This window comes from Streptomyces sp. TAA204 (assembly GCF_000424965.1).
Genome location: NZ_AUKW01000004.1, coordinates 1 through 57,671 on the forward strand (window position 1 = coordinate 1; position 57,671 = coordinate 57,671).

The 57,671-nt window shown below is 71.3% G+C and carries 47 protein-coding genes (1 of these 47 running past the window's edge); 23 read left to right on the top strand and 24 right to left on the bottom strand.

What is annotated here, in order from left to right; genetic code table 11:
* On the bottom strand, nt 1-2,444 hold a 2,444-nt coding region (locus H343_RS0108320), incomplete at its 3' end, for a SpoIIE family protein phosphatase (protein WP_028430753.1).
* Between the two features lie 318 nt (nt 2,445-2,762).
* Entirely contained in the window at nt 2,763-3,380 is a 618-nt protein-coding gene (locus H343_RS0108325) for an AMIN-like domain-containing (lipo)protein (protein WP_028430754.1), read from the bottom strand.
* Between the two features lie 395 nt (nt 3,381-3,775).
* Between H343_RS0108325 and H343_RS0108330 the strand changes: the two genes are divergently transcribed.
* The gene (locus H343_RS0108330; protein WP_028430755.1) at nt 3,776-6,406 is read left to right on the top strand and encodes a helix-turn-helix transcriptional regulator; all 2,631 of its coding nucleotides are present in this window, start codon (nt 3,776-3,778) and stop codon (nt 6,404-6,406) included.
* Nucleotides 6,407-6,587: 181 nt separating this feature from the next.
* Here H343_RS0108330 and H343_RS0108340 read toward each other — a convergent pair whose 3' ends face one another.
* Nucleotides 6,588-8,462 carry a LamG domain-containing protein gene (locus tag H343_RS0108340; protein ID WP_028430756.1) on the bottom strand — a complete coding sequence of 625 codons (1,875 nt, stop codon included), beginning with the start codon at nt 8,460-8,462 and terminating at the stop codon, nt 6,588-6,590.
* 590 nt (nt 8,463-9,052) lie between these two features.
* Between H343_RS0108340 and H343_RS29625 the strand changes: the two genes are divergently transcribed.
* Nucleotides 9,053-9,493: a hypothetical protein gene (locus H343_RS29625; RefSeq protein ID WP_486586830.1), complete on the top strand. Its 441-nt coding sequence runs from the start codon at nt 9,053-9,055 to the stop codon at nt 9,491-9,493.
* Between the two features lie 183 nt (nt 9,494-9,676).
* Here H343_RS29625 and H343_RS0108350 read toward each other — a convergent pair whose 3' ends face one another.
* The 5 genes from H343_RS0108350 to H343_RS0108375 all read right to left on the bottom strand — a co-directional run bounded on the left by H343_RS0108350 (nt 9,677) and on the right by H343_RS0108375 (nt 16,193).
* A complete protein-coding gene (locus H343_RS0108350; RefSeq protein WP_199778902.1) occupies nt 9,677-12,013 on the bottom strand; it encodes an isoamylase in 2,337 nt (778 codons plus the stop codon).
* A gap of 610 nt (nt 12,014-12,623) precedes the next feature.
* Nucleotides 12,624-13,541, bottom strand: coding sequence for a MauE/DoxX family redox-associated membrane protein (locus tag H343_RS0108360; protein WP_028430758.1), 918 nt, complete (start codon nt 13,539-13,541; stop codon nt 12,624-12,626).
* A 15-nt stretch (nt 13,542-13,556) separates the two neighbouring features.
* Nucleotides 13,557-14,195 carry a hypothetical protein gene (locus tag H343_RS0108365; protein ID WP_051264815.1) on the bottom strand — a complete coding sequence of 213 codons (639 nt, stop codon included), beginning with the start codon at nt 14,193-14,195 and terminating at the stop codon, nt 13,557-13,559.
* A 14-nt stretch (nt 14,196-14,209) separates the two neighbouring features.
* Entirely contained in the window at nt 14,210-14,632 is a 423-nt protein-coding gene (locus tag H343_RS0108370) for a hypothetical protein (protein WP_028430760.1), read from the bottom strand.
* 244 nt (nt 14,633-14,876) lie between these two features.
* The gene (locus H343_RS0108375; RefSeq protein WP_028430761.1) at nt 14,877-16,193 is read right to left on the bottom strand and encodes an MFS transporter; all 1,317 of its coding nucleotides are present in this window, start codon (nt 16,191-16,193) and stop codon (nt 14,877-14,879) included.
* A gap of 422 nt (nt 16,194-16,615) precedes the next feature.
* Between H343_RS0108375 and H343_RS0108380 the strand changes: the two genes are divergently transcribed.
* Nucleotides 16,616-17,476, top strand: coding sequence for an endonuclease (locus tag H343_RS0108380; RefSeq protein WP_028430762.1), 861 nt, complete (start codon nt 16,616-16,618; stop codon nt 17,474-17,476).
* A 94-nt stretch (nt 17,477-17,570) separates the two neighbouring features.
* Here H343_RS0108380 and H343_RS29630 read toward each other — a convergent pair whose 3' ends face one another.
* The 4 genes from H343_RS29630 to H343_RS29640 all read right to left on the bottom strand — a co-directional run bounded on the left by H343_RS29630 (nt 17,571) and on the right by H343_RS29640 (nt 19,789).
* On the bottom strand, nt 17,571-18,125 hold the full coding sequence (locus H343_RS29630; protein WP_158679535.1) for an NlpC/P60 family protein: 555 nt from the start codon (nt 18,123-18,125) through the stop codon (nt 17,571-17,573).
* Nucleotides 18,126-18,402: 277 nt separating this feature from the next.
* The gene (locus H343_RS0108390; protein WP_028430763.1) at nt 18,403-18,747 is read right to left on the bottom strand and encodes an SCO4225 family membrane protein; all 345 of its coding nucleotides are present in this window, start codon (nt 18,745-18,747) and stop codon (nt 18,403-18,405) included.
* A 162-nt stretch (nt 18,748-18,909) separates the two neighbouring features.
* Entirely contained in the window at nt 18,910-19,314 is a 405-nt protein-coding gene (locus H343_RS33540) for an STAS domain-containing protein (protein ID WP_051264820.1), read from the bottom strand.
* A gap of 37 nt (nt 19,315-19,351) precedes the next feature.
* Nucleotides 19,352-19,789 carry an ATP-binding protein gene (locus tag H343_RS29640; protein ID WP_078505232.1) on the bottom strand — a complete coding sequence of 146 codons (438 nt, stop codon included), beginning with the start codon at nt 19,787-19,789 and terminating at the stop codon, nt 19,352-19,354.
* A gap of 329 nt (nt 19,790-20,118) precedes the next feature.
* Here H343_RS29640 and H343_RS0108410 point away from each other — a divergent pair, with 329 nt between their 5' ends.
* Nucleotides 20,119-21,012, top strand: coding sequence for an RNA polymerase sigma factor SigF (locus tag H343_RS0108410; protein ID WP_028430764.1), 894 nt, complete (start codon nt 20,119-20,121; stop codon nt 21,010-21,012).
* Between the two features lie 97 nt (nt 21,013-21,109).
* On the opposite strand, the gene H343_RS29645 is transcribed toward H343_RS0108410, so the two are convergent.
* The 4 genes from H343_RS29645 to H343_RS0108430 all read right to left on the bottom strand — a co-directional run bounded on the left by H343_RS29645 (nt 21,110) and on the right by H343_RS0108430 (nt 25,524).
* Nucleotides 21,110-21,283 (bottom strand): CsbD family protein, encoded by a 174-nt coding sequence (locus tag H343_RS29645; protein WP_078505354.1) that lies wholly within the window; start codon nt 21,281-21,283, stop codon nt 21,110-21,112.
* 102 nt (nt 21,284-21,385) lie between these two features.
* Nucleotides 21,386-22,822 (bottom strand): 3-hydroxybutyrate oligomer hydrolase family protein, encoded by a 1,437-nt coding sequence (locus H343_RS29650; protein WP_037903079.1) that lies wholly within the window; start codon nt 22,820-22,822, stop codon nt 21,386-21,388.
* 393 nt (nt 22,823-23,215) lie between these two features.
* Nucleotides 23,216-24,058 carry a SigB/SigF/SigG family RNA polymerase sigma factor gene (locus tag H343_RS29655; protein ID WP_051264823.1) on the bottom strand — a complete coding sequence of 281 codons (843 nt, stop codon included), beginning with the start codon at nt 24,056-24,058 and terminating at the stop codon, nt 23,216-23,218.
* A 347-nt stretch (nt 24,059-24,405) separates the two neighbouring features.
* Nucleotides 24,406-25,524, bottom strand: a complete 1,119-nt coding sequence (locus tag H343_RS0108430) for a ferritin-like domain-containing protein (RefSeq protein ID WP_028430765.1) — start codon at nt 25,522-25,524, stop codon at nt 24,406-24,408.
* Between the two features lie 179 nt (nt 25,525-25,703).
* Here H343_RS0108430 and H343_RS0108435 point away from each other — a divergent pair, with 179 nt between their 5' ends.
* From H343_RS0108435 to H343_RS29665, 6 genes are all read left to right on the top strand, one after another.
* Entirely contained in the window at nt 25,704-26,660 is a 957-nt protein-coding gene (locus tag H343_RS0108435; RefSeq protein ID WP_028430766.1) for an AurF N-oxygenase family protein, read from the top strand.
* 64 nt (nt 26,661-26,724) lie between these two features.
* Entirely contained in the window at nt 26,725-27,462 is a 738-nt protein-coding gene (locus tag H343_RS0108440) for a TetR/AcrR family transcriptional regulator (RefSeq protein ID WP_028430767.1), read from the top strand.
* Between the two features lie 90 nt (nt 27,463-27,552).
* On the top strand, nt 27,553-28,038 hold the full coding sequence (soxR, locus tag H343_RS0108445) for a redox-sensitive transcriptional activator SoxR (RefSeq protein ID WP_028430768.1): 486 nt from the start codon (nt 27,553-27,555) through the stop codon (nt 28,036-28,038).
* On the top strand, nt 28,039-28,320 hold the full coding sequence (locus tag H343_RS0108450) for a hypothetical protein (protein ID WP_028430769.1): 282 nt from the start codon (nt 28,039-28,041) through the stop codon (nt 28,318-28,320).
* 94 nt (nt 28,321-28,414) lie between these two features.
* Nucleotides 28,415-29,278, top strand: coding sequence for a protein kinase domain-containing protein (locus tag H343_RS29660; RefSeq protein WP_158679536.1), 864 nt, complete (start codon nt 28,415-28,417; stop codon nt 29,276-29,278).
* 240 nt (nt 29,279-29,518) lie between these two features.
* Nucleotides 29,519-30,631: a C40 family peptidase gene (locus H343_RS29665; protein ID WP_051264826.1), complete on the top strand. Its 1,113-nt coding sequence runs from the start codon at nt 29,519-29,521 to the stop codon at nt 30,629-30,631.
* A 239-nt stretch (nt 30,632-30,870) separates the two neighbouring features.
* Here the strand turns inward: H343_RS29665 and H343_RS0108465 are convergent, their stop codons facing one another.
* The 5 genes from H343_RS0108465 to H343_RS0108485 are packed head-to-tail and all read right to left on the bottom strand — an operon-like array spanning nt 30,871 to nt 36,628.
* The gene (locus H343_RS0108465) at nt 30,871-32,127 is read right to left on the bottom strand and encodes a styrene monooxygenase/indole monooxygenase family protein (protein WP_028430770.1); all 1,257 of its coding nucleotides are present in this window, start codon (nt 32,125-32,127) and stop codon (nt 30,871-30,873) included.
* A gap of 47 nt (nt 32,128-32,174) precedes the next feature.
* A complete protein-coding gene (locus H343_RS0108470) occupies nt 32,175-32,786 on the bottom strand; it encodes a GTP-binding protein (RefSeq protein WP_106958813.1) in 612 nt (203 codons plus the stop codon).
* A 7-nt stretch (nt 32,787-32,793) separates the two neighbouring features.
* A complete protein-coding gene (locus H343_RS0108475; RefSeq protein WP_028430772.1) occupies nt 32,794-33,210 on the bottom strand; it encodes a DUF742 domain-containing protein in 417 nt (138 codons plus the stop codon).
* The gene (locus H343_RS0108480) at nt 33,207-33,785 is read right to left on the bottom strand and encodes a roadblock/LC7 domain-containing protein (protein WP_028430773.1); all 579 of its coding nucleotides are present in this window, start codon (nt 33,783-33,785) and stop codon (nt 33,207-33,209) included. Before H343_RS0108480 ends, H343_RS0108475 begins: the two co-directional genes overlap by 4 nt.
* A complete protein-coding gene (locus H343_RS0108485) occupies nt 33,782-36,628 on the bottom strand; it encodes a nitrate- and nitrite sensing domain-containing protein (protein ID WP_028430774.1) in 2,847 nt (948 codons plus the stop codon). Before H343_RS0108485 ends, H343_RS0108480 begins: the two co-directional genes overlap by 4 nt.
* A 428-nt stretch (nt 36,629-37,056) precedes the next feature.
* On the opposite strand from H343_RS0108485, the gene H343_RS0108490 reads away from it, so the two are divergent.
* Nucleotides 37,057-37,911, top strand: a complete 855-nt coding sequence (locus tag H343_RS0108490) for a hypothetical protein (protein WP_028430775.1) — start codon at nt 37,057-37,059, stop codon at nt 37,909-37,911.
* An 11-nt stretch (nt 37,912-37,922) separates the two neighbouring features.
* Here H343_RS0108490 and H343_RS0108495 read toward each other — a convergent pair whose 3' ends face one another.
* On the bottom strand, nt 37,923-38,369 hold the full coding sequence (locus tag H343_RS0108495; protein WP_051264948.1) for a MarR family transcriptional regulator: 447 nt from the start codon (nt 38,367-38,369) through the stop codon (nt 37,923-37,925).
* Between the two features lie 217 nt (nt 38,370-38,586).
* Here H343_RS0108495 and H343_RS0108500 point away from each other — a divergent pair, with 217 nt between their 5' ends.
* Entirely contained in the window at nt 38,587-39,438 is an 852-nt protein-coding gene (locus tag H343_RS0108500) for a lysozyme (protein ID WP_028430777.1), read from the top strand.
* A 102-nt stretch (nt 39,439-39,540) separates the two neighbouring features.
* Here H343_RS0108500 and lon read toward each other — a convergent pair whose 3' ends face one another.
* Nucleotides 39,541-41,970, bottom strand: a complete 2,430-nt coding sequence (gene lon, locus H343_RS0108505; RefSeq protein WP_028430778.1) for an endopeptidase La — start codon at nt 41,968-41,970, stop codon at nt 39,541-39,543.
* 166 nt (nt 41,971-42,136) lie between these two features.
* On the opposite strand from lon, the gene H343_RS0108510 reads away from it, so the two are divergent.
* The 6 genes from H343_RS0108510 to H343_RS0108535 all read left to right on the top strand — a co-directional run bounded on the left by H343_RS0108510 (nt 42,137) and on the right by H343_RS0108535 (nt 50,377).
* Complete coding sequence (locus tag H343_RS0108510; protein ID WP_028430779.1) at nt 42,137-42,871, top strand: spermidine synthase; 735 nt, start codon at nt 42,137-42,139, stop codon at nt 42,869-42,871.
* Between the two features lie 78 nt (nt 42,872-42,949).
* A complete protein-coding gene (locus H343_RS29670; RefSeq protein WP_051264830.1) occupies nt 42,950-43,789 on the top strand; it encodes a response regulator transcription factor in 840 nt (279 codons plus the stop codon).
* 153 nt (nt 43,790-43,942) lie between these two features.
* On the top strand, nt 43,943-45,058 hold the full coding sequence (locus H343_RS0108520) for a sensor histidine kinase (protein WP_051264950.1): 1,116 nt from the start codon (nt 43,943-43,945) through the stop codon (nt 45,056-45,058).
* 255 nt (nt 45,059-45,313) lie between these two features.
* The gene (locus tag H343_RS0108525; protein ID WP_028430781.1) at nt 45,314-49,222 is read left to right on the top strand and encodes a multifunctional oxoglutarate decarboxylase/oxoglutarate dehydrogenase thiamine pyrophosphate-binding subunit/dihydrolipoyllysine-residue succinyltransferase subunit; all 3,909 of its coding nucleotides are present in this window, start codon (nt 45,314-45,316) and stop codon (nt 49,220-49,222) included.
* Between the two features lie 320 nt (nt 49,223-49,542).
* Nucleotides 49,543-49,896 (top strand): hypothetical protein, encoded by a 354-nt coding sequence (locus tag H343_RS0108530; protein WP_028430782.1) that lies wholly within the window; start codon nt 49,543-49,545, stop codon nt 49,894-49,896.
* Nucleotides 49,897-50,191: 295 nt separating this feature from the next.
* The gene (locus H343_RS0108535; protein WP_028430783.1) at nt 50,192-50,377 is read left to right on the top strand and encodes a DUF6104 family protein; all 186 of its coding nucleotides are present in this window, start codon (nt 50,192-50,194) and stop codon (nt 50,375-50,377) included.
* Nucleotides 50,378-50,537: 160 nt separating this feature from the next.
* On the opposite strand, the gene H343_RS29675 is transcribed toward H343_RS0108535, so the two are convergent.
* Nucleotides 50,538-51,743, bottom strand: a complete 1,206-nt coding sequence (locus tag H343_RS29675) for a helix-turn-helix domain-containing protein (protein WP_051264952.1) — start codon at nt 51,741-51,743, stop codon at nt 50,538-50,540.
* A gap of 121 nt (nt 51,744-51,864) precedes the next feature.
* On the opposite strand from H343_RS29675, the gene ureA reads away from it, so the two are divergent.
* From ureA to H343_RS0108565, 5 genes are all read left to right on the top strand, one after another.
* On the top strand, nt 51,865-52,578 hold the full coding sequence (gene ureA / locus H343_RS0108545) for an urease subunit gamma (RefSeq protein ID WP_028430784.1): 714 nt from the start codon (nt 51,865-51,867) through the stop codon (nt 52,576-52,578).
* Nucleotides 52,575-54,275 (top strand): urease subunit alpha, encoded by a 1,701-nt coding sequence (locus H343_RS0108550; RefSeq protein WP_028430785.1) that lies wholly within the window; start codon nt 52,575-52,577, stop codon nt 54,273-54,275. Before ureA ends, H343_RS0108550 begins: the two co-directional genes overlap by 4 nt.
* Nucleotides 54,276-54,365: 90 nt before the next feature.
* A complete protein-coding gene (locus H343_RS29680) occupies nt 54,366-56,066 on the top strand; it encodes an amidohydrolase (RefSeq protein WP_037903082.1) in 1,701 nt (566 codons plus the stop codon).
* A 145-nt stretch (nt 56,067-56,211) separates the two neighbouring features.
* Nucleotides 56,212-57,597 (top strand): MFS transporter, encoded by a 1,386-nt coding sequence (locus H343_RS0108560; protein ID WP_199778903.1) that lies wholly within the window; start codon nt 56,212-56,214, stop codon nt 57,595-57,597.
* Nucleotides 57,594-57,671, top strand: partial view of a thiamine pyrophosphate-binding protein gene (locus H343_RS0108565; protein ID WP_028430787.1) — the beginning only. 1,617 nt of this gene lie beyond the right edge of the window; 78 of the gene's 1,695 nt are visible here — the first part of the coding sequence; the start codon lies at nt 57,594-57,596; its stop codon lies beyond the right edge, outside the window. Before H343_RS0108560 ends, H343_RS0108565 begins: the two co-directional genes overlap by 4 nt.

Genomic DNA, 57,671 nt, shown 5'->3' on the forward strand with positions numbered 1-57,671 from the left:
AGGCGTACGCGGATGGGGCCGGTGCCGTAGCGGATGGCGTTGGTGATCAGTTCGCTGAGGATCAGTTCGGTGACGAAGCCGACGTCCTCCAGTCCCCATTCCTCCAGCTTCCGTGTGACGTCGGCCCGTACGCCCGCCACGGCCGCGGGGTCGGAGGCCACGTCCCACTCGGCGACCTGAGCCGGCTCCAGCTTCCGTGTGCGGGCGACGATCAGCGCGATGTCGTCGCCCTGCCGCGCGGGAAGCATCGCCTCCAGCACGGCCCGGCAGGTCGAGCGGGGAGAGGGTTCGGCACCGGCCAGCGCGTCCCTGAGCTGTGTGAGCCCCACATCGATGTCCTGGCCACGGCGCTCGACGAGCCCGTCCGTGTAGAGCACCAGACGGCTGCCTTCGGGTATCTGCAACTCCGCTGTCTCGAAGGGCAGTCCGCCTATGCCGAGAGGCAGACCGGCCGGCAGCTCGGGGAATTCGACCGTCCCGTCGGGGCTGACGAGGGCGGGGACGGGGTGTCCGGCCCTGGCCATCGCGCAGCTGCCGGAGGAGGGGTCGTATATCGCGTAGAGGCACGTCGCGCCAGTGATGGCGGCGTTGTCGCCCGCGTCGATCCCGTCCTGGTCCATGCGGGCGACCAACTCGTCGAGGTGTCCGAGGAGTTCCTCGGGCGGCAGGTCGAGTGCGGAGAAGTTGTGGACCGCCGTGCGCAGACGTCCCATGGTCGCGGCGGCGTGCAGGCCGTGACCGACGACGTCGCCGACGACGAGCGCGACGCGCGCGCCCGGCAGCGGGATGACGTCGAACCAGTCGCCGCCCACGCCCGCTTTCGCGGGCAGGTAGCGGGAGGCGACCTCGACGGCGCTCTGAGCGGGCAGCGCGCGGGGGAGCAGGCTGCGCTGCAGCGTGACGGCCATCTCGTGCTCGCGCGTGTAGCGGCGGGCGTTGTCGATGCAGACCGCGGCGCGGGCCGCCAGTTCGGAGGCGAGGGAGAGGTCCTCCTCCTCGAAGGGCTCGGGCTTCTCGGAGCGCCAGAAGTTGACGACGCCGAGCAGTGCGCCGCGGGCGCGCAGCGGAGCGGCGATGAGCGAGTGGATGCCGTACTCCAGTACGCGCGGGGCGCGTTCGGCGTCCTGGGCCCGCCATCCGGGGGAGGCGTCCAGGTGCGGTTCGACGACGGCCTGTCCGCTGCCGAAGCCCCTGGCCTGCGGTGAGGACGGGACGAATCTGATCTCTTCCCCGACGGGGTAGAGGGGATGGTCGTCCCGGATTCCGTTGACAGCCGTGCGGCGCATCTTCATGTTGTCGACGGCGGCGCCGGGCCCGTCCCCGCGCGGTACGGGGTCGGCCAGGTCGACAGTGACGAAGTCGGCGAACCGGGGCACGGCCACCTGGGCCAGCTCTTCGGCGGTGCGGGTGACGTCCAGGGTGGTGCCGATGTTGCCGCTGGCGTCGTAGAGCAGCCGGAGGCGTCTGCGTGTGACGTCGACCCGGTCGGAGAGATGGCGCAGCTCGGTGGAGTCCCGGAACGTCGCGACCCAGCCCGGCGGGCCTCCGTTGCGGTCGGTGGAGCGGCTGTTGACGGCGAGCAGCCGGTCGCCGGCCGGCAGCACCTCGTCGGTGGCGACGCGTCCCGAGGCCAGCAGCTCCGCCGTACGGGTCTCCAGGCCCAGTTCGGTGACCTGGCGTCCCTGCGCGTCGGCGGGGAGGCCGAGCAGGCGGGTCGCCTCGTCGTTGGCCAGCAGCAGGCGGCCGCTGCCGCTGACGATGACCACGCCCTCGTGGACGGCGTGCAGGACGGCGTCGTGGTGCTCGTACATCCGGGTCATCTCCGGTGCACCCAGGCCGTGGGTCTGCCTGCGCAGTCTCCTGCTCACCAGCGCCGTCCCACCCGTGGCGAGGCCCAGCGCCACGGCCGCGGCACCGAGGAGGATGGGCAGCTGCCGGTCGACGACGCCGCTGACCGTGTCGACCTTGATCCCCGCCGAGACGAGGCCCGCGACGGAGCCGTCGGCACGCTCGACGGGCACCACGGCCTGCTCGATGCGGCCGATCGTTCCGTCGACCGTCTCGGTGTGCACCCCGCCCTTCCGGGCGGGGGCGATGGTCCCGACGAACTTCTTCCCGATCCGGTTCCTGATGGGGTGCGTGAAGCGCACACCGTCCGTGTTCATCACGACGACGAAGTCGACGCCCGAGTCTTTCCGGGCGGCCTCGGCACGCGGCTGGAGGACCGCTGTCGGATGGGGCGAGCTCAACGCCCTCAGCACCCCCGGCGAGTTCGCGAAGGTCTCGGCGACGGCCAGCGACTGGTCACGCGCGGCCTGAGAGCCGTCGCGCCGCACCTGCAGTACGAGGGCGGCCACCGCGGAGAGGACGACCAGCAGGACGACGACGGCCTGGAGCACGAAGACCTGACCCGCGACGCTCCCCCCACTGAGCACGGACCGCATGCGCCGCCCCGGCGGCCTCTGCCGGGTCTCACGCTCGGCCCTCTCCTTCTCGTCGCGGTGGCTACGCGGGCGCCGATCAGCTGAATACGTGGCAGACAGGGCCCGGAGTCGTCTCAGCGGTCCGGCCATGGGCAATGTCTACACTGCTCGCTTTGCTCAGTCGAATGGCGGTACAGGAACATATGAGTCCGTGCACGGCTCTTGACCGGCCGGCCCTGTCTGTGCCGTCCGCGCGGACTGCCGCCCCCGTGGCCCGCCGGCGCGGACGCACGGCGGCGTCCGGGAGTCCGCGTGCGGGAGCGGCGCCGCCCGCGGGTCTCAGCGCGCCGCCGTCCAGGAGTGGGCGACGTCGATCACCAGGCGGTCGCCGAGTGAGAGGACGCGGAACGGCAACCGGGCCCGGACTCCGAGGCCGAGCTGGGTGGTTCCCTCGTAGCTCGCGCCGAAGCGGGCGTCGCGGAACGTCCTGTACCCGGTGAGGTCGACGCCGGGAAGCGGCTTGCCGCCCTTGCCGGCGTAGGTGGGTTCGTAGGTCTCCGGGTCGTAGCTCGGCGCCGTTGCCACGACCTCCAGGATCGCTCCGCCGCCGATCCCGATGAGGCTGCCGGAGCCGTCCTGGCGGAACTCGTCGACGTAGCGGACCTGATAGCCGACGGAGTCCGCGGGCAGGTCGCCGCTGATGTCGAGCACCATCCGGTCGAAGCACTCGTGGCGGCCCGTCCGGACGTCCGTCAGCGGGCGGTTGCCTGTGTCGGAGCTGGACCTGGGAAGACTTCCCCAGGTGACGCCGCAGCTCGCCGCCTTGGCGCTCCCGGCCGGCGTGACGGCTCCCGGGGAGCCTTGGGTGCCGGTCGGGGCAGCCGTGCTCACCGACGCGGTGGCCAGCAGTCCGGCGCTCGTGAGGACGGCGACGGCAAGCAGCCTGATGTTCCGCATGAAGGCCCCCTTGGTGGCGCATTTCCCTGTGCGAGAGGTCAGACACACAGGATAGGGACATAGTTGTACGGAACGGCCTTGATTCCCCGGAACGGTACGGAACGGCCCCCCATGCCTTCCCCGGTCACTTCCCCGGTCACTTCCGGGGGGCACCCCGGTGGCCCGTTCCACGCGTGATCGGACAACTCTGGGCGAGACGGGGTTCCCCGTGGGAGCGGCGTACGTACCCTGCTCGGGAGGTCCCCACGAGGAAACCGGCCGTTGACCGGGCGAGGTTGTTCCGGGTCTTCAACCACGCACGCCTCACGAGGAGTTCGGCAGCCGACGGACGACCACCGGAGGGCGGGCGGTTGCCGCGGGCTCCATGACCGGCTCCGCACAGAGGGGGGAGAGACGTGGGTGGTCCGAGACCGTGGCCGTTCGTCGGACGCGCGCGGGAGATCACTCAGTTCGACGAGGCGCTGGCGAGCGAACACTGGCAGGCGTTCATCGTCGAGGGGCCCCAGGGTGCCGGCAAGTCGCAGCTCGCCCACGTCTGCCGGCGCAGGGCGGTCCACCGCGGTCACGGCACTGGCAAGGCGGTCGCCGTCTCACAGGCCCACTCCCCGCTGGCCTCCCTCGCCCACCTGCTCCCGGCGGGGACGGGCGTGGAGGACGCGGTGGACCTCTTCCGCCGGACCCGTGCGGCGATCACGGACAAGTGCGCGGCGGGGGCGGAGGGAAAACGGTTCGTCCTCGTGGCCGACGATCTCGACGGACTCGACGAGTCCTCCGCCTCACTGATCGGCCAGCTCCTGGAAGCCGGGGCGCTGTTCCTGGTGGGCACGGTGAGTTCGCTGCACCGCCTCAAGCCCGTCGCGTACTCGCTGCAGGCGAGCGGGACGGCCCTGCGGGCCGGCCTGGAGGGGCTGGGCGAACCGCAGGTGGCCGAGGCCGTGCACCGCGCGCTCGGCGGTGCGGTGGAGCCGCGGACCGTCTCCATCCTGCACCGGCTCAGCGGCGGAAACCCGCTCTACCTCCGTGAGTTCGTCCTCGGCTCCCTGGCCGGCGGCGGCCTCGTCGACGACGGGGAGTCCTGGACCCTGATCGGCGACGTGAACTCCACCCCGCTCCTGTCGGAGCTGCTGGAGAGGCAACTGGCCGGCGTCGCCCCGGAGTCCCGAAGGACGCTCAAGCGGATCGCGCTGTGCCAGCCCGTGGAGGCCGCCAGCCTCCCCGGCGGCGCGATGGACGAACTCGAACTGCGCGGATTCATCAGGGCTGCCAGGGACGGCCGCAGAGAATCGGTGTCCCTGGCGCACCCGGCGCACGAGAGAGTGCTCAGGGCGGGCATTCCGTCCTCGGAGCGGCGCCGCATCCTCAACGAGGAAGCGGCTCTGGTCAAAGCCAGGGGCGCCAAGAGGTTCACGGACAAGATACGGATCGCCTCCTGGCAGCTCGCCGCCACGGGATCGGCGGACCCCGACATGCTCCTGCGGGCCGCGACGCTGGCACGGCGCACGTCGAACTTCCGGCAGGTGCGCGAGCTTTCGAAGGCCGCGTGCCGGGACAGCGAGGAACTCCTCCCCCGTGTGCTGCTCGCCGAGTCGCTCTACGAACTCGGCGACCTCGACTCCGCCCGGGACGTCTTCGAGGAGGCGGCCGCGAAGGCGTCGAACGAACTGGAGCGGCTGATCGTCGCACTGGGCAGGTCCAGGCTGCTGGCATGGGGGTTCATCGACGCCGGCAAGGCCCTGGCCGTCAGCGCCGAAGCGATGCGGGAGATGCGCGACCCGAAGTACCGGGCCGCGCTCACGGCGACGCGCGGCGCGATCCTCATGGCGTTCGGAAGGCCGAGGGAGGCCCTCGACGCGGTACGCGGAGTCCGCTTCGAGGACAACTGCGAGGCCAGCCTCTTCGGAAAGGGCCCCCGGGCCGCCGCGCTGATCGCCACCGGCCGGGCGAGGCACGGTCTGCGGCTGGCACGCGAGGCGTACGAGGAACGCCTCGGCCAGGAGGACTCCGTCACCGTCCCCCACCCCGTGCAGTACCTCAACGCCGTGATGTTCGGGCTGGAGGAAGGGGGGCGGCTCGACGAGGCCTACCGGACGGGCGAGATGGGCTGGGAAGCGGCCCTGGCCGACGACGCCCCCGGAGCCGAGGCGTGGATCGCGGCGGCGCTCGCCCGTTGCGCCCTGCTGCGCGGCCGTCCGGTACAGGCACGGCGCTGGGCGTCCCAGGCGGTCTCGGTGGCGTCGCGGAACTCCCTCGTCGGCACACTGCACATGGCGCTGGCACGCAAGGCCGAGGCCGCCGCCCTGATGAAGGACGTCACGACGGCGTCGAAGGCGGTCGCCGAGTGCTCGGACCTGCCGCACTGGGGCGCCTTCCGTTCCGAACTCCCCCTGGGCCGGGCGTGGTCGCACGCGGCGCAGGGCAATCTGCAGGACGCCCGTGCCGTGTTGTGGGAGGCGGTGGCCGGGGCGCGGGAAGCGGGACACCTGGCGAGCGAGGCCCGGCTGCTGACCGACATCGCCCGGCTCGGGGACGCCAAGGGTGTCGTCGACAGGCTCCTGGAGGTCTCCAGGTCCACGGACAGCGAACTGACGGCGGCCCACTCCTCCTACGTCGCCGCTCTCGTCGAGGGCGACCCGGCGATGCTTCAGGCCGCCGCCCGCACGCTGGAGAGGACCGGCTCGTCACTGGTCGCCGCCGAAGCCGCCGCGTCGGCCTGCATGCACTGGTCACGCCGAGGCGAGCAGCGGCAGGCCACGGCCGCCGAGAACCTCTCCTTCTCCCTCCAGCGCCACTGCGAAGGGGCCTCCACACCGGGGCTCTCGGTGCTGGGCGTCGCCAAGCACCTCACCACCCGGGAGGCGGAGATAGCCGGGCTGGTGTGCTCCGGGCTCACCAACGCCGAAGTGGCCGACGCGGTCACGATCTCCAAGCGTACGGTCGACAACCACCTCCAGAACATCTACAGGAAGCTGGGGGTGCGCAACCGGCGGGCGCTCAAGGCGGAGTACCTGAGGGAGGACTTCGCCTGATCCCGCGGGCTGCCTCAGTCGTCCGTGGGCGTCGGCTTCGCCGGGGTCCGGCGGCGGCACGGGACGACGACGCCGGCACCCGTACCGGCGTCGTTCACCGGCTGGTGCACCGGCTGGTTCACCGGCTGGTTCACCGGCTGGTTCGACGAGAGCGTTCAACGCCCGTGCCCGCCGACCGTGTTCAGCGGCTGTCGGCGAGGCGTGCCGCCTCCGCCGAGGAGAGAGGCCGGCGGAAGGCCCGTACGTCGTCGATGACGCCCTCGAATCCCCGGATGAACTGGTCGCCCGCCAGCGCACGGCCGACGGCGAAGTCCCCGCCGGCCTCCCACTCGCCGTCGCGGTCGGTCGTGTCCTCCAGTTCGCCGTCGACGTACAGCCGGATCTCGTCGTCGGGGTCGTCGTAGACGGCGGTCAGGTGCGTCCACACGCCCGCCCGGGGCTCGGACCGTGATGCGGCCTCGTCGGCGTCCGAGTCCTCGTCGTCCTCCTTGTGCACGCGCATCTCCCAGTCGTCCTCCTCGGGGTCGTACTGGAGCTGGAACCCGCTGACGTCGGTGCCGTCCTGGGAGACCACCGTCTGGAACTCGTCCTTGTTGTCCATCTTCGCCCTGGCCGAGACGGTGAAGCTGCTGTCCGTGTCGACCACGGCGCCGTCCGCGGCCACGGACTGCTGCCCGGAGAACTGCACCGCTCCCGACTTCAGGACCCGCGGAAGGGGATCGCCGACGAGCTCTCCTTCCCTGCCGTTCTTCGAAGTGTCCCTGGCCACCCCGTCCTTGACGTCGTCGAAGACCCACTCGAGAGCCGCGCCTCGGACAGGGGGCGCGGAAGTGCCCGGGGGCCGGGAGGGACTGGGCCTCGCCGTGACGGTCGAGGTGGCGGTCGCCGTCTTCGTGGCCGTCGACGGCGACGGCGTGGGCGGTGACGGAGCCGGGGGAACCTTGCCCGGCGGCGCCGACTCGTTGCTCTGCGGCGACCCCGGGCCGACCGCCCCGGCGTACACGAACGCGGCCGCCAGCGAGCACAGGCCGAGGAACGCCACGGTCTGCGTGATACGCCTGACCCGCAGCCTGCGGCCGGTCGCCCTGCCCCCGGCGAAGCCCAGCCCGACGAGAACCCTCCGGCGCAGCCCGTCGCCGCCCCCGGCACCGCGCGGTCCGTGCGATCCCGGCAGGAGCGCCGTCGCGCCCGCGGCGCCGGCCGGGCTGCCGTGCCGGGCTCCCTCGTCGGCCCGCTCGTCCTCGCCTGCGCCGGCGAGGACGTCCGCCGGGCGCCGGCCCGACGCCGCGTACTCCTCGCCTCCCCACGGCAGCAGCGCCTCGGCCAGCAGCGTTCCGCAGTCGGCGTGCATGCGGCCGAGATCCGAGATGGCACGGGTGCAGTGGGGGCACTCCTCCAGGTGCGGGACGATGTCGGCCGCCGTGTCGACGGACTTGCTGTCCACGTAGGCGAGCATCATCCGGTGGAAGCGCGCGCACTCCCCGTCCTGCGTCCCGTCCTGGTGCATCTGGACGTAGGCGTTGTAGAGCTCCCTGCGCGCACGCCTGCTGAGCAGCGGCACGTCCTCCGCGCCCTCGCCGAGGAGCAGCAGGATGCGGGAGCTGTCGTCCTGCTCGACGGCGTCGTGCCACAGCACCGTCTGGCTGGTGGGCGGGAGGGAGAGGAACGCCCGAGCCGTCAGCGAGTCGCTGTGGAAATAGGCCCCCGAGGGCCCGTCGCGGAACTCCGGCGGATGGTTCTCGGTCCAGATGGCCAGGTCGAAGTCGAGCGCGCTGCGCTGCCCCGTCCCGGACCAGTCGCCCGCGGTGCGCAGCAGGACGCTCAGCGCGTGGGGGCGTACGGCGCCCGCGGCGGAGTCCCGGCCCCGCAGCGCCCGCTCCCACGCCTGGGCGGCGAGGTCGTCGGCTGCCGAGGAACTGACGGCGCACGCCGACGCGAAGCCCCGTACGGCCTGGAAGTGGCGCTGTTCCAGCTCACGGAGCGCCGGCAGGGAAGCCTCACCCCCGTGGCGGACGAGCCGGAGCAGGTCGGTGTCGGGCAGTCGCGCAAGATCCATCCGTACGTTCAATCTCTCGTCGGTTCCAGACGTCTCCATCGCGGGACGAGTGCCGTCCTGCCGGCCCGGCACTGCCGCGCACTCGTGTCACCATCCTCAACCTCAACCGATGGCGGAAGGAATGGCATGAGCAATCTGTACCTACTACTCCGGCGTCAACACCCGTGAAGGGACGGGAAACTGGCAACCCGCGACCATTACGGGGGCTTTGCGGTCCCTTTGCCCCCGGTTGGCCCAGCCGCCGGGCGATCGGGCCGACTGCGCGCCGGGGGCGGGCCGTTCGGGCGGGGCCGGAACACACTCCGTGCCCAGGCCGCGCTTCCACCCCCACGATCCGCACGCCGCGTGAGTACGCCTGTGTCCGTGCGGCGCCGCGTTGGTGCGCCGCCGTCCGTGTCCGGCCGTCCGCACACCGCACCGGCGCCCATTACGGGGCGTATCGCTCGTGTCAGTAACGCCGTCCGCAGGTGACGGCGCAGAGGAGATGCGGGCCACCGGACGGCGGCGCATCGCCGTGGTTTCTCCAGGGCCCGTGCCGATCGGCACTCAGCTCCGTCGATAAGACGCCCCACGCGTCGGATTGGGACCCCGTGAGCAACCCCGACCCGCACTACCACCGCCCGCAGGGCGGTCCGCCGCCCGGACCCGGCTACGGGCAGGGCGGTCCGCCGCCCGGTCCGGACTACGGCCCTCCCGGCCCGGAGTACCCACCGCAGGGCCCTCCGCCGCGCCGTGAGCGCCGCCCCCGCGACGGCTCCGGATCGCAGCGGGCCGCCCTGATCATCCATACGGTCGCGGACATCGCCGCCGTGTTCCTGGGCCTGTGGATCCTGCTGTACCTGCTGGAGGCCAACCAGGGGAATCCGTTCGTGGAGTTCGTGAAGGGCGTGGCCGACTGGCTCGCGTGGTGGGCGCGGGACATCTTCACCATGGACAGCGAGGGCATGCGCGTGGTCCTCAACTACGGTCTGCCCGCCGCGATCTACCTGCTCATCGGTCACGGCGTCTCCGCGCGGGTACGCCGCCTCTGACCCGCCCCCGGCGGGCGGAGCCGCGCGGGGTGCGGCGACGACGGAGGAGGCGCCCGAAGCAGCGCACCCCTGCTCAAGGGCCCTGCAGGAGGACCCTTGAGCAGGGGTGCGGCTGTCCGCGCGCGGCGGTGGCACGACGGCTGCCGCGTCACTCCACGGTGGCCATGACACCATCGCCCGCGGCTACCCGGCGATCAGCACGAGCGCCGACCGTCCGCCGAGCCGGTAGGTGGAGCCGCCCTCCCCGACCGGGGTCTCCGTTCCCGGCTCGGCGACCTGGTCGTCTCCCTCTGCGTGCCCTCCGGTGTCGGTGACGCGGAGCCACTGCTTGCCCTCGCCCGCCGGGGGAAGCGTGAAGTCCACCGCCTCGGACCATCCGTTGTAGGCGACGTAGATGCCGTCGGCGGGATCGTCGAACTCGGTGCCGTCGATCCGCCAGGCGAGAGCGTGGTTGCCCGGATCGTTCCAGTAGCCCTCGTCGGGTGCGGCGCCGGCAGGGGTGAACCAGTCGAGCTGTGCCGTCCCGTTGCCGTTGGTGTCCTCGGCCGAGTAGAAGTCGGCGGGCCGCAGCGCCGGGTGCGCCTTGCGGAAGGCGAGCAGCCGCTGGGTGTAGGTGCGGAACGTCCCCTGGTCGGCGTCGGGTTCGTGGTCGAGCCAGTTGGCGGCGGAGTCGAGGTTGTAGGGGTTGTTGTTGCAGCGGACGCTGCGCAGGTTCTCGTCGCCGCCGGTCATCATCGGCGTACCGGCGGAGAGCATGAGGAACGCGAACGCGTTGCGGGCCGACTGCCGCTGGGCCGTGGCATCACCGTCGTGGTCCCAGGAGACGTTGTTGTCCGAGCCGCCGTCGGACGGACCGTACGGCCAGGGCTGGTCGTTGCGCTTCGCGTCGCAGGAGTAGAGGTCCTTCTGCGTGAACCCGTCGTGCGCGACGACGAAGTTGACGGAGCTGGACGGGCTGCGTCCGTCGTCCCCGTACAGGTCGGAGGAGCCGGCGAAGCGCGTGGCGAGCTGCCCCGGCGTCACGGGCTCCTCCCCCAGGCGGTTCTGGTCGGTGCGCAGGGTGTCGCGGTACTTGTCGTTCCACTCCGCCCAGCCGGGCGGGAAGTTGCCCACCTGATAGGTGCCCTCGCCGATCGCCCAGGGCTCGGCGATCCAGTCCGTACCGGTGCCTCCGGAGGCCGGCCGGGCCGGCATCTCGTCGGTGATGCGGCGCAGCGCGGTCTTCGGGTCGTCCGCGCTGTAGCGGAAGCAGCCGTGCTCGCAGGTGTTGCCGAGGACGGAGGCGAGGTCGTGCCGGAAGCCGTCGATGCCGAGGGTGTCCTTCCAGTAGGCCAGGGAGTCGACGATGAGGTTCTGGGCGACGGGGTTGTAGGTGTTGAAGTTGCCGCCGACTCCGGTGTTGTCCCAGGGCTCCTGGCGGTCGTCGGTCAGCGAGTAGTACGTCGGATTGTCCAGGCCGCGGTAGGAGTGGATGCTGTAGGTATTCTTGTCCGACTCCTCCCACGGGCCGCCCTCGCCCGTGTGGTTGTAGACCACGTCCGCGAAGACCTTGATACCGGCGTCGTGGTACGCCTTGACCATGGCGCGGAACTCGCGGGTGGGGCCTCCGGGTGAGTCGTCCGAGGCGTAACGGCGGTCGGGGGCGAAGAAGTTGTCCGTGACGTAGCCCCAGTAGTTGTCGTCCGCGGTGCTTTCCGGGTCGGCGTCGTTGGCGTCGTTCTGCGACTCCTGCATCGGCAGGAACTCCACTGCTGTCACGCCCAGTCCGGCCAGGTCCTCGGCCTTGGCCGCGGCGCCCCTGTACGTACCCCGCTGGTCGGCGGGGATGCTGCTGTCGTTCTTCGTCAGGCCCCGCAGGTGCACCTCGTAGACGATGTCGTCCTTGAGCGGGCGTTCCGGCTTCTTCCCTGTGCCGCCGTCACTGGGAGGGGTTCCGGGGAGGACGATGCCCTTGGGTGCCTGTGGTCCGCTGTCCTCGTTGCGGTGGGCGGGGCCCGAACCGTAGACGCCCTTGTCGGTCATCCCCGGCCGCAGCGGGTCGTGGCTGACCTCGCGGGCATAGGGGTCCAGGAGCAGCTTGTTGGGATTGAACCGGTTGCCCCGGGAGTCCACGTCCGAGACGAACCCGTGCCCGGAGCCCTTCTCCCAGGCCGGGTCCCAGGGCCAGTTGGGGCCCCAGGCGCGGTAGCCGTAGTAGAGGGTGCCCTCGATTCCGTACTCGGTGCGCAGATCGCCGGCGCTCACGGTGGCGGCCCAGTTGTCCGAGCCCGCCTCCTTCTCCAGCGGCAGGGAGCCCTTCTCCTCGGCACCGGCCGGGGTGTCGTAGAGCTCGACGGTCATCCTCGTCGCAGCGGAGGAGTGGACCCGGAAGGTGACGCCGGAGCCGGTGCTGTCGTAGTGGGCGCCCAGAGCAGGCTTCTCGGCGGCGGCGCGCGCGGGTCTGTCGGCCGGGGTGAAGCAGGCGAGCGCCGACAGCAGGACGGCGACCGCCGTCCAGCGGAGGCTGCGCAGAGGTGACACGGGACTCACTCCTCGCGGTGGGGGGCTGTGTACGCGGGTGCGGGAGAGGCACCGCTGCCGGGGCATGCCCGGCCGAACCCGCGCAGGGGGAAGGCGTATGCGGCGGCGCGACCGGTGACCGCCACGGCGGCGGACGGGGGCGGGCGGGGCGGTGCAGGCCGCCGCTGCCTACCGAGGGCATGGCGCTCGAGGGCTGGGCCGCTGGGCTCCGGCGGGCGGGCTCCCGGACCCCGGGCGGGGCTGTGCGCGGGCACGACGGCTCCTTCACGGTGCTCAGAAAGGAGGGCCGCACGCGCCGGCAGCCGCACTTCGATTCCCTTGTCCTGCTGGGAACTTGAGGGGAACGTAGCGGCCCGGCAGCCCTGTGTAAAGATCCTTCGCAAGATGCTGGAAGGTTTTGCAGCAGTGGCGGGCGACCGCCGTGGAATCCGGCGCAGGGCTACCCCGCGCGGCTGCGCGCGCCGGCCTTCGCCGGCAAGGAGGCGTTGGGCGGTGGGGCGAGAGCCGACGCGGCGGGCGGGCGTACGGGCGGCGCGAAAGCGGCCGGACCTTCACCCGGCTCCGCTCCCGTGCCGCCCGCTTCGCCCCGCCCCTTTCAGCCCGCCCCTTTTCAGCCCGCGACGGGAAGGACCGTACGGGGCCGCACGTCCGCGAGACCCACGGCCACCTCCCGCCCGGTGTCCGCGTCGACGACGCTGACCCGCACCGCGGGCTCCCCGGCCGTGTCACGGCTGGCCGCGGCGTCCAGGGCGAAGACGACGGAGACCGGACGCGCCGGGCCCCCGCCGTCCTCGTGGACCCCGGAGTACAGCAGGACGCGCCAGCCCTCCTCCTCCCAGTGGTCCAGCAGCCCGGACCGGACGACGGGTGAAACCGCCTGCCAGGCCAGCGAGTTGTGCAGCAGCTCGACGCTCGCGGCGACCGGCACCCGTCCCGTTCCGCCCGGGGCGCCGGCCGACGTCCCGTTCAGGGGATGTCCGAGGAGACGCAGCCGCGTCCGGCGCAGGGGCAGCAGCCACCAGCGGTCGAGGTCCACGGAGAGCCCCGCCAGCAGAGCGGCGCCGGCGACCAGCACGGCCAGCGACGCCGCCGGCCGCTCCCCCGCCGTCACCCACCAGGCCGTACCCGCCGAGGCCGCGGCCGCGCCGCCCGCCGCCACCACCCCGGCACGCGCGAAGGCCCGCCAGGTGACCGGCGTCGACTCGTCCGCCGTGCAGCCGCAGGGCGACTCCGGCGCGACCGCCCGTGCACGGGCGAGGTAGAGCAGGAAGCCCACGCCCAGCAGCGCGGCAGCGGCTCCCGGCAGGGGACCGGCCGGGAGGGTCAGCAGCCCGGCCGCGACGAGGAGTTCGGCCAGCCCGGTGCCGCGCAGCACGAGCACGGCACGTTCGCTGCTGCGCAGCATGCGGGCCAGCGCGGTCCTGGGCGCCTGCGCAGCCGTACGGGCGCCGAAGAGCTTGACCGCGCCCGTCCAGCCGAGAAGGGCGGCGAGCAGTACGGGGGCGATGCCGGATGTCGTGGAGAGCATCTCCTTCCCCTCTCCTCAGTGTCCGACCGAGACGCGGACGATGTCGACGGAGTCGTCCGAGGGCCGCCACGCGCCGAGCACTTGGGCACTCTGCCCGATGCGCAGCCGGGAGAGGTCCGCTGTGGGGGCGCGCCCCGCGTACGAGGCGTTGGTGGTGTCCGGGACGACGTTGCCGACCAACTCGTGCCGTCCGTGGGAGAGATGGAGGCGCTGCTTCTCGATGCCGCGGATGGTGGTGTGCAGGTTCACGATGTTCACCCACACGGCGTCGGCGGCGACGGTGCCGTCGGGCATCCCGACACCCCGGGCGTACAGGCCGTCGCCGACCTCGATGACCTCGGCGGTGGTGGCGCGCACCTTCCACACGCTGGTCACGTTGGTCATCCGGACGCGGCTGCGGTCCCCGTAGGAGCCGGCGACCTCCAGGACGCTGCCGGTGATGCCCGTGATCCTGCCTTCCACGAAGGAGGACTTGCTGATCGCGGGATCGAGCGAGGGCTGCGGCGCGGCGAAGGCGGCGTCGGCGTCGAGGCCGCCGAGCGCGCTCGCGCCGACGATGGTGGCACCGCCGAGCGCGGCGCGTGTGAGGAGGCGGCGGCGGTCGATCCCACCGGTTCCGCCCGGTCCGACTGTGCTGTCGTCTTGTGCGGTCATGGCGTGTCCCCTCCTCACTCGTAGATGTAGACCGGCAGCTTGCCGGTGCTCAGGTCGCCGAGCACGGAGTACGCCGCGGGCGTGAGGTCCAGGACGCGGTTGACGCGGCAGGTGCCGTTGCAGCAGGCGGTCTCGCCGCACCATTCCTTCGTGCGCGGGCCGCAGTCGGTGATGGTGATGCAGACGGTCGCGCCCGAGCACTGGTGCTTGATGTTCATGACGGAGCCGCAGCCGCGTCTGGGGATGTTCTCGCCGCACAGGTCGGGCCGGGTGATGTCCCAGCACGCCTGTGAGGCGTTCGGCCAGGCGCCGTGATTGGCGCTGGACTGGCAGTTGCCGCAGGCGCCGCCGCCGGCGCCGCCGCAGGGGCCCCAGGCGTTTCCGCAGCAGAACCAACTTGTTTCCCCGGCCCAGAGGCTGGTCGATCCGCAAGCCATGGTGCTGTCCCTCTCTGTGAGGTCGTCAAGGACGGTTTGTCAAGGACATGACATGCACGCTGCCGAAGTGAGCCCCCTTTGCACGCGTGAGGGTGAGGACTCATGAGGCAGATGGTGGTGGCCGTACTGACGGAGCAACCCAACTATGGCCCGCTCTACGCGCGTTGGCCAGAGGCCGGCCGAGGAATCCGGGCAGCACCCGGCCGCGGTGCCACAGCGTCCGGCCCCGGCCGCTCCGGCACCGTCAGATCCGGTACCTCCGCAGCGCCGGCATGGTCAGCGCGAGAGCCGCCATCGCGACGATCACGAGCAGCCCGCCCGCCGTGACGGCCGTACGCGGGCCGACGAGTGAGCCCGCCGTACCGTGCAGGAGGTCGGCCACCCGGGGTCCGCCCGCCACCACGACGGTGAACACGCCCTGCATACGGCCGCGCATCTCGTCCGTGGCGACCGACTGGAGGATGGCACCGCGGAAGACCATGGAGACCATGTCGGCCACCCCGCCGACCGCCAGGAAGCCCGCCGCCCACCACAGGCCGGGACTCAGGCCGCAGCCGACGACCGCCGCTCCCCAGACGAGAACGGACAGGATGACCATCAGCCCGTGGCGGCGTACGCGCGAGAAGGTCCCCGAGAGCAGCCCGCCGGCCACCGCTCCGACCGGGATCGCGGCGAAGAGGAGCCCGAGGGCGAACCCCTCACCCCAGGACGCGTAGGTGGTGGAGGCGAGTTGGGGGAAGAGGGCCCTCGGCATACCGAAGACCATCGCCACGACGTCGGCGACGAAGGAGAGCAGCAGCACCTGGCGGGCGGCGATGTAGCGGAAGCCCGCGGCCACTTCGCGCGGGCCCGCCCTCCCCGCGCGCGGCCGCGCACCGGTACGTGCCGTGCCCGTACGTGCCGCCCCGGATGAACCGGTGCCGGACGAACCGGTGCCGGACGAACCGGCGGAGGGCGTCCCGCTCCCGGCCCCGCCTGCCAGCGGCGGCATGGCAGGCAGCCGCCAGACCGCCCACAGTGCCGCGCACAGAGCGAGCGCGTCGATCAGATACAGCTCCTCCAGCCCGATGACCGGGATGAGGGCGCCCGCCATCAGGGGACCGAGCACCATTCCGGTCGCGGAGACCGTCGTACCGAGCGCGTTGGCTGCCGGAAGCTCCGTGGCGGGGACGAGCCGGGCGATGGAGGCGCTGCGCGTCGGTGAGTTGACGCCGAAGAACGCCTGCTGGGCCGCGAGCAGCGCCATGAGCACGGCGACGGAGCCGGTGCCTGTCGCCGCCTGCACCCAGAACAGCAGCGACGTGACCGCGATGCCCGCGTTGGTGATCAGCAACAGCGTGCGCCTGTCCATGCTGTCGGCGATCGCGCCGCCCCACAGGGCGAAGAACACGAGCGGGACCAGGCCGGCGAAGCTGGCGTAACCGACCCACGCCGAGGAGCCGGTGATGTCGTAGACCTGCATCGGCACGGCCACCGCGGTGAGTTGGGATCCGACGGCGGTGACCGTGGTGGAGGCCCAGAGACGGCGGAAGGCGGGGCGGCGCAGCGGCCGGGTGTCCATGAGTATCCGGCGCCAGCCGGCCGGCGCCCGCGGCGCCTTCGGGGGTTCCTGCCGCTCGGCCGCCGTGGTGCTGTCGTCGGCGGGTTCGGCAGGGTGCACGACAACTCCAGTTCCCTGTACATCGGTTCGGGCGCGCCCAGTATCCCCCTTCCGCGGGCACGGTGACGCGTCCGTTCCCGCGGCCTGGCCGGGCGCGCAACGGGCCCGGAACGGGGCCTGGTTGACCGGGTGAAGCGCAAGTCGCCCTGCGTGACCGAAACGCTGCCTTCACTCCTTCTTCACGAGACCATTTCCGATCCGGCACGCATTGGTGTTCGAGCAGATGGAAGGCTTCGCACCGGCCGATCACCCTTCGGCCGGTGCCGTGCTGCGACCCCCACATTGCGCACGCGGCGCCGAATCCTCGGGGAGAGGACGTCAACGTGGAGATCACCCGTACCGCCGCCCGCCGCAGAACTCTCGCGGCGCTGGCCGGCACCGCAGTGATAGCCGTCGGTGTGCAGATACCCGCGTCCGCCGGCACGCCCACAGGCCAGGAGACCCCCCGCGCGGCCGGCTCGGCCGCCGCGAACGCCGGTTTCAGCGAGGCCGCCGACGAGGAGTACTACAAGGACGCCGAAGGCAAGACCGGCGAGGAACTCAAGACCGCCCTGAACACCATCATCAGCACCGGCGTCACCACGCTCTCCTACGACGAGGTCTGGGACGCGCTGAAGGAGACCGACCAGGACCCGGCGAACGCCGGCAACGTCATCCTGCTCTACTCGGGCGAGTCCGACTCCGCGGACAACAACGGCGGGGACACGGGCAACTGGAACCGCGAGCACGTATGGGCCAAGTCGCACGGCGACTTCGGCACCTCCAACGGCCCCGGCACCGACGTCCACCATCTGCGCCCGACCAACGTGCAGGTCAACAGCAGCCGGGGCAACAAGGACTTCGACGCGGGCGGCGAGGAGGTCGAGGGCGCGCCGGGCAACTTCACCGACGACGACTCCTGGGAGCCGCGTGACGAGGTCAAGGGCGACGTCGCCCGCATGATCCTCTACATGGACGTCCGGTACGAGGGCAACGACGACTTCCCCGACCTGGAAGCCAACGACGAGGTCGACAACGGCTCCGCGCCCAACCACGGACGGCTGTCGGTCCTCAAGCAGTGGAACGAGGAGGACCCGCCGGACGACTTCGAGAAGAACCGCAACCAGGTCATCTTCGACAACGTCCAGAAGAACCGGAACCCGTTCATCGACCACCCCGAATGGGTCGGCGAGATCTACAAGTAGACGGGCCCCGCGGCCGTTACGCGGACACTTCGCACGAGAGCACGGTGCCCTCGCCCCCGGAAGGGGACGAGGGCACCGCCGCTGTCCGGCCGGTTCAGTACTTCTTCGGCCGGTAGGCGTCGTACTCGTCGCTGCCCACGCCGTAGCTGAGCTTGCGGTGGTCGGTGCCGTGTCCGCCGCGCTGCTCGTAGGCCCAGTACGAATTCTTCGCGGAGCTGGTCCACTTCTGGAAGATCACCACGTGACGGGTGGTGTTGCTCCCGTTCGGGTCGATGATCAGGTCGCCCTTCTTCAGCGACGCCATCTTGATCTTCTTCGAGTACGTGGAGGAGGCCAGGCCCACGGTGTTCGTGCCCGGCTTGCTCAGCTTGAGCGCCATGGCGACGTAGCCGGAGCAGTCGGTGCGGTATCCGCCGAAGGTCTTGCTCTGGCTGTAGGGCACCTGGTGTCCGTCCACGGCCGTCAGCCAGGTCTTGGCACGGTTGATGACCGTGTCACGGCTGATGGCCTGTGCGTCCACGTCACGGCTGACGGACTTCTTGGCCTTCGTCTCCTCCGCCGTTCCGCCCGCCATCGCGGAGGGTGCCAGCGGGGCCAGCACCGCCACGCCCGCGGCTATCGGCAGAATCGTGCGCGTCATTCGCTTCATGTGTTCCCCGTGAATTGTGGAATTTTCCCTTTCGGGCTGACAGTCGAGCCGTCCGCCGGGCCGTTCCCAGGGGCACGTACGGACCGTGCGGGTGTTTCTCTTTTCCCGCGTCGCCCAACGGCCGGGAACGCTAGAGCCTTTGATGTGAACACGTCAAGACATGCCGGAGTGGAATCCCCGCGTCACCGGTGTCACCGATGACGGATGCCGGACGCGAATTCACACCGAAGCCTCCGCCGCGTCCCGGAAACCGGAATCGCGCCGGGCCCCGCCGCCCTCAGGTGCGGGGAGTCGTGCGACGGCGCAGCGCCCGGACCACCAGCCCCAGGAGGGTGGCGTTCACGAGCGCGGCGACGGCGACCGCAAGGAGGAACAGCAGGGCACCGAGCTGGGCCGATCCGAGCGAGTCCAGCCCCGCCGACAGCAGCGGCAGCACCGCGAGGCTCGTGGGCAGGGTGGCAGCCAGGGGCCACACACCGGCGAACGACGCGTCCGCGCCGCCGGCGACCGTTGTCTCCAGCGCCGTCCAGATCAGCAGGCCCGCGCACACCGCCAGGTAGCAGCGGGAGGGCCAGTTGTCCGTGGCGGCCGAGAGGATTCGCTTACCACTGTGATCTCGCATGTCACTTCCGGATGTTGTGGGGGGCCGTAGGCCATGCGTGTCCGGCCGATCCTCCTCCCGGGCACGGGGGGCGGCATGAGTACGTGTACTCAGATGACGCCCGGCACGGAAGCCGCCCGGACGGCAGGGCGAGCCCTCACCGGCGCCGGTGAGGGGGTCCGCTCACCGGCGCGCCCGCGCCGCCGCGACCGCCTCGTCACACGTGGCGTGCAGATTGAGGACGCCCGAGATGCCCGTGACCGCGAACAGCCGCTCGACCACCGGATGCAGCGGCCCCGCCAACTGCATCGACGTACGGGTGTGGGTGCGCAGCAGCAGATTGAGCACCGAGGAATCGGCGAACGTCACCCCGGAGAGGTCGACGACCAGCGCACCCGGATTCTGCGCCAGGGCGGCGTCCCGCACCGGCACGATCTCCTGGACCTTGCTCAGATCCAGTTCGCCGGAGAGCGTCAGCACCTCCACGCCGTCCTGACGCCGCCTCCCGACAGCGGGTGCGGGACCGTCCGCCTGCTGCTCGGTCCGCCTCGGCGCGGGCTCACCCGCGGCATCGTCACCGGTCGTCACAGCTTCATACCCTGTCACACGGCAGAGCCCACCGAGCTCACGCGACAGGCGCGCCCGCGTGCTCGGGATGCATCCACCGTGCCCGCATGGTCTTGCCGCTCGCCGTGGTCAGCACTTCGAGCGAATCGGCGCACTCCTCCGCGATCCGCAGACCCCAGCCGCCGCTGCCGTCGAGCCCTCCGGGGCGCCAACGGGGCGGAAGGGGGTCGGTGTCGGTGACCTCCAGCTGAACGCGGTGCTCCTCGACCGCGACGCGCAGGCGCCACCTTCCGCGGGCGTGGCGCTGCGCGTTGGTCACCAGTTCGGAGACCACCAGCAGCACTCCGGCCAGATCCACCCATGAGGACCTGCGCACCAAGTGCTCCTCGACCGCCCTTCTCACCTGCCCGATGTCGGAGCACCGCGAGTCCACTCGGAGCACTTGCTGCTCCCCGTCGCCTGTCGCCGTACCGCTTCGCGCCGTAGGCACAGGCATCACCTCCAGTTGCCGGCTCAGCAGACCGTCGTGTCGACGAGCCGCCCTCGGATCCCGTGCTCCCCCTCGGTCAGCAGCGCCTGTGGCGCTGCCGGGTGCGCCATCAACACCATTGCTTCTCCTCGGTCTCGAATGCGTCCAGGACGCGGTTCCCCGTCCGCCTGCCCGGCCACGCCCACGGCATGCGGAACTGCCGCCGAGAGGATGCGCATTACGCCCGATACGGACACGAAACGGTCAACGTGCTGAACGCGGGGGCGTGTTCGGCGGGATGCGGGGTACACGATGGACTCGACGTGTTCGACTGAGGAGAAGGGCAGGTCCAAGCGATGACAGCCGCCACGCCGTCCGTCGAGACAGTGGAGAGTGCCGGAAGCGCCGCTCCTTCCGTCCCCGGGGGACGGACAGCCGAGGGGGCACCGGAGGGGCTGCCGCCCGTCGAGGCGCCGGAGAAGGTCGCTCCCGAGGACGCGCGGCAGCTTTCGAAGTCTCTCTTCGACCGGCTCGCGGTCCTGGAGGAAGGCACGCACGAATACCAGTACGTGCGTAATACGCTCATCGAGATCAACCTCACGCTCGTACGGTATGCGGCGCGCCGCTTCCGTTCCCGCGGGGACGACATGGAAGACATCGTGCAGGTCGGCACGATCGGTCTCATCAAGGCGATCGACCGTTTCGACCTCTCGCGCGAGGTGGAATTCACCACCTTCGCCATTCCCTATGTCGTCGGTGAGATCAAGCGTTTCTTCCGTGACACCACTTGGGACGTCCGCGTTCCGCGCCGCCTCCAGGAAATGCGCATGGACCTGGCGCGGGCGAACGACAAACTCACCTCACGCCTGGGCCGCTCCCCCCGCGTCAGCGAACTTGCCGAACACCTCGGGGTGAGCGAGGAGGAGATCGTCGAGGGACAGGTCGCGGCCAACGGTTACAACTCCTCCTCGCTCGACGCCACCGTCAACGACGAGGAGGGCGAGGCGTCCCTGGCGGACGTGCTGGGCCAGTGCGACGAGGCGATGGATCTGGTCGAGGACTTCCACGCGCTCAAGCCCCTGCTGGCTCAGCTCTCCGAGCGGGACCGCAAGATCATCGAGATGCGCTTCGGCGACGAGATGACGCAGGCGCAGATCGGTGAGCACCTCGGGCTCTCCCAGATGCACGTCTCGCGGCTGCTCAGCCGCAGCCTCGCCGGGCTGCGCGCCGGGATGCTCGCCGCCGGCTAGCACGGCCGCCCCCTGCCCCGGGTGGAACACCGCGGACGCGGGCCCCGTGACATCGTGATGTCACGGGGCCCGCGTCCGCTTCTCCGCCGGGGGCGGCTCAGCGCTTGAAGGCGTCCTTGGCCTTCTCCTTGGCCTGCTTCGCGTCGCCCTTCGACTGCTCGGCGCGGCCCTCCGCCTCGAGCTCCTCGTCGCCGAGCGCCCGTCCGGCGGTCTCCTTGACCTTCCCCCTGACCTGATCGCCCTTGGCTTCGTTCTTCTTCTCAGCACTCACGACAAGCCTCTCCACGATCTTGATTCCTGTGCGCGGCCCGGGTACCCCTCGCCCCCTGCCGAAAACGTCGCCGGCGGCCGTCCCCGACTCCCGGGCAGGGCCTCACCTCCGCAGCGGACAACTCGTCAACAGCTCGGCGGAGGAGGCGTCTTGGGGCCTGGGCACCGTACGGCTGGGCGGGGGCCTGAGGCCGTGGTCCAGCCAGTCCTCCAGAGCGGTGAAGGCCGCGCGGTGACAGGGGGTCAACGGCCGGAGACGGTCCGGGTAGACGTCGGCGAGCGAGTCGACGTGGTTGCCGTCCTCGATGCGGTAGTAGCGGAAGAGCCCGCCGCGGGAGGCCCCGCGCACCATACGGGCGTAGACGTCGGAGACCTCGCTGACGGGCAGCAGGGTGTCGCGGGTGCCGTGCAGGGTGATCAGCGGCTTGCCGATCCTGCCGGTCAGGCCGATCCTCGCCACGGCGCGGTGCACCCCGGCGGGACGGGAGGCGTAGTCGTAGTCGGCGTCGCAGGGCGGGCCGCCCGGTGTGCCCGGCGCGCAGAACGGCGTGCCCGCCTCGGTGGCGCCGTCGAAGGACGGGTCGCTCTCCTCGCGGTAGATCCGCTGGGTGAGGTCCCAGTAGTTCTCGTAGAAGTACGGCCAGAGGAACTCGGTGCCGCGCGGGAACCCGGCGGCGTGCATCGCCGCCCGCGCCTTCCCGGCGCCCGGCCCGCCCTCGGCGTAGGCGGGATAGTGGCGCAGGGCGCGCGGCAGGAACGTCAGCAGGTTGGGCCCCTCGCCCCCTTCCCGCCACAGCGTGCCCTCCCAGTCCACACCGCCGTCGTACAGCTCCGGGTGGTTCTCCAGCTGCCAGCGCACGAGATAGCCGCCGTTGGACATCCCTGTGGCCAGGGTGCGGGTGAGCGGGCGCCGGTAGTGGCGTTCGACGGTCTGGCGGGCGGCGCGCGTGAGCTGGGTGACCCGCTCGTTCCACTCTGCGACGGCGTCGACGGGTTCGTCGCCGTCGCGGTGGAACGCCGCGCCCGTGTTGCCCTTGTCGGTGGAGGCGAACGCGTAACCCCGTGCGACCGCCCAGTCGCCGATGGCGCGGTCGTTGGCGTACTGCTCGCGGTTGCCCGGCGAACCGGCCACGACCAGGCCGCCGTTCCAGCGGGCGGGCAGCCGCATGACGAACTGGGAGTCGTGCTTCCAGCCGTGGTTGGTGTTGGTGGCGGAGGTGTCGGGGAAGTACCCGTCGATCTGAACGCCCGGCACTCCGCGCGGAGTCGGCAGCTTCTCCGGTGTCAGCCCCGCCCAGTCGGCGGGATCGGTGTGCCCGCTCGCCACGGTGCCCGCGGTGGTCAACTCTCGCAGGCAGGCGGCCTGTTGGTGTTCCGCCCCGGGTACGCGCGGGAGGCCGGTGCGGGCGCACCCCGGCTCCGCCGGCTGCTGGGCCGCCGCCCCGCCGGGCGCGGGGACGGCCAGCAGCGCCACGGTGAGGGCGGCGAGTGTGAGAAGGCGGTACGGGCGGTGGGCGGCGGCACTGCTGGCCCGTGTCATCAGGGAGCCTCCATGGGCGTGATGAGGGGTGGCGTCGGTGCGTGCCCGGCAACGCGGGCGTGCGGGGTCGTGCGGGATGTGCGGACAGGCGCACGACCGCGCTCGGTGCGGGTGCGTCGTCGGTGCGTGCCGGAGCCCCCGCAGATTACGAGCGCCCCGTGCGCCGGCCACACGTCCCCGTCCGACACCATCGCGGGGCCGCCCATGGTGGCGGCAGACATGGTCCGCGCGCCCCGTGCCGTGTTCTGCGTCCCGTGCCTGTGCCGTGTTCTGCGTCCCGCCGTGGCAGGGGTGAAGGCGGGAGCCCGGCGACGCACCCCTCGCGCGCCCCGGTGACGGGACGCGCGAGGAGGGAGGGAGAGACCCGGTGAGCGGCGCCGGGCGGTGTGGGTACTAGACCGTGATCGGCGCCCGCGCGGAGGAGTCGTGGGCGCGTGCGACCTCTGCCTCGACCTCGCGGTGCAGACGCTCGCAGGTGCGGCTGATGAGCCGGGAGACGTGCATCTGGGAGATGCCGAGCTGCTCGGCGATGCTGCTCTGCGTCATGTCGCAGAAGAACCGCAGGTAGAGGATGTAGCGCTCACGCTCGGGAAGGTTGCGCAACTGCGGCTTGACGGCCTCGCGGTAGGTTACGCGGTCGAAGCCTGGCTCGGTGGCTCCGAGGGTGTCCAGGAGGGAGTAGCCCTCCTCGTTCTTGGACAGTTCGGCATCCAGCGAGAGGGCGCTGTAGCTCTCCAGCGCCTCCATGCCGACGACGACGTCCTCCTGGCTCAGTCCGCTGTGCTCGGCGATCTGGGCCACCGTCGGCGAGCGGTCGTCGAGAGTGACGCCGAGTTCACGGCTGCTGGCCCGTACCCGGTTGCGCAGCTCCTGCACCCGGCGGGGCACGTGCAGGTCCCACATGTAGTCGCGGAAGTGCCGCTTGATCTCGCCCACGATCGTGGGCACGGCGAAACTCTCGAAGGCGCAGCCCCGCGCGGGGTCGTAACGGGCGACGGCCTTGACCAGGCCGAGCGCCGCGACCTGCTGGAGGTCCTCGAGATTCTCGCCGCGGTTGCGGAAGCGCTGGGCGAGACGGTCGGCCATCGGCATCCAGGCGCGGACCACCTCCTGCCGCAGCTCCTCCTTCTCCGGCCCGTCGGGAAGGGAGGTGATGCGCTCGAAGTGGGCCGCGGTCTCGGGTGCATCGTCATGCGGATGGCGTGCGTGCTTCGCACGGAAACGAACGGCTGACATGACCTGCTGCCTCCCGGTGCACGGTGATCTACGGGTAGCGCATCACCACGGGAAATGGACACGGCGATCAGGCGCGGCAGCGCCGACCGCCCTCCCGCAGCTGTGCCTGCTGGCCGAAGCACAAGGTGCTCAAAAACACCCAAAGGGTAACGACACCGTTCGTTACCCCCAATCACCTTCAAACTACGTCGCGGACGGGTCTCGTGCCACACGTGGAAGCCCCGGCACGCCACTGCGTGCCGGGGCTTCGGGCCGGAAGGGGAAGAGACCTGCCCGACCGGCTGTCCGGCCGCTCACCGCAGAGGGCCGGCCGGGGTGGCGGGGCCGGGACGTACGGCCCCCGGGAGTCAGCTCTGCGTTTCCTCCCGCTCTCCCTGAGCGATGGCCTCCTCCACCTCGGCGGTGCGCTCGGCCTCCTCGGCGGCGAAGCGTTCCGCGTCGAGCTTCTCGGCGATCTCCTCGTCCTGCGCCATCAGCAGATCGAGGTTCTGGTCGCCCATCTCGAACACGCCCATGTCCACGTACGCCCGCTGCAGCCGCTCGCCCCACAGCCCGATGTCACGGACGCAGGGCACGATGCGGCTGAAGAGGAGCTTCCGGAAGAGCTGCAGGAACTCCGACTGCTCACTGAAGGTCTCGGCCTCGGCGCGCGGGACTCCGAAGTTCTCCAGCACCTCGACGCCCTTGAGGCGGTCCCGCATGAGGTAGCAGCCCTCGATGACGAAATCCTCGCGCTCGCGCAGCTCCGCCTCGGTCAGCTGCTTGTAGTAGTCCCGCAGCGCCATGCGGCCGAAGGCGACGTGCCGCGCCTCGTCCTGCATGACATAGGCGAGGATCTGCTTGGGCAGCGGCTTGTTCGTGGTGTCGCGGATCATCCCGAAGGCGGCGAGGGCCAGCCCCTCGATCAGCACCTGCATCCCGAGGTAGGGCATGTCCCAGCGGGAGTCGCGGAGGGTGTCGCCCAGCAGGGACTGCAGGTTGTCGTTGATCGGGTAGACCATCCCGATCTTCTCGTGCAGGAAGCGGCCGTAGATCTCGGCGTGCCGGGCCTCGTCCATGGTCTGGGTCGCGGAGTAGAACTTCGCGTCCAGGTCCGGGACGGACTCCACGATCCTCGCGGCGCAGACCATGGCGCCCTGCTCGCCGTGCAGGAACTGGCTGAACTGCCAGGACGCGTAGTGCTGCCGCAGCTCGGCGCGTTCGGCGGCGCCCATCTTGTCCCAGTAGGACGTGCCGTGGAGGGACATGGCCTCGTCCGGGGTGCCCAGCGGGTCCATCGGATCGACCTCGAGGTCCCAGTCGATGCGCCGCTGACCGTCCCACTGCTTGTCCTTGCCCTTCTGGTAGAGGGCGAGCAGACGGTCGCGTCCGTCGTCGTACTCCCAGCTGAAACGGGCCGCGCCCGAGGCCGGGACCTGCCACTGCCCGGCTCCTGGATCGTGGGCGTAGAGGTCGTGCGTGGACATGGACGCCTCCTGACTCCGGGCCGGGTGCCGGTAGTCGGCAGGCTCACACGCCGGTTACCGCCGGGTCAACATGGGCCACGCGAAGTGCGCGCAGGGGATTGACGTCCTTGCTGACAAGCAGTCTCATAAACGGGAAGGCCGTACGTACCATCGGTAACCGTGTGGAGAGGTGCCCCAGCATGACGACCACCACCGACAACTCCCCCGGCGGGAAACCGGGGGACGAGATGCTCCGGGACGCCCTCGGCCGGCTCAAGGACAGGGAGCAGGTCGCCGAACGCCTGCTGGAGTCCTCCAAGAAGCACTCGTTCGACCCGGACACCGAACTGGACTGGGACGCCCCCTTCGAGGACGGCAAGTGGTTCTGGCCGCCGGAGCTCGTCTCGCTCTACGACACCCCTCTGTGGAAGCGGATGTCACAGGAGCAGCGCCTGGACCTGGCCCGCCACGAGGCCGCCTCGCTGGCGTCGCTGGGCATCTGGTTCGAGGTGATCCTCATGCAGCTCCTGGTGCGGCACATCTACGACAAGCCGCTCACCAGCAGCCATGTGAGGTACGCGCTGACGGAGATCGAGGACGAGTGCCGGCACTCCAAGATGTTCGCCCGCCTGATCACAAAGGGCGGCGCCCCCGCGTACCCGGTCTCCCGGCTGCACCACAACCTCGCCCGGCTGCTCAAGACCGTCTCCACCACCCCCGGTTCGTTCACCGCGACCCTCCTCGGCGAGGAGATCCTCGACTGGATGCAGCGGCTGACCTTCCCGGACGAGCGCATCCAGCCACTGGTACGCGGCGTCACGCGCATCCATGTCGTCGAGGAGGCCCGGCACGTGCGGTACGCGCGTGAGGAGCTGCGGCGTCAGATGGTCAGCTGCCCGCGCTGGGAGGCCGGGCTCACCCGCGTCAGCTCCGGCGAGGCGGCCCGCGTCTTCTCCGTCTCCTTCGTCAACCCGGAGGTCTACACGAACGTCGGCCTCGACAAGCGGGAGGCCGTGGCTCAGGTCAGGGCCAGCGGCCACCGGCGCGAGGTGATGCAGACCGGCGCCCGCAGGCTGACCGACTTCCTGGACGAGATCGGCGTCCTGCGGGGCGTCGGCCGGAAAATGTGGGTCTCCTCCGGACTCCTCGCCCGGTGAGGCGGTGATCCGGTGGGCCCCGGTGCCCGCCGTGCGGGCGCGGTGCGGCGGTTACGCTCGGAGGATGAGCAGCAGCGGCGCCGCCCCGGCCTATCGGAGACTCACCGTGGACCAGCGGCGGACGCAGCTGATCACAGCGGCTCTCGGCCTCTTCGCGCACCGTCCGCCCGAGGACGTCTCCCCCGACGACGTCGCGGCCGCCGCCGGAGTGTCACGTCCGCTGGTCTACCGGTACTTCCCCGGCGGCAAGCAGCAGCTCTACGAGGCGGCGCTGCGCAGTGCCGCGGACGAGTTGGAGCTGTGCTTCGCGGAGGAGCAGACCGGGCCGCTCACCAGGCGGCTCTCCCGCGCCCTCGACCGTTACCTCGCCTTCGTCGACGGGCACGACGCGGGTTTCATGGCCCTCCTCCAGGGCGGCAGCGTGGTGCAGACCTCCCGTACGCACGCGATCGTGGACGAGGTACGGCGCGCCGCCGCCGACCAGGTCCTCTTCCATCTCGGCTTCCGCCCCGAGGGCCGGCAGGCGGGCGCGCGACTGCGCATGACGGTCAGCACGTGGATCACCGCGGTCGAGGCGGCCTCGCTGATCTGGCTGGACGAGGACAAGCAGCCGCCCGTCGCGGAACTGCGCGACTGGCTCCTCGACCACTTCGTCGCGCTGCTGACGGTCACGGCCACACGCGACGCGGAGACGGCCGGCATCGTGCGGCGTGCGCTGGACACCGAGGAGCGGGACGGTCCGGCCGGCGAGCTGGCCCGGCGCATGCTGCCGCTGGTCTCGGACAAGGCGCATCTGCTGTGAGGTCCCGCACGAGCGCGCTGTTCCCGCTCCACGGACCCGCCCCGCGGAGTTGAACTTAAAGAGCGCTTGAAGCTCACGTAGCATGACTCCATGCCCACACAACTGTCCTGGCAGGCGAAGGAAGCGACCGTCGGCGAACTCGCCGAGCGCGCCGGGGTCGCCACCTCGGCGCTGCGTTTCTACGAGCGCGAGGGCCTCATCCACAGCCGTCGCACCTCGGGCAACCAGCGCCGCTACAGCCGCGACACCCTCCGCCGCGTCGCCTTCATCCGCGCATCGCAGCGCCTGGGCATACCCCTCGCCGCCATCCGCGAGGCGCTCGCCCTGCTGCCCGACAACCGCACCCCCACCCGGGAGGACTGGGCCCGGGTCTCGGAGGGCTGGCGTGCCGACCTCAATCAGCGCATCAAGCTCATGACGCAGCTTCGCGACCACCTCACCGAGTGCATCGGCTGCGGCTGCCTCTCCCTGGACCACTGCGCACTGGCCAACCCCTGCGACACACTCGGCGAACAGGGCCCCGGCCCGCGCTCGTTGGCCGGCTGCGAGCAGACCGGGTGCGGGGAGGAGAGCTGAATGCGCAGCGAGGAGACGGTCTTCCTCGGCGGCCCCATGGACGGCCGCGTCCTTCCGGTGGCCGTGGGGATGAACGGACGCCCGCCCCGTACGTACGAGATACCCGTGCCCTGCCCGGAGACCGGCAACACCACCGTGCACGTCTACCGGCTGGAGCCGGCGGCACACACCCGGCGGCTCGGACTGCCGCGCGGCTGGCGCTACGTACACGAACCCGAAGGGCGCCCGCGCGGAAAGCCGCGCTGGCCGTGGAGCCGCGCGGAGCCCCTGCGCGATCCGTGACGATTCACGGCACCCATGTGAAGTTTGCGAAGAAGTGCGGCGGTTCTGCTGGCGCCGTCCCCTTGCGCACCCTGTGCGCCCTATTCTGCTCCGCGTGACCCAAGGGACGGCCGGACTCCGCAGCTCAGATCCCCAGCAGCTGGGTCCGTACCGCCTGCACGGGGTGCTGGGCAACGGCCGCATGGGCACCGTCTACCTCGGGCGCGGGGCACCGCACCGCGGCGCACGCAAGCAGCTCGTCGCCGTGCGGGCGCTGCGGCCGGAGCTGATCCGCGACCGCCCGCTGCGCGCGCGGCTGCGGCAGGAGATGCAGACCGTCGCCAACAGCGTGCACAGTCCCTACGTCGCGGGGGCCGCGGGCTGCGAACTGGACGGCACACGGCCCTGGATCGCCCACGCCTTCGTGCCCGGCTCGTCGCTGGAGACCCTCGTCGCGCAGTACGGGCCGCTGCCCGAGACCGGCGTGCGCGCGCTGGGAGGCGCACTCGCACGTGCGCTGGTCGCCCTGCACTCGGTGGGGATGTCCCACCGCGATCTGGGCGCGCACAACGTGCTGCTCGCCGCGGACTCGCCGCGCGCCGTCGACTACGGGCTGGCCCTGGGCCGTATGAGCGGACCCGGCACCGACGAGGCCGCGGACGACGTCTTCGACGTGGGCGCGGCGCTGGTCCTCGCCGCCAGCGCCCACCGGCCCTTCGCCGCGAACATGCTGCCCATGGCGCGCGAGGACCCGGACCTGTCGGGCGTGCCGGACGCCCTGTGCCCGGCCCTTTTCGCCTGCCTGCACAAGACACCGGACGCCCGGCCCTCCCCCAAGGTCCTCGTCGACGCGCTGGACCTGGCAGGCATGGCCGAGGAGCATGCGAGTCACTGGCTTCCCGACGCCTACCTCAAGGACGCGGAGCAGGTGGCACACGCTGCCCGCGGCCTGTCGGGCAGGCGCCTCTTCGGGCGGTGACCGTCGCCTCTTCGGACGGCGACCGCTCCCGGCTCCCTTTCCAGCGGCACGGAGTGCCGCCGGAAGTGCCGCGGAACCGGGCGGGAGTGCCACCGCAGACCGCCTCCCGCTGCCGCCGCACGGGCGACGCACGCTCACCCTTCGGGTGACGGAGACGGACCCCGCGCCCGCCGTCCTCACCGGTAACAGCACCCGCCGTGCACGATCGCTGCGGTACCGAGTCAGATCGGAGGCGATCCCGTGTCACACCTGCCCGCACTGCGTTCCGTCGGCGCCGGGGCTCTGGCCTCGGTGACCGTCGCCGCGCTCGCCTTCCAGTCCCCGGCGGCGGCCGCGGACCCCGGCGGCAGGTCCGTCAGCGAACTGCTGCGCGACCTCCAGGTCCTCTACACCCGGACCGAGGCCGCCTCCGAGGCGTACAGGACGACGGCCAAGAAGCTGTCCCGGCAGCGCGAGCGCACACAGGACGCACAGGAGGCGCTGGCGTCCGTACGTTCCGCGCTGGCCGAGAGCCGCAGGGAGGCCGGCCGGGTCGCCCGTCAGCAGTACCGCCGCGGCGACATCGGCCTCCCTCCGCTCGCACAGCTCATGCTGACGCGTGACCCGCAGGGCGCACTGGACGGACTGCACGTGGTCGAACGGACCGCCGGGCGGCAGGCGCTGACCGTCCGGCGGCTGGTCGCCGGCGAATCCAGACAGCGGCAGCTCGCCGGCCGCGCCCGTAAGGCACTCGCCGAACAGCAGAAGCTGACGGAGCAGCAGAGGCGGCAGCGGGACGAGGTACGCACCCGGCTCCGGGGGGTGGAGAAGATCCTGGCGTCGCTCTCGGGCGAGCGTCTGGAGCGGATGCGCGGCATCGGAGCGGCACAACAGGGGGGCGCACCGCACACCTTGACGGCGGCGAGCAGCAAGTCCGGCAAACCGGGAAGATCGAAGGCGCGCCGCCTGCCGTCGTCCGCGGGGGCCCGGGCGGTGACGTACGCGCTGCGGCAGCTCGGCAAGCCCTACCGGTACGGGGCGGCCGGGCCGCGCGCCTTCGACTGCTCCGGGCTGACCTCGACGGCCTGGCGCAAGGCGGGCCGGAAGATTCCGCGCACCAGCCAGGGCCAGTGGAAGAAACTGCGGCACGTCCCCATGAACAAGCTGCGCCCCGGTGACCTCGTCGTCTACTACCGCTCCGCCTCGCACGTCGCGCTGTACGCGGGCCTCGGCAAGATCGTGCACGCGCCCCGTCCCGGCAGTGCGGTCAAGCTGGCATCCGTGCGCTCCATCCGGCAGGTGCGGGGCGCCGTTCGGCCGGACGCCGGGAAGCGCGCCCTGCGCCATTACACGCTGCCGAAGCGTCTGCTGTGAGACCCGGCCGCGGCGACGCCGCGGTTCTCGGGCGGTACTTCCCAGCCGCGGGCGGGTCCCCTTCCCCGCCCGCTCCCCGTCCGGTCACGGACCGGACGGATGAGGTGACGGCCGCCGCTCCGGGCAGTGCCCGGACGCGGCGGCCGTCCTCATCGGCGGGGTGACGCGGCGGCGTGCCGCGGCGGGGTGACACGGCGGGGCACGCGTCCGGGCAGTGCGCGGCCGTGCCTGCCGGCCTGTCAGCCTCCGGCGACCTCGCCGAGGTACGCCTCGGCCTTCTCCGGCTCGTAGAGGTACTCCTCGAAGTCGGACGGGTCGTTGAACCCGTTCGCGAAGCGGTCGGCGACCGGCTGGAACTGGCCGGCCGCGCCGATCACGTTGAGGACGTGCTCGGGCGGCGGGGCGAGCATCGCGTTCGTCCACTTGGTGGTGTGCCGTACCTCGGACCAGAAGCGGTCGAAGGTCTGCTGCATCCACTCCTCGTCGAAGGGCTCCTCGCCCCGCTCCAGGATGGACGCGAGATAGGCGGCGGCGCACTTGGAGGCCGAGTTCGATCCCTGCCCGGTGATGGGGTCGTTGGCGACGACGACGTCCGCGACGCCGAGCACCGCACCACCGCTGGGCAGCCTTCCGACGGGCTTGCGGACGGTCGGCGCGTACCGCCCGGAGAGCGTGCCGCCCGCGTCCGTCAGCTCCACCTTCGTGGCCCGCGCGTACTCCCAGGGCGTGAAGGACTCCATCAGCTCCAGGGTCCTGGCCAGGTGCTCGCCGGGGTCCTTGATCCCCTGGAAGACATCCAGGGGACCGCCCGGGATGCCCTCCCAGAAGAGGATGTCGCAGCGCCCCGACGTGGTCAGGCACGGCATGACGAAGAGTTCACCGACGCCCGGCACCAGATTGCAGCGCACGGCCTCGGTGTCCGGGTGCTCGGGGCGCGGGCCGAGTCCGGTGACGTAGCTGACGGCCAGGGCGCGCTGCGGAGCGTCGTAGGGCGAGCGCTCGGCGTCCCGGCCGAACATCGAGACCAGCTCGCCCTTGCCCGCCGCGACCAGGACGAGGTCGTACTTGCGGGCGAAGAAGTCCAGGTCGGAGACCGCCGCGCCGTGGATCACCAGCTGGCCGCCCCGCTGGGCGAAGGTCTCCATCCAGCCGGCCATCTTCACGCGCTGGTCGACGGACTGGGCGTAACCGTTCAGCTTCCCCAGCCAGTTGATGGCCCGCTGCGTCTCACCGGGCCCCTGGACGGACTCGGGGTCGGCCACGGAGACGCCCAGACCCTCGACCTTCGGGGCCTGGCTCTCCCAGAAGTTGGCCTGGATGTCGCGCTCGTGCTGGAGCGCCGTGTGGAACTGCATCTGGGTCGACATCACCCGGCCGCCGCGTATCTCCTCCGCTGTGCGGTTCGACATCACGGTGACCTCGTAGCCTTCCGACTGCAGGCCGAGCGCGAGCTGGAGACCGGCCTGGCCGGCTCCGACAATGAGTATCTTCCGCATGGCGGGGCTCTCTTCTCCGTCGTACGTGCGTGCAGTTGGGCGCCCGCTCACGCGGGCGTGACGTCCAGGGCGTGACCGACCAGTTCGAGAAGCGACTTCACGACCGTGGGCCTCTCGCGGGCGTCCATGATCACGACCGGTACCTGTTGCGGGACCGAAAGAGCCTCTCGCACGTCGTCCGCGGCGTACGCGGTGGTCCCCTCGAAGTGGTTGACCGCTACGACGTAGGGAAATCCGCAGCTCTCGAAGTAGTCCAGGGCCGGGAAGCAGTCCTCCAGCCGCCGCGTGTCCGCCATGACGACGGCCCCGATCGCGCCGCGCACGAGGTCGTCCCACATGAACCAGAAGCGCTGCTGGCCCGGTGTGCCGAAGAGATAGAGCACGAGGTCGTCCTCGAGCGTGATCCGCCCGAAGTCCATGGCGACCGTGGTGGTGGTCTTCTCCGGCGTCGAGGCGAGGTCGTCCGTCGCCTCGCTGGCCTGCGTCATCAGCGCCTCGGTCGTCAGCGGCTCGATCTCCGAGACCGAGGCGACCAGAGTCGTCTTGCCGACACCGAAGCCGCCGGCGACCACGATCTTGGTGGATATGGGGGCACGGGTGAGGTCCTCCTGCCAGTGCTGTATCCCGGGAGCGTCGTTCGCGCTCCGCGCCCCTTCCACGACCGACTCAGAGCCTGCGAAGTCCACCCAGCACCCTTTCCAGCAGCGCACGGTCGGGACGGTCGCTGCCGTGCCCGGTGCCGTGAACGCGCACCCGTCCTTGATCGGCGAGGTCGCTGAGCAGAACGCGGACCACGCCCAGCGGCATGTTCAACAGTGCGGCGATCTCCGCCACCGACCGCATGCGGCGGCAGAGTTCGACGATGGCCCGCATCTCCGGCATCACCCGGTCACGCAGCCCGCCCGAGGTCAGCTCCGGGCGTTCTTCGGGGGCCTCGATGGCGGCGACGATCGTCTCGACCAGCAGCACATGGCCGAAACGTGTACGTCCCCCGGTGAGCGTATAGGGGCGTACGCGCCTGGACTTGCCGGTCTCGCCGCGTCGTGACGGCAAGGGGGGCGGGGAGGAAGCAGCAGGTGTCACTGGTCCAGCTCCATCGACGTGCGCAGTTCGGTGCGGAGTTCGGGTGTCAGGACGTGGCCGGCACGGCCCACGAACAGCGCCATGTGGTACGCGATGACGCTCATGTCGCAGTCCGGCGTGGCATGCACACCGAGCAGCGAGCCGTCGCTGATCGACATCACGAAGAGGGAACCCTCGTCCATGGCGATCATCGTCTGCCGGATCTCGCCGCCGTCCATCAGCTTCGCGGCGCCGAGCGTCAGGGAGCCCAGACCCGAGACGATGGTGGCCAGGTCGGCGCTCGATCCTCTCGGCCCGCCCCGCTTGCCCTCGCCGCGGGCGGGTGGTCTCCCGCTTCCGCCGGTGTCTGTCGTCCGTCCGGACTCGCCGCCGCTGTCCTCGCCGGACCCGGTGGAAGGCGTTCCGGCGATCGCCTGACCCTCCAGCTCCGGGTCGGAGGAGAGAAGCAGCAGCCCGTCGGAGGAGACGACGGCGACGGACAGGATGCCCGGCACCTCGTCGACAAGGTTGTCCAGCAGGAAGCGCAGATTGCGCGCCTGTTTACTGCCGGTCGTGCGCGTGGTGGACGCGTTCACGTACGAGCCTCCTCGGCGGTGCCACCGTCTGACTGCGCCCCCGATTGATCAGTCCCGTTCCCATCAGCGCCCGCCTCGGCCTCCGCGTCACGGCGCCCGTGCTGGGCGCCCCGCTGGAAACCGCCCAGCCTGCGCCGCAGCTCCTCGGCGTTGGCGCCCTGTCTGCGCGGCTCCACGGGGCCGCTCTGGGCGGCCACCTGCTGGGGTGTCCGCTTCGGCAGCCCCTTGTCGGTCACTCTGGGCCGCGGGGGCGCTTCCGGCGTCGCCGGCTCCGGCTCCGGCTCCGCGGCTGGCGGTTCCCCGGCTGACGGCTCCGCGGCGTGCGGGGCTGCCTGCGGCCGGGGAGCGGGGGGCACGTCCGTACCGGCGTCCGGTGCGTACATACCGGAGTGCGGGGCGTCCGTACCGGCGCCCGGCCGTGCCCCCTGGTCGCCGAAGGCGTCGGCGGGGGCCCGTCCGTGCTGCTCGGGTACGGGGCTCTGGGCGGCGGGCGCCGGCCCGGTCCCGGTGCCCGAGTCCTTGATCGCCTGTTCGGCGGCGGCGACCAGCGGATCGTCCGCGCCGCCCCCGGGTGCCGTGGCCGGGGCGTCCTGCTGCCCGGCGGCGGGGGCCCCGGCCTCCGTGCCGCTGTGGATGCCGGGCACCCGACGGCGCGGCAGAGCGTTGGAGTTGGCCTCCGCGACCGTCCCCGGGAACGCGGGCACTCCCCGGTTCGCGCCGCGCACACCTTCGTCCGACGGGGCGGACACCGGTGCCGGACGCGACGGCAGCAGCGCGCTGGGCACCGCGACGACAGCCGCGACACCGCCCTGCTTGCGCTCGCGCAGCTCCACCCGGAGCCCGTGCCGGGACGCCAGCCGTGCGACCACGTACAGCCCCATGCCCAGGCCGGCTTCCGCCGTCCGCTCCCGCGGCTGCGGGTCGCCCGAGGCGGACATCTCCGGCGGCTCGTTCCCGTCGGGCACGCTCAGCCGGGAGTTGAGCGCGGAGAGCCGCCTGCCGGTGACGCCTATCCCCTCGTCCTCGACGGAGAGCATGATCTCGCCGCTCTCCAGGAGCCACCCGGAGAGCTGCACCTGGGCCTCCGGCGGGGAGAAGGTGGCAGCGTTGTCGAGCAGTTCGGCGACGAGATGGCTCAGGTCGTCCGCGGCGTGGCCCGAGACCTGCACGTGCGGCGGCAGCGTGCCCAGCTCGACCCGGTCGTAGCGTTCGATCTCACTGATCGCGGCACGCAGGACGTCCAGCAGCGGTACCGGACCGGAGTGGTGGGAGGTGACGTGCTCGGCTCCGGCGAGCAGCACAAGGTTCTCGCTGTAGCGCCGCATCCGGGTCGCGAGGTGGTCGAGCTTGAAGAGCGTGGAGAGCCGGCCGGGGTCGCTCTCCTGGTCCTCCAGGTTCTCGATGACGCCGAGCTGTCGCTCGACGAGCCCCAGCGTGCGCAGGGCCAGGTTGACGAACGTGCCGTGCACGGCCCCGGAGAGGGATTCCAGACGCTCCTTGAGCGTGGTGTACTCGGCGCGCAGCCGGTCGCGTTCGGCGGTCAGCGTGTCCTTGGAGCGCACGAGGTAGGTGTTGTCCGCCTCGGCCTCGCCCGCCCGCTCCTGGACGGTCACGACGGTCTCGCGCAGCTTGTTCAGCGACCGCACGACGTCCGCGAACTCGTCGTTCCTTCCGCGGTAGGCCACCGGCTTCTCACCCACGGGGTCCTCGGCCAGCCTGCGCGAGCCGCGGGTGAGCACCGACAGCGGACGCGCCATCGAACGCGCCGTGTGCACGCTGACGCCGACCGCGGCCAGCAGGCACACGGCGAGGAGCGCGACGCCCGTCTCCAGCGCCGTCACGTCGTCGTCGCGCAGCTGCTCCATCCTCCGCAACTGCTCGGCGGCGAAGGACGACTGGACACCCCGCATGCTGTCGATGCGCGCGGAGAGCGCCGCGTCGATGCGCTCGCCGTCGAGGGCGCGGTCGCTCGCCGTCAGGTACGGCCGGTCGGTGAGCCGCTCCAGGTAGCGCTCGGCGAGTGTGACGTCGGCGCCGGTGACCGTGTTGGCGTACGAATCGCGGACGGAGGTGGGCGCCTCGTCGCCGAAGTCCTCGAGTGCGGCCTGCTCGCGTACGTTCGCGCGCTGGGCCTCGGCGGTCATTCCGGGCTGTGCGCCGTCACCCGCGAGGGCCCCGCGCAGCAGGCCGCGTACGGCGGAGGCGCGCTCGACCGCCTGTCCGAGGTCGGGCAGGGCGTGTGCCGCTCCCGCGCCCCCGGAGGAGCCGGACGTCTCCTGGGCGCGGGCGGGCAGCGAACGGGCCACGCCGACGCCGACGTCCTGGAGCGTTCTGATCGTCGCGGTGTAGGCCTCGTGGATGTCCTGGGCGGTGCTGCCGCCTGCCTGCGCCTGCTGGCGGACACGGGGAAGCTTGTCGAGGGCCTGCCGCACCCGCTCGGGTGCGCCCTGTCTGATCTCGGTGACCTGGCGGTCGACGCGGGTGCGCTGCTCCTCCGTGACGCCGGCCCCGTCGCGGCTGGTGCGTCCCGCGGCGACGTACTCCACCATGCCGTCGCGCTCGTCGGCGAGGGCGTGGGTGAGGGAGATGGAGCGCTTGTCGAGTTCCGCGCGGTCGACCAGGCGCTGCGACTCCCTGAGGTCCCCGGAGGCGTCCAGCACGGCGGGCGCGCCGGCGCCGAGGACGGCGAGGGAGCAGAGCGCGACGCTGGCCAGGAGGCGGTTGCGTACCCGTGCCCGGCGGCCGGCGGGGGCTTGGCCCGGCCCGGGAGCTGCCGCCCGGTCCGCCGTCGGTGTCCGGGACCGTCCCGGTCCTGCCGGTTTCCGCAGTAGCTTCGTCCGCACCCGTGCTCGCAATCTCGTCGGGGCCTGCCCCAGGTCCGGCCCGGTTGGAGCAGTGCAACCTTGTGTTGCAGGAGTGGGCTCCGCCGCGCGTCCGCGCCGCACTCACGCCCCTTGTACGCCGTCCGACCCTTCCAGTACGGATGAGAGGCGGGCGACGGTCTCCTGCCGGGCCACCCGAAGGAGTGAACCGTACTCCGGAGTTGACGAACAACTCCGTCACGCGCAGTCCAACCGCCCTGACCCGGGGACCGGTTGGAAAAACCGGGGCGGTTTGGCAGGATGCGCGCTCGCATACTTACGGACGCACCCATTCCGGTCAACTCCGCCCCGGCCGCGCGCCTGACCTGCTGGAGTCCCCGCGCACGACGGCTCTTGACAGGGCCCCGGACGTGCCCTCCTCCCCGCTCACGCTGCGGCAGACTGGCGCCATGCGCATCGAGATGACCTGCGAGCCCGGTGACCCCCGGCGCCCCGGCGAGGACTACGCCTCGGCGGCCCTGCCCGCCTCCGGGGAGGGCGGCGCGCTGGTGGTCCTGGACGGCGTGACGCCGCCGCGCGAGGACGTCGGATGTGCGCACGGCGTGCCGTGGTTCACGGCACGGCTGGGCGGCGCGATGCTCGAACTGTCGGCCTCCCGGCGGGATCTGACGCTGCCGGGATGTCTTTCGGCGGCCATCTCTCGTACCGCCGACGCACATGGTTCAATCTGTGACCTTTCTCACAGGCGGACTCCCCAGGCGACCGTCGTGGCCGCACGCTGGGACGACGAGCAGGTGGAGCATCTGGTGCTCTCCGACTCGGTGCTGCTGGTGGAGCGCGCCGACGCCACCGTCACGCCCGCGCTCGACCCCCGGCTCGACGAACTCCCGCCGCATGTCCGCGGCTTGCGCGACCGCGTGCGCGCCCTCCCCGAGGGCGGACCCGAACGGGCCGCCGCGAGGGCCGAGTACACGGAGGCCGTCGAGGCGCTGCGCAACGCCGCCGACGGCACGGGCTTCCACACGGCGGCGGCCGACCCCGCCGTCGCCTCCCTCGCCGTGACCGGCACCGAACGGCGCGCGGACGTACGCACGTTGCTCGCGCTCACCGACGGGGCGGCCCGCTGGACGCAGACCTTCCGGCTCGGTGACTGGGCGGGGCTGACCGCCCTCGCGCGGAAGGAGGGCACGGCGGCGCTGGTGGCGCGCGTACGGGAGGCGGAGCGTGCCGACCCGCGGGGCGCCGCGCACCCCCGCGGGAAGCGCCACGACGACGCGGCTGCCGTCCTCGTGGCGTTCGGCTGAACGCCGGGGCCTCAACCCTCCTCGTCCGCCAGGTCGTTGAGCTGGTGCAGCAGCCGCGCCAGCTCCGCGACCTCGGCACGGTCCCAGGCGGCCAGCTTGCGCACGTACTCCGCGCGGCGCGCCTCGCGCACGAGCGCGAAGCGGTCGCGCCCCTGCGGGGTGAGGTGCACGAGTGAGGCACGGCCGTCGGCCGGGTCGGGGGAACGGGTGATCAGGCCCAGGTTCTCCAGCGTGCGCAGCTGACGGCTGATGGTCGCCTTGCCGACGCCGAAGAAGGCGGCGAGGTCGGTGGCGCGCTGCGGTCCGCCGTCCTCCAGACGGACGAACAGACCGTAGGCGGCGGGCTCCAGTTCGGGGTGCACCTCGCGGGCAAGCTCGCCCGAGAACGCCCGGGCCCGTCGCATGAAGACCGTCAATTCCCTTTCCAGGTCAAGTAGTTCGGGTGCGTACTTCCGCATGGACTCGTCCACGTATGCGCCCTCTCCCAGCTTTCCGTGCAGAAAGTTCCCCACCACTGCCGGAGATCGTCCCAGCTCCGGCAGTATTTCGCAGGTATGGACCACCGGCGGCGAGTGGCCCGTCTTCCGCACCCCTGTCTACGCGCGTACAGTCAAATTGACATGCCCACACCAGTGGCAGGTCGCCTCACCCCCACCGACCGATTCGGAGGCAGCAATGCCCGCTCACGGATCCGGCACGGCCCGCCGCAGACGCGGAATCCTCTCTGCGGCCGGGATGTTCATCTCGGCACTCGCCCTGCTCGTCACCGCACCCGGTGTGGCGAGCGCGGCAGCACAGGACGAGACACCGATCAAGCCCGGCGAGGCGTCCATGGGGGTGGGCGTACGCATGCACGAGGGCGGTGACCCCACCGACGGCACCCGGCCCGAGAGCCTGACCGCCGGCGTGGAGGGTGTCGACGTCAGCAGTCACCAGGGCAACGTCGCCTGGCCGACCCTCTGGAACAGCGGCGTGAAGTTCGCGTACGTGAAAGCCACCGAGGGCACCTCGTACAAGAACCCCTACTTCACCCAGCAGTACAACGGCTCCTACAACGTCGGCATGATCCGCGGCGCCTACCACTTCGCACTCCCGGGCAACTCCAGCGGCGCCGCGCAGGCCAACTACTTCGCCGACAACGGCGGCGGCTGGAGCGGAGACGGCAAGACGCTGCCCGGCGTGCTGGACATCGAGTACAACCCCTACGGCGCCACCTGCTACGGGCTGAGCCAGAGCGCCATGGTCAACTGGATCAGGGACTTCACCAGCACATACAAGGCCCGCACCGGCCGCGACGCGGTGATCTACACGACGACCGACTGGTGGACCACCTGCACCGGCAACAACGGCGGCTTCGGCAGCACCAACCCGCTGTGGATCGCGCGCTACGCCTCCTCGCCCGGCGCGCTCCCCGCCGGATGGGGCTTCCACACCTTCTGGCAGTACACCTCGACCGGACCGACGGTCGGCGACCACAACCTCTTCAACGGCTCGATGGACCGGCTGAGGGCCCTCGCCAACGGATAGGGCCTCGCCGGCGAACGACGTGACCGCGCGACGCACCGTGCCGTCCGGGGGACGGCACGGTGCGTCGCGGCGGCTCCGCCCGGGAGGGGCGCCCGGTGGCGGTCAGACCGCCACCGGGAACTCCCGTCCCCCGCCGTCCACCCGGCCGGACTCGGCGGGCGTCAGCGCCAGTTCGAGCACCTGGCGCACGTCGGCCAGGGGATGCACCTCCAGGCCCTCCAGCACCTCCTCGGGCACGTCGTCGAGGTCGGGCTCGTTCCGCTTGGGGATGATCACCGTGCTGACACCGGCCCGGTGAGCCGCGAGCAGCTTCTGCTTCACGCCGCCGACGGGCAGCACCCGTCCGGTCAGCGACACCTCGCCGGTCATCGCCACATCCGTACGGACCTGACGCCCGCTCAGCAGCGAGGCCAGCGCGGTGGTCATGGTGACGCCCGCGCTGGGACCGTCCTTGGGCACGGCACCCGCCGGCACGTGAAGGTGGATGCCGCGCTCCTTGAGATCACCGACCGGCAGCTCCAGTTCGGCACCGCGCGAGCGCAGGTACGACAGCGCGATGTGCGCCGACTCCTTCATCACGTCCCCGAGCTGCCCGGTCAGCGTCAGCCCTGAGGCACCCGTCTCCGGGTCGGCCAGCGACGCCTCCACGAAGAGCACGTCCCCGCCCGCGCCCGTGACCGCCAGACCGGTCGCGACCCCCGGCACGGAGGTGCGCCGCTCCGCCGGGTCCTGTGCGGACTCGGGAGTGTGGTGCGGCCGGCCGATCAGACCACGCAGCTCGTCGGGCCCCACGGCGACGGGGAGTTCACGCTCGCCCAGTTCGTGCCGCGCCGCGACCTTGCGCAGCACCCGGGAGACCGCGCGCTCCAGATTCCGCACGCCCGCCTCCCGCGTGTACTCGCCCGCGAGCCTGCGCAGCGCGCCGTCCTCGATGCGCACCTCCTCGGCGCCCAGACCCGTGCGCTCCAGCTGCCGGGGCAGCAGGTGGTCACGGGCGATGGTGATCTTCTCGTCCTCGGTGTAGCCGTCGAGCTGCACGACCTCCATCCGGTCCAGCAGCGCCTCGGGGATCGCCTCCCGCACGTTCGCGGTGGCGAGGAAGACCACGTCCGACAGGTCGAGTTCGACCTCCAGGTAGTGATCGCGGAAGGTGTGGTTCTGCGCCGGGTCGAGGACCTCCAGCAGCGCCGCCGAGGGATCGCCGCGGAAGTCGGAGCCGAGCTTGTCGACCTCGTCCAGCAGCACGACGGGGTTCATGGAACCCGCCTCCTTCACCGCCCGTACGATCCGTCCGGGCAGCGCGCCGACGTACGTACGCCGGTGCCCGCGGATCTCGGCCTCGTCGCGGACGCCGCCGAGCGCCACGCGGACGAACTCACGTCCCATGGCGCGTGCGACGGACTGCCCGAGCGAGGTCTTCCCGACCCCGGGCGGACCCGTCAGCGCGAGCACCGCGCCTCCGCGCCGCCCGCCCACGACGCCGAGACCCCGCTCCTCGCGCCGCTTGCGCACCGCCAGGTACTCGGTGATGCGTTCCTTGACGTCCTGCAGACCCGCGTGGTCCTCGTCCAGGACGGTCTGGGCGCCGCCGATGTCGTAGGCGTCCTCGGTCCGCTCGTTCCAGGGCAGCTCCAGGACGGTGTCGAGCCAGGTGCGGATCCAGCTTCCCTCGGGCGACTGGTCCGAGGAGCGCTCCAGCTTCTCGACCTCCTTCAGGGCGGCCTTGTGCACGTGCTCGGGCAGACCGGCCGCCTCGACGCGGGCACGGTAGTCCTCGCCCTCGTCCTCGGGGTCTCCGTTCAGCTCGGCCAGCTCCTTGCGCACGGCCTCGAGCTGGCGGCGGAGCAGGAACTCGCGCTGCTGCTTGTCGACGCCCTCCTGGACGTCCTTCGCGATCGACTCGGCCACGTCCTGCTCGGCCAGGTGCTCGCGCAGTGACGCGACGGCGAAGCGCAGCCGCTCCAGCGGGTCGGACGTCCGCAGCAGGGTGAGCTTCTGGTCGGTCGAGAGGAAGGGGGAGTAGCCGGCGTTGTCGGCGAGCTGGCCGACGTCGTCGATCTGCTGGAGGCGGTCCACGACCTGCCACGCGCCCCGCTTGCGGAGCCAGGCCGCCGCCAGCGCCTTGTACTCGGTCATCAGCTCCTCCGCCTCGGCGGGGGCGGCGGTGCCGGTGCCGGCGCCGTGCTCGTCGAGCCCGGTGCCCTCGATCCACAGGGCCGCGCCCGGTCCGGTCGTACCGGAGCCGACCCGGACCCGCTGACGGCCGCGGATCAGCGCACCGGGGTCGCCGTCGGCCAGCCGTCCGACCTGCTCGACACGGCCGACCACGCCGATGTCCGCGTATGTGCCCCCGACGCGCGGCACCAGCAGCACGAGGGGCTTGTCCCCTTCCGGGGCCGCTGCCTGGGCGGCTTCCACCGCCGCCCGCACCTCGCTGTCGGACAGGTCCATCGGCACCACCATTCCCGGCAGCACGACGTCGTCGTCGAGGGGCAGTACGGGCAGGGTGAGCTGTGTGGACTTCGGTGCCATGATCTCTCCCTAAGCAGGCAAGTTGAGCTATGACCACTCAATGCGCGCCCGCCCGTGGTTGTTCCCCCCGCTTCGCGCTGTTCGCCAGGAGCGATCGTCCGCACCGGCCGTCCACGGGCCGAGCGGGCCGCCCCCGGCACGGGCGGCGGCACGGCAGGATGGCCGCATGCCGCAGGAGACCAGCCCCTCACCCGCCGACGCCCGGAACGCCGGCCCGGCAACACCGCCCGTCGTCCTCGACCGCCAAGAAGGACCGCACGGCGAAGTGGTGCTGCGGCGGCACGGGGAGCTGCTGCAGATCATCGCCAACGGCACCTTCCTCATGGACACCTCCGACGGCCGCTCCGAACGGCTGCTGGTACGCGCGGCACTGGACGAGCTGCGCCGCACACGGCCCCACCTCGACGCCCCCCGCCTCCTCATCGGCGGACTCGGCGTCGGCTTCTCCCTCGCCGCGGCCGCCGCCGAGCCGGAATGGGGCCGCATCACCGTGGCCGAGCGCGAGGACGCGGTCATCGGCTGGCACCGCGAGGGCGGGCCTCTCTCCCCCTGGTCGGCACAGGCGCTGCGCGACACCCGTACCGCGGTCGTGCACACGGACCTCGTGGCGTACGTGCGGGACGGCGACGGCCCGGCCTTCGACGCCCTGTGCCTGGACATCGACAACGGCCCCGCCTGGACGGTCACCGACGACAACAGCTCCCTCTACTCCCCCTCCGGACTCGCCGCCTGCGCCGGCCGGCTGAAACCCGGCGGCGTACTCGCGGTCTGGTCCGCCCAAGCCTCCCCGACATTCGAGGACGCATTGCGGCATGCCGGATTCGACCGGGTTCGGACAGAAGAGATCCCCGTCGCCCGAGGCGTCCCCGACGTGGTCCACTTCGCAACCAAACCGGCATAGCCGCAGCCGACAACGGGCCCTTACCCTGCTGCAAGCACGCACACAAACAGGCCACGGGGCCAAGCAGGGGCGGGGTCAATGGACCAGAAGAACATCACACCAGCACAGGGCAGCAACGCCGCCGCGGCGACCACCCCGGGCGCTCAGCGCCGAATCCTGGTCGTGGAGGACGATCCCACGATCGTGGACGCGATCGCGATGCGGCTGCGCGCCGAGGGTTTCCAGGTGCAGACGGCGGGCGACGGGCCCGCCGCCGTCGACACGGCCGAGGCCTGGCAGCCGGATCTGATCGTGCTCGACGTGATGCTGCCGGGTTTCGACGGACTGGAGGTCTGCCGCAGGGTCCAGACGCAGCGGCCGGTCCCCGTCCTGATGCTGACTGCCCGCGACGACGAGACCGACATGCTGGTCGGACTCGGTGTCGGCGCGGACGACTACATGACCAAGCCGTTCTCCATGCGCGAGGTCGCCGCACGGGTGCACGTACTGCTGCGCCGCGTGGAGCGCGCGACACTCGCCGCGCACACGCCGCGCAGCGGGATACTCCGCCTCGGCGAGCTGGAGATCGACCACGCGCAGCGCCGCGTCCGGGTCACCGGTGAGGACGTGCATCTCACCCCCACCGAGTTCGACCTGCTCGTCTGCCTCGCGCACTCGCCGCGGGCAGTTCTCTCCCGCGAACAGTTGCTCGCCGAGGTGTGGGACTGGGCCGACGCCTCCGGGACGCGGACCGTCGACAGTCACATCAAGGCGCTGCGCCGCAAGATCGGCGCCGAGCGCATCCGTACGGTGCACGGCGTGGGCTACGCCCTGGAGACGCCCGGCTCCTCGAACGCCGCGGGCTCCTCCGACGGGCCGGCGTCCGCCTCCGCGTCCGCAGCGGCCGGCGGGCCATCGGCGGCCGGCGACGACTTCTGACGGCGGCGGACAGACGTGACAGAGGTGCCCGACACGCCCTCCGCGGCTGCCCCGCACACCCCTCGTACGGTCCGTGCCGTGCGCGCGGCACCACGCGCCACACGGGCGTTCCTGGGGCGCGTGCTGCGGGGCCTGCTCCGCCTGAACCGGTTTCTGCGCCGCCGCTGGGAACCGGTCTGGGTGAGCTGGATCGACCGGCTGTGGGAGGGGCTGCGTCCGCTCGATCCCTACCGTTCGGTCAAGGCCGCCCTGGGCGCGCTCGTCATCGTCTCCGTCGTGATCACGACCCTGCTCGCGCTCTTCGCGGTCAACTCCGCGACGGAGCTGCGGGTGATCACCATCATCTCGATCATCGCCTCGCTGCTGATCACCCAGTTCGTGGCCCAGTCGCTCACCGCGCCGCTGGACGAGATGACGGACGCGGCCAGAGCCATGGCCCACGGCGACTACTCGCGGCGCGTACGCGGTGACAGACGGGACGAGTTCGGCGAGCTGGCGGAGACCTTCAACCGCATGGCCGCCGACCTGGAGGCCGTCGACCGGCACCGCAAGGAGCTGGTCGCGAACGTCTCGCACGAGCTGCGCACCCCGATCGCGGCACTGCGCGCGGTTCTGGAGAACGTGGTGGACGGCGTCTCGGACGCCGACCCCGAGACGATGCGCACCGCGCTCCAGCAGACCGACCGGCTGGGCAGGCTGGTGGCGCACCTGCTCGACCTCTCCCGTCTCGACAACGGAGTCGTGCCGCTGCACGCCCGCCGCTTCGAAGTGTGGCCGTACCTTGCGGGCGTCCTCAAAGAGGCGAACATGAGCAAGGGCCAGGGCCACTCCCGTACGGACGTCCATCTGCATCTCGACGTCTCCCCGCCCGAACTGACGGCCTACGCCGACGCCGAACGTCTGCACCAGGTCGTCGCCAACCTCATCGACAACGCGGTCAAGCACAGCCCGCCGCACGGACGCGTCACGGTGCGGGCCCGCCCCGGCACGGGCGAGGAGAGCCTGGAGGTGGAGGTGCTCGACGAGGGGCCCGGCATCCCCGAGTCCGAGCGCGCCCTCGCCTTCGAGCGCTTCAACCGCACGAAGAGCGCCGACGCGCCCTCGCAGCGCAGCGCGGGCGGCGGAGGCGGCGACGGCGGCACGGGCCTGGGACTGGCGATCGCCCGCTGGGCGGTCGATCTGCACGGCGGCTGGATCAGGGTGGCCGAGTCCCCACGGGGCTGCCGCATCCAGGTCACTCTTCCGGGCCTGGAGAAGCCGGTGGCCTGACCTACGCTCGAAGGGGACGCGGCCCGCGGCGGGGATGGCAGCGGACAAGAGCGCGTCGGCGGGCGCCGGAACCGTCACGGGTCTGTGCACGGGCAAACTCTGGTTGTTTCCCGCCAGATCTTGCGACGAAACCGGTCTCTCGATGTGACTTGCACGACGACAAGCCCGGCCGGACTGCAAGGTGGGCCGATAGGGGCGTAGCCTTTGTTTCCGCTGTCCACCATCTAAGGAACGCGGAAGAGGGCGGTTGCCGCCGTGTCGTCACAGTCCCCCAACAGCTCGAGCGTCTCGACCCAGCAGGACGGTCAGGGAAGTGATCCCGCCGCCGTGTTCGGGCCAAACGAGTGGCTCGTCGACGAGATCTACCAGCAGTACCTCCAGGACCCGAACTCGGTAGACCGAGCCTGGTGGGACTTCTTCGCCGATTACAAGCCGGGCTCCGAGGCCGTGGGTGCCGTGAGCGCTCCGACGGCGGACTCAGCCGCCTCTCCCAGTGCCGCAGCAGGCACTGCGGGCGTGGCGGCCGGTCCCGCGCAGGCCGCTCCGGCCCCCGCTCAGCCCGAGACGGGGTCCGGCCAGGGCTCCGCCGGGAACGCCGCCGCGACGGGCACCACCGCCGGGGCGGCCGCCCCGGCCGGGCCCGCCGGGCAGGCACCGGCCAAGTCGCCGGCCAAGGCTGCGGGGAAGTCCGCCGCTCCCGCCGAGCCCGCCGCGAAGCCCGCGGCCAAGCAGGCGCCGGCCAAGGCCGCGCCCGCGAAGGGCGGTGGCGAGGAGTCCGCGGCGGAGCAGCCCCAGGGCCCGGAGTACGTGGCGATGCGCGGCCCGTCCGCGGCCGTCGCCAAGAACATGAACGCCTCGCTGGAGCTGCCGACGGCGACTTCGGTGCGTGCCGTCCCGGTCAAGCTGCTCTTCGACAACCGCATCGTCATCAACAACCACCTCAAGCGCGCCCGTGGCGGCAAGGTGTCCTTCACGCACCTCATCGGCTACGCCATGGTGCAGGCGCTGAAGGCGATGCCGTCGATGAACCACTCCTTCACGGAGAAGGACGGCAAGCCGACGCTGGTCAAGCCCGACCACGTCAACCTCGGTCTGGCCATCGACCTGGTGAAGCCCAACGGCGACCGCCAGCTCGTCGTCGCCGCCATCAAGAAGGCGGAGACGCTCACCTTCTTCGAGTTCTGGCAGGCATACGAGGACATCGTCCGCCGTGCCCGCAACAACAAGCTGACGATGGAGGACTTCTCCGGCGTCACCTGCTCGCTCACCAACCCCGGCGGCATCGGCACCGTGCACTCCGTGCCGCGGCTGATGCCCGGCCAGGGCCTGATCCTGGGCGTGGGCGCGATGGAGTACCCGGCGGAGTTCCAGGGCACCTCGCAGGACACCCTCAACCGGCTCGGCGTCTCCAAGGTGATGACGCTGACCAGCACGTACGACCACAGGGTGATCCAGGGCGCGGCCTCCGGCGAGTTCCTGCGCATCGTCAGCCGGCTGCTGCTCGGCGACGACGGCTTCTACGACGAGATCTTCAAGGCGCTGCGCATCCCGTACGAGCCGGTGCGCTGGAACCAGGACATCGACGCCTCCCACGACGACGACGTCACCAAGGCCGCCCGCGTCTTCGACCTGATCCACTCCTACCGGGTGCGCGGCCACATCATGGCCGACACCGACCCGCTGGAGTACAAGCAGCGCAAGCACCCCGACCTGGACATCACCCAGCACGGGCTCACTCTGTGGGACCTGGAGCGGGAGTTCGCGGTCGGCGGCTTCGCCAACAAGTCGATGATGCAGCTGCGCGACATCCTCGGCGTCCTGCGTGACTCGTACTGCCGCACGACCGGCATCGAGTACATGCACATCCAGGACCCCAAGGAGCGCAAGTGGATCCAGGACCGGGTCGAGCGTTCGCACTCCAAGCCGGAGCGTGACGAGCAGCTGCGCATCCTGCGCCGGCTGAACGCCGCGGAGGCGTTCGAGACGTTCCTGCAGACCAAGTACGTGGGCCAGAAGCGGTTCTCGCTGGAGGGCGGCGAGTCCGTCATCCCCATGCTGGACGCCGTGCTCGACGCCGCGGCCGAGTCGCGGCTGGACGAGTGCGTGATCGGCATGGCGCACCGCGGCCGGCTGAACGTGCTGGCGAACATCGTCGGCAAGTCCTACGCGCAGATCTTCCGCGAGTTCGAGGGCAACCTCGACCCGAAGTCGATGCACGGCTCCGGCGACGTGAAGTACCACCTGGGCGCCGAGGGCACCTTCACCGGTCTGGACGGCGAGCAGATCAAGGTCTCGCTCACGGCCAACCCCTCCCACCTCGAAGCGGTCGACCCGATCGTCGAGGGCGTCGCCCGGGCCAAGCAGGACATCATCGGCAAGGGCGGTACGGACTTCACCGTCCTGCCCGTCCAGCTCCACGGTGACGCCGCCTTCGCCGGGCAGGGCGTGGTGGCCGAGACGCTCAACATGTCGCAGCTTCGCGGCTACCGCACCGGCGGCACGGTGCACATCATCGTCAACAACCAGGTCGGCTTCACCGCGGCGCCCGAGTCGGCGCGCTCGTCGATGTACTCCACCGACGTGGCCCGGATGATCGAGGCCCCGATCTTCCATGTGAACGGTGACGACCCGGAGGCCGTGGTCCGCGTGGCGCGGCTGGCCTTCGAGTACCGCCAGGCGTTCAACAAGGACGTGGTCATCGACCTCATCTGCTACCGCCGCCGCGGGCACAACGAGACCGACAACCCGCAGTTCACCCAGCCGCTGATGTACAACCTGGTCGACAAGAAGCGCTCGGTGCGCAAGCTGTACACCGAGTCGCTGATCGGCCGCGGCGACATCACGCTGGAGGAGGCCGAGCAGGCGCTCCAGGACTTCCAGGGGCAGCTGGAGAAGGTCTTCACGGAGGTGCGGGACGCGGCCAACGCACCCGCACCGGCCGAAGTCCCGCAGCCCGAGGCGGAGTTCCCGGTGCACGTCGAGACCGGCGTGACCCAGGAGGTCGTCAAGCGCATCGCCGAGTCGCAGGTGAACATCCCCGACCACGTCACCGTCCACCCGCGGCTGCTTCCGCAGCTCCAGCGGCGCGCGGCGATGATCGAGGACGACACCATCGACTGGGGCATGGGCGAGACCCTGGCCATCGGCTCGCTGCTGATGGAGGGCACTCCGGTCCGCCTCGCCGGGCAGGACTCCCGGCGCGGCACCTTCGGCCAGCGCCACGCGGTGCTGCTGGACCAGAACTCCGGCAACGACTACACGCCGCTGCTCTACCTCTCCGACGAGCAGGCCCGCTACAACGTCTACGACTCGCTCCTGAGCGAGTACGCGGCGATGGGCTTCGAGTACGGCTACTCGCTGGCCCGTCCCGAGGCGCTGGTGATGTGGGAGGCGCAGTTCGGCGACTTCGTCAACGGCGCGCAGACGGTGGTGGACGAGTTCATCACCTCGGCGGAGCAGAAGTGGAACCAGACCTCGGGCGTCACACTGCTGCTGCCGCACGGCTACGAGGGCCAGGGCCCGGACCACTCCTCGGCCCGCATCGAGCGGTTCCTCCAGCTGTGCGCGCAGAACAGCATGACGGTCGCCATGCCGACCCTCCCGTCGAACTACTTCCACCTGCTGCGCTGGCAGGTCCACAACCCGCACCACAAGCCGCTGGTCGTCTTCACCCCGAAGTCGATGCTCCGGCTGAAGGCCGCGGCCTCGAAGTCGTCGGAGTTCACCGAGGGCGGGTTCCGTGCGGTCATCGGTGACGACTCGGTGGACCCGGCCGACGTCCGCAAGGTCGTCTTCTGCTCGGGCAAGGTCTACTACGACCTGGACGCCGAGCGGCAGAAGCGGGGGCTGAGCGACACCGCGATCATCCGGCTGGAGCGGCTCTACCCGCTGCCCGGCAAGGAGATCCAGGCGGAGATGGCGAAGTACAGCGGTGCGTCGAAGTTCCTGTGGGCCCAGGAGGAGCCGGCCAACCAGGGGGCGTGGCCGTTCATCGCGCTCAATCTGGTCGACCACCTGGACCTGATCATCGGCTCCGACCCGGTCCCCAACGCGGACCGGCTGCGCCGGGTCTCCCGTCCGTCGTCCTCGTCGCCCGCTGTCGGTTCCGGCAAGCGGCACCAGGAGGAGCAGCAGAATCTGATCCAGGAGGTCTTCGACCTGTGACGCTGTGAAAGCCGCGGAGCCTCGGACCCCCGACGCTCCGCGGCTTCGGGCCGGGGCCCCGTCGCCACCCGCGATCAGCGGGGGGCGGAGGGGCCCTCGTCGTTCCCGTTCCCTCTCCGGCCGGGGCGGAGCCGGTCGGCCCCCGGGGCCGGAGGAATGGCGTTCCACGTCCCCTGTCGGCTTATTCATGTGATTAGTCCGACGGGCTGAGATCGGAGTGCGTGAGGGTCGAGTCGGCGCCCCCGCAGTATCGGGAGCCAGCGCGGAGGAATAGTCCGATTAATTCCCCTGCCAAGGGGAGAATCGAGATTGGAGAGAAGATGCGCTCATCCGTCAGGGTCTCCGCCCTCGCCCTCATGGCCGCCGCGATGCTCGGTGCCTCCGCGACCTCCGCCGCCGCCTACGGCGGCGAGTCGGGCGCCCCGCAGGTGAACTTCTGCGGCAACACCGCGCAGATCGCGGAGCAGGAGGCCGAGGACCAGAGCCTCGCGGCCGGCCTCGAGCAGGAGAACGACGGTCACCACCCGACGTTCTGCCAGACCGGCGTCGGCAACACGATCAACAACATCAACCCCGACATCAAGGTCCACATCGAGGTGCCGGAGACCGGCGAGGGCGTCAACGGCGTCGACAACGGTGTGAGCGGCGAAAAGGGCGGCAAGAACGCGGCCTGACCCACCACTCCCGTGACTCTCCCCCGCCTCGCGGCGGGATGCTCCGCGGCCCGCGCGGGCGTCCCCTGCTGCGCGGCCCCTCCCGCAGCGAGCCGGTCAGGGAACCACGGGGTCTGAGGGGAGAGACGCGCCCGCCTCCCGTCCGGGGGCGCGTCTCTCCCCTCTTCCTTGTGCCCGCCCGGGAGACCGGCCGCCCCTCACCCCCGCGCTTCCGGCTGCCTCCGGCCGGCGAGGAGGGGGGAGGTGCGCCCGCATATCGTGGGACCGCAACATCCACCGTCCCCGGGAGCCCTCCTTGTACTTCACCGACCGCGGCATCGAAGAGCTGAGCAGCCGGCGCGGCGAGGAAGAGGTCACCTTCGAGTGGCTGGCCGAGCAGCTCCGCACCTTCGTGGACCTCAACCCGGACTTCGAGGTGCCTGTCGAGCGGCTCGCCACATGGCTGGCGCGGCTCGACGACGAGGAGGAGGACGAGGACTGACCGGGGCCGGGCCCCGCCCCTCAGCAGGGCGCAGCCAGGCCGACCGCCGCCTGCGCCCCTGGTCCTGGTCCTGGTCCTGGCTCTGGCTCTGGCTCTGGCTCTGGCTCCGGCTCCGGCTCCGGCTCCAGGACACGGTGTTCCCGGCCGTCACCGCACGCCGTCACCGCGCACGGTCTCCCCTCGCCGTGCTCCCGTACTCCCCCGCGCGCAGCGCGAGCGCGACGAGGGCGGCGTCCTCGGGCCGTCGTATGTCGCGGCCCGTCAGCTGCAGGAAGCGTGTGAAGCGCTGCTGGACGGTGTTGCGGTGGCAGTAGAGCGTCTCCGCGGTCTCCGCGATGGAACCACTGCCGGCCAGGTGCACCCGTACGGTGTGCAGCAGCCGCTCGACCTCGGCGGCGGGCGCCCCGTTCGAGGTGAGTCCGCCGAGGACGTCCTGCGCCAGATGTCCGGCGAAGTAGTCCGCGCGGTGCACCAGCACGTCCAGCCAGGCGTCTGCCAGTCGCAGCGGGCCGGCCGCCGCCTCCGGGAGCGCCCGAACGGTGGCGGTGGCCAGTTCGACCGCGCGTGGCACCTCGGCGAGACCGTCCGCGACGGGTGAGACCCCGCACGGCACCCCCTCCAGACGTTCGAGGACGCCTTCCTCGCCGACACGCCCCTCCAACTGCACCACCAGCAGCGACGCTGAGGAGACGGTCTGCCCCTGCAGCGTGGCCCCGGCCGCGCGCAGCTCGCCCGCCGCACTGTGCAGACCGCTGCCCGGACCGGGAAGCGCCGCAGCGCACAGGAAGGGGGCGGTGGTCCGGAACCCCAGGGCCAGACCCACGTCGCGCACCACGGTCGGGTTGTGGCCCCCGGTCTCCAGGAGCCTGTCGAACCACAGGCGACGCTCGTCCTCGCGCTGCCTGCCCATCTCCAGCACCGTGCGCTGGTAGGCGGTCATGATGCCGGTGACGTGCGCCTCGACGGCCTCCCACACGTGGTAGGCGGAGGCGACGAGCAGCACCTTGTCCTCGTCGTCCGCCCTGGCCACGAGCGCGGCCCAGACCACACGGAAGTCCAGCCGGGCGGCTGCCAGGAGCGAGTCGAGGGGGACTCCCTGGCGGGCACGCCGCTCCCCGATCCGCTCGGAGACCCCCGCGAGTTCCGCGGGCACGGGCAGTTCGGCAACGGTGCGCAGCAGCAGCTCGAACGCCTGGAGGGCGGTCTCGCGGAAGTCCTCGTCCGGTACGGAGTCCGCGTACTCGGCGCGCAGCGGGCGTACGGTCTCCAGCCAGTCGGCGAGCAGGCTGTCGACGCCCTTGAGGCACTCCACGGCGAGTTCGGCGGCGCGCGGAGCCGGTGGCGGCAGGGCAGGCAGAGTGTGCATCTGCACAATACTGGCCGCTCAGCCCGCGATACTTCAACGTTGGCCATCCTCTCGACGCGCGCGATGCTGGGGCGATTGCCCATGCCCCCCGATCCGCCGGTCGACCCCGGAGGCCCCGACAGTGCATCTGACTCCTCGCGAGAACGAGCGGCTCCAGTTGTTCACGGCAGCCGAACTCGCCCGCCGCCGCCTCGGCCGCGGGCGGCGTCTCAACGCTCCCGAGGCCGTCGCCCTCGTCTGCGACGAGGTGCTGGAGGCCGCGTGGGACGGGCTGAGCATGGACGAGGTGATCTCCGTGGGACGCTCCGTCCTCACCGAGGACGAGGTGCTGGAGGGGGTCTCCGCGATGGTGCCGACCGTCCAGGTGGAGGCGCTCTTCCCGAGCGGCACGGCTCTGGTCGCCGTCGACGCGCCGATCGCTCCTTCCCGCAGGGGCGACGGCACGGACGGCACTGACGGCACTGACGGCGGTCACGGTGCGCGGCACGCGCCGGGAGCTGTCCGTACGGCACCGGAGCCCGTGCGCATCAACGAAGGCAGGCCGCGGACACGGATGACGCTGCTCAACACCGGCGACCGCGCCGTCTACCTCTCCTCGCACTACCCGCTCGCCGAGGCCAACGCGGCGCTGGACTTCGACCGGGAGGCGGCAGCGGGCATGCGGCTGGACATCCCCGCCGGTACGGCGCTGGTCTTCGAGCCGGGCGTCCCGCGTGAGGTGGAGCTGGTCCGGGCCCGCCACGAAGGTGCCGGTCGCGACGGTGCCGGTCACGGAGGCGCCGGACACGGGAGCGAACACGTGAGCGGCACCGCCGAGAAGGAGAACCGCCCATGACGTCCCCCGGCCACCGCGAGATCGACCGCCGCACGTACAACGCGCTCTACGGCCCCACCACCGGCGACCGGATACGGCTGGCCGACACCGACCTGTGGGTGGAGGTCGAGAGTGACGACGGCACGCCCGGTGACGAACTGCTCGGCGGCTGCGGCAAGACCGTACGCGACGGGCTGCTCGCCTCCCCACGCTCGGACCGTGATTCAGCGCTGGACATGGTCATCACCAACGTCGTGCTGCTGGACGCCCGTTCGGGCGTGCGCAAGACGGACATCGGCGTCAAGGACGGCCGTGTCGTCGCGGTCGGCGGCGTCGGCAACCCGGACCTGATGCCCGTCGACTTCGCCGTCGACTCGCACACGTCGATGGTGCCGGGAGAGGGGCTGCTGGCCACACCGGGCATCGTCGACAGCCATGTGCACCTCTCCTCGCCGGAGATCGCACCCGCCGCGCTGGCCTCCGGAGTGACCACAGTCGTGGGCATGGGCCTGGGCGGAATGTGGGAGATCGGCTGCAACCCTGCCAACAACCTGCACACGCTGATGAGTTCCTGGCGCGGCACACCGCTGAACGTGGCGTTCCTCGCGCGAGGCTCCTCCAGCTCCCGCACCCTGCTGGACGAGATCGTGCTCTCGGGAGCGGGGGGCTTCAAGATCCACGAGGACTTCGGCGCCACCCCTCGCATCGTCGACACCTGTCTGGAGGCGGCCGAACACGCCGACCTCCCGGTGGCGCTGCACACCGACTCCATGAACGAGTCCGGATATCTTCGCGACACCGTCGGCGCGACGCGCGGGCGGACCGTGCACGCGTACCACGTGGAGGGCGGCGGCGGTCACCCCGACCTGCTGGAGATCCTCTCCGAGGCGAACATCCTCCCCTCCTCCACCACACCGACGGTCCCCTACACCGTCAACACGGTCGAAGAGCTGTTCCCGATGACCATGACCGTCCACCGGCAGAACCACCACATCGACAGCGACGTGGAGATCTCCAAAGGACGCATACGCTCCCACGCCATCGCCGCCGAGAACTCCCTGCACGACCTCGGCGCCATCAGCATCGTCAACTCCGACTCCATGGGCATGGGCCGGATCGCCGAGACCGTCCGCCGCACCTGGCAGCTCGCTCACGTTCAGGCCCTGCGCTGCGGGGAGGGCGGCGTGGAACACCCCGCGAACGCAAGGGTGTTGCGCTACCTCGCCAAGATCACGCTCAATCCGGCGGTCGCGCACGGGATCTCCCACGAGGTCGGCAGCGTACGTCCCGGACAGCTCGCCGACATCGTCCTGTGGCACCCGGCGTGGTTCGGCACCAAGCCCGAACTGGTCATCAAGAGCGGCTTCGTGGCCTGGGGCAACACCGGTTCCGGCTCCGGGTCCACCCGCCTCACCCAGCCCCGCAACTACCGCCCCTACTTCGGCGCGCTGGGCGACGCGGCCTCACGGCTCGCCCGGGTCTTCGTCGGCGCGGAGACGCTGGCGGACACGGCCGCCCGCAACGCCCTTCCCGGCGGGCTGCGTTACGCCCCCGTCAAGGACAGCCGCGGACTCAGCCGCGCCGACATGCTGCACAACACCGCGACGCCGCGGGTCGAAGTGCCCCGCGAGGCCGGGCCCGTGCTCGTCGACGGCGCCCCCACGGCGACGGAGGCCGCCACCGGACTTCCGCTGGCGCAGCTGCACCATCTGGCCTGAACGCGCGGGTCCCGGAAGGGCCGCAGAGAACCGGCAGACCCGGAGAGCCGGAGAGACCCCGGCGCAGGAGAAGGGAGGAGGAACGGGCGTATGAGGCTCGACCTGATCGTGCGGAACGCACGTATCCACACCATGGACGAGGACCGTCCCGCGGCCCGGACCATGGGCGTCCTGCACGGACGCGTCGCCGGACTCGACGAGGAGGTCGACGGCCTGGACGCGGACCGGGTCCTGGACGCCGGCGGCGCCACCGTCGTGCCGGGCTTCAACGACGCGCACTGCCACACCACTTGGTACGGACTCACCCTCTCCCAGCTCGACCTGTCCGCAGCCCGCTCGCTGGAGGAGGTCTACGACTCCGTCGCCCGCTGCGCGCGGACACTCCCGGAGGAGGCGTGGGTGGTCGGAGCCGGACTCGACCATCACAAGGCCGGCGGCACGCCGCCGCACCGCGACGCGCTCGACCGCGCGGCGGGCGGACGGCCGGTGTGGCTCAAGCACACCTCCGGACACGCCTGCTACGTCAACACACCCGTGCTGGAGCGCGCCGGTGTCCTCGCCGAAGGCTTCGCAGCGCCCGCCGGCGGCGTGGTGGTACGGGACGCGGACGGGCGCCCCAACGGGCTGCTCGAAGAGACCGCGCAGCAACTGGTGCAGCGGCAGGTGCTGCCGTACTCGTCCGAGACCGTCGCCGACGCGGTGCACGCGGCGACCCGCCGGTACCTCGCCGAGGGCATCACCAGTTTCACCGAGGCCGGTATCGGCGGCGGCTGGATCGGCCAGACGCCGGTCGAACTCGCCGCCTATCAACTCGCCCTGGACACCGACCGGTTGCACGCCCGCGCCCAGCTCATGATCGCCTCCGACGTCCTGCACCCGCTCCAGGCGCACCCCGGCGACGGCATCACCGCGGGGCTCGACCTGGGGCTGCGCACCGGCTTCGGGGACGACCGGCTCTCCGTCGGACCGGTGAAGATCTTCCTCGACGGCTCGCTCCTCGGCCGTACGGCGGCCGTCACCCGCCCCTTCTGCGGCTGCGCGAACGGCACGGCCGACAGCGCCGGGCCGGAGGGAAGCACGGGCACCGACGGGAGCACGGGCACCGGCTACTTCCAGCAGGACCCCGAGGCCATGGCCTCGCTCGTCGTCGCCGCACACCGCGCCGGCTGGAGCGTCGCCGCGCACGCCATCGGTGACAGGGCCGTCGACCTCGCCCTCGACATCTACGAACGCGCCCAGCGAGAGCACCCCCGCAAGGGCGTGGCGCACCGGATCGAACACGCCGGGATGGTCCGCCCGGACCAGCTCACGCGCTTCGCCGAACTGGGCGTCGTTCCGGTGCCGCAGCACAACTTCCTTCCCGCCTTCGGTGCCGCGATGGCCGCCAACCTCGGCCCCGACCGCAAGAGCTGGACGTACCGCATGCGCTCGTTCCTGGAGGCGGGCCTGACCGTCCCGGGCTCCTCCGACCGGCCCGTCGCCCCCGGTGCCCCGCTCCCCGCGATCGAGGCGATGGTGCGGCGGCTGACCGACACGGGGGCGCCGTTCGAACCGGACGAACGAGTGTCCGCACACAGCGCGTTGCGTGCCTGGACCGTGGGATCAGCCCGCGCGACGGGCTCCGCAGCACGTAAGGGCCGTCTGATGACAGGACAGTTGGCCGACTTCGCCGTACTCGACGCCGACCCCCTGGGCGTCGAGGCGGACCGCATCGGCGCCATCGGCGTCCTGGCGACCGCGGTCGGCGGAGACGCCGCCCACGATCCGCACGGGCTGGTGACGCACCCATGAACAGCGCGGCGGGGACTCCCCACTCGTCCGGCGGCACTTCCCGTGCCGCGGGCGCTTCCCCCCACGCACCGGCAGGCCCCGCACATCCCGCATCCCCCGACTCCGTGTGCACCGCGCGAGCGGTCGCCGTCCCCGAGGAGACCGAGTGAGCCACGAAAACCCACCGCCGGGCGACAGCCAGGAAGTGTCCAAGTCCGGCCCTGTGACGACGATTCGCCCGGCCGACATCAAACGGCTGCTCTCGGCCGCCTTCATCGGCACGGCGCTGGAGTGGTACGACTACTTCCTCTACGGGACCGCCGCCGCCCTCGTCTTCAACAAGCTCTTCTTCCCCGACCTGGACCCGGCCGTCGGCACCATCGCCTCCTTCATCACCTTCGCGGTCGGCTTCGTCGCCCGTCCCATCGGTGCCGCCGTCTTCGGACACATCGGCGACAGGTACGGGCGCAAGACGGCGCTCATCATGACCGTCGTGCTGATGGGCGTCGCCACCGGCTGCATCGGGCTGCTGCCCGCCTACGACAGCATCGGCATCTGGGCGCCGGCGCTGCTGGCCACGCTGAGGTTCCTGCAGGGCATCTCGGTGGGAGGCGAGTGGAGCGGCGCGATGCTGCTGACGCTGGAGCACACCCCCAAGGAGAAGCACGGCAGTTACTCCGCCGTTCCCCAACTGGGCTCCCCCGTCGGCACATTGCTCTCCAGCGGCGCCTTCGCCATGGTGGGGATGCTCGACGACGACGCGTTCTACTCCTGGGGCTGGCGGATACCGTTCCTCTTCGCGTTCGTACTGCTGCTCGTCGCCCTCTACATGCGGCTGCGCATCGAGGAATCGCCCGTCTTCAAGGCCATGATGGCCGACAGCGAGAAGAACGGGCCGCCGCCCGCACCGCTGGTCGAGGCGTTCCGCCGTACCTGGGGCCGCATCCTCATCGGTGTCGCCGCGGCCTTCCTCGGCATCGGCGGCTTCTTCCTGATGACCACGTTCATCATCTCCTACGGCACCGAACAGCTCGGTGTGGACAAGTCGGTGATGCTCAACGCCACCCTCGTCGGGTCCGTCGTCGAGATCGGCGTGCTCGTCGTCGCCGGGAGGATCGCCAACAGGGCAGGGCCGTGGAAGGTGTGCGCCGTGGGCAGCGTCATCTCCCTGCTCGTGGCCTTCCCCGCCTTCTGGCTGGTGGACACCGGCCAGACGGGGCTCGTCATCCTCGGTGTCTCGCTCGGCATCGGCGCCATCTCCATCCCCTACGCGCCGATCGGCGCCGTCGTCTCCGGGATGTTCCCCGAAAGCTTCCGCTACAGCGCCGTGGCGATGTCCTACAACCTGGCGGGTGTGCTGGCCGGGTTCGTGCCGCTGGTGGCCGCGTCGCTGCTCGGCCTGTCCGACGGCGCGTCGTGGAGCTCGTCGCTGCTGCTCGTCTTCATCGCGGCCTGCTCGGCGGTCGGTTCGTTCCTCGCGGGCCCGCAGCTGCGGCGCCGCCTGGGCCACGACCCCAGCAAGGAGCACGAGTCCTCCAAGGCGATCGCATGACGGCGGAGTCCATCGAGCGCACCGGCGGACGGATTCTCGTCGACCAGCTCGCGGCACACGGTGTCGAGACCGTT

Bases quoted from the DNA above. Each gene is read 5' to 3' on its own strand.
- H343_RS29640 (WP_078505232.1), bottom strand. From the start codon at position 19,789: ATGCCTGTGCCTACGGCGCGAAGCGGTACGGCGACAGGCGACGGGGAG.
- H343_RS29670 (WP_051264830.1), top strand. From the start codon at position 42,950: ATGGACCAGAAGAACATCACACCAGCACAGGGCAGCAACGCCGCCGCG.
- H343_RS0108430 (WP_028430765.1), bottom strand. From the start codon at position 25,524: ATGTCCACGCACGACCTCTACGCCCACGATCCAGGAGCCGGGCAGTGG.
- H343_RS0108370 (WP_028430760.1), bottom strand. From the start codon at position 14,632: ATGGCTTGCGGATCGACCAGCCTCTGGGCCGGGGAAACAAGTTGGTTC.
- H343_RS0108530 (WP_028430782.1), top strand. From the start codon at position 49,543: ATGCGCTCATCCGTCAGGGTCTCCGCCCTCGCCCTCATGGCCGCCGCG.
- H343_RS0108325 (WP_028430754.1), bottom strand. From the start codon at position 3,380: ATGCGGAACATCAGGCTGCTTGCCGTCGCCGTCCTCACGAGCGCCGGA.
- soxR (WP_028430768.1), top strand. From the start codon at position 27,553: ATGCCCACACAACTGTCCTGGCAGGCGAAGGAAGCGACCGTCGGCGAA.
- H343_RS0108450 (WP_028430769.1), top strand. From the start codon at position 28,039: ATGCGCAGCGAGGAGACGGTCTTCCTCGGCGGCCCCATGGACGGCCGC.
- H343_RS29655 (WP_051264823.1), bottom strand. From the start codon at position 24,058: ATGTCAGCCGTTCGTTTCCGTGCGAAGCACGCACGCCATCCGCATGAC.
- H343_RS29650 (WP_037903079.1), bottom strand. From the start codon at position 22,822: ATGACACGGGCCAGCAGTGCCGCCGCCCACCGCCCGTACCGCCTTCTC.
- H343_RS0108375 (WP_028430761.1), bottom strand. From the start codon at position 16,193: ATGGACACCCGGCCGCTGCGCCGCCCCGCCTTCCGCCGTCTCTGGGCC.
- H343_RS0108550 (WP_028430785.1), top strand. From the start codon at position 52,575: ATGACGTCCCCCGGCCACCGCGAGATCGACCGCCGCACGTACAACGCG.
- lon (WP_028430778.1), bottom strand. From the start codon at position 41,970: ATGGCACCGAAGTCCACACAGCTCACCCTGCCCGTACTGCCCCTCGAC.
- H343_RS0108490 (WP_028430775.1), top strand. From the start codon at position 37,057: ATGCGCATCGAGATGACCTGCGAGCCCGGTGACCCCCGGCGCCCCGGC.
- H343_RS0108390 (WP_028430763.1), bottom strand. From the start codon at position 18,747: ATGCGAGATCACAGTGGTAAGCGAATCCTCTCGGCCGCCACGGACAAC.
- H343_RS29680 (WP_037903082.1), top strand. From the start codon at position 54,366: ATGAGGCTCGACCTGATCGTGCGGAACGCACGTATCCACACCATGGAC.
- H343_RS0108340 (WP_028430756.1), bottom strand. From the start codon at position 8,462: ATGGATCTTGCGCGACTGCCCGACACCGACCTGCTCCGGCTCGTCCGC.
- H343_RS0108500 (WP_028430777.1), top strand. From the start codon at position 38,587: ATGCCCGCTCACGGATCCGGCACGGCCCGCCGCAGACGCGGAATCCTC.
- H343_RS0108435 (WP_028430766.1), top strand. From the start codon at position 25,704: ATGACGACCACCACCGACAACTCCCCCGGCGGGAAACCGGGGGACGAG.
- H343_RS0108410 (WP_028430764.1), top strand. From the start codon at position 20,119: ATGACAGCCGCCACGCCGTCCGTCGAGACAGTGGAGAGTGCCGGAAGC.
- H343_RS0108495 (WP_051264948.1), bottom strand. From the start codon at position 38,369: ATGCGGAAGTACGCACCCGAACTACTTGACCTGGAAAGGGAATTGACG.
- H343_RS29630 (WP_158679535.1), bottom strand. From the start codon at position 18,125: ATGAAGCGAATGACGCGCACGATTCTGCCGATAGCCGCGGGCGTGGCG.
- H343_RS0108440 (WP_028430767.1), top strand. From the start codon at position 26,725: ATGAGCAGCAGCGGCGCCGCCCCGGCCTATCGGAGACTCACCGTGGAC.
- H343_RS0108465 (WP_028430770.1), bottom strand. From the start codon at position 32,127: ATGCGGAAGATACTCATTGTCGGAGCCGGCCAGGCCGGTCTCCAGCTC.
- H343_RS0108365 (WP_051264815.1), bottom strand. From the start codon at position 14,195: ATGACCGCACAAGACGACAGCACAGTCGGACCGGGCGGAACCGGTGGG.
- H343_RS0108360 (WP_028430758.1), bottom strand. From the start codon at position 13,541: ATGCTCTCCACGACATCCGGCATCGCCCCCGTACTGCTCGCCGCCCTT.
- H343_RS29675 (WP_051264952.1), bottom strand. From the start codon at position 51,743: ATGCACACTCTGCCTGCCCTGCCGCCACCGGCTCCGCGCGCCGCCGAA.
- H343_RS0108510 (WP_028430779.1), top strand. From the start codon at position 42,137: ATGCCGCAGGAGACCAGCCCCTCACCCGCCGACGCCCGGAACGCCGGC.